Annotated in this window: 31 protein-coding genes (1 of these 31 only partly in view); 9 read left to right on the forward strand and 22 right to left on the reverse strand. The window is 72.4% G+C overall.

Features of this window, described 5'->3' with window-relative positions; translation table 11 throughout:
* The 4 genes from ACH4S8_RS17040 to ACH4S8_RS17055 form a co-directional block, all read right to left on the reverse strand.
* A protein-coding gene (locus tag ACH4S8_RS17040) for a hypothetical protein (RefSeq protein WP_398394562.1) crosses the window boundary here: on the reverse strand, positions 1-308 show its 5' portion. It extends 16 nt beyond the left edge of the window; the window shows 308 of its 324 coding nt (coding positions 1-308); the start codon lies at positions 306-308; its stop codon lies beyond the left edge, outside the window.
* Positions 305-673: a WhiB family transcriptional regulator gene (locus ACH4S8_RS17045; RefSeq protein WP_028802016.1), complete on the reverse strand. Its 369-nt coding sequence runs from the start codon at positions 671-673 to the stop codon at positions 305-307. Before ACH4S8_RS17045 ends, ACH4S8_RS17040 begins: the two co-directional genes overlap by 4 nt.
* A 176-nt stretch (positions 674-849) precedes the next feature.
* Complete coding sequence (locus tag ACH4S8_RS17050) at positions 850-1176, reverse strand: hypothetical protein (RefSeq protein ID WP_398394564.1); 327 nt, start codon at positions 1174-1176, stop codon at positions 850-852.
* A 163-nt stretch (positions 1177-1339) separates the two neighbouring features.
* A complete protein-coding gene (locus ACH4S8_RS17055; RefSeq protein ID WP_398394566.1) occupies positions 1340-3535 on the reverse strand; it encodes an ATP-dependent DNA helicase UvrD2 in 2196 nt (731 codons plus the stop codon).
* A 333-nt stretch (positions 3536-3868) separates the two neighbouring features.
* Here ACH4S8_RS17055 and ACH4S8_RS17060 point away from each other — a divergent pair, with 333 nt between their 5' ends.
* The gene (locus tag ACH4S8_RS17060; protein WP_326785638.1) at positions 3869-4123 is read left to right on the forward strand and encodes a mycoredoxin; all 255 of its coding nucleotides are present in this window, start codon (positions 3869-3871) and stop codon (positions 4121-4123) included.
* A gap of 70 nt (positions 4124-4193) precedes the next feature.
* On the opposite strand, the gene nudC is transcribed toward ACH4S8_RS17060, so the two are convergent.
* The 5 genes from nudC to ACH4S8_RS17085 all read right to left on the reverse strand — a co-directional run bounded on the left by nudC (position 4194) and on the right by ACH4S8_RS17085 (position 14587).
* On the reverse strand, positions 4194-5141 hold the full coding sequence (nudC, locus tag ACH4S8_RS17065) for an NAD(+) diphosphatase (protein ID WP_398394569.1): 948 nt from the start codon (positions 5139-5141) through the stop codon (positions 4194-4196).
* Between the two features lie 95 nt (positions 5142-5236).
* Positions 5237-6649 (reverse strand): dipeptidase, encoded by a 1413-nt coding sequence (locus ACH4S8_RS17070; RefSeq protein ID WP_398394571.1) that lies wholly within the window; start codon positions 6647-6649, stop codon positions 5237-5239.
* Positions 6650-6659: 10 nt separating this feature from the next.
* A complete protein-coding gene (locus ACH4S8_RS17075; protein WP_398394573.1) occupies positions 6660-10319 on the reverse strand; it encodes a UvrD-helicase domain-containing protein in 3660 nt (1219 codons plus the stop codon).
* A gap of 108 nt (positions 10320-10427) precedes the next feature.
* Complete coding sequence (locus tag ACH4S8_RS17080; protein WP_398394575.1) at positions 10428-13967, reverse strand: UvrD-helicase domain-containing protein; 3540 nt, start codon at positions 13965-13967, stop codon at positions 10428-10430.
* A gap of 254 nt (positions 13968-14221) precedes the next feature.
* Positions 14222-14587 (reverse strand): MGMT family protein, encoded by a 366-nt coding sequence (locus ACH4S8_RS17085; protein ID WP_398394577.1) that lies wholly within the window; start codon positions 14585-14587, stop codon positions 14222-14224.
* A gap of 185 nt (positions 14588-14772) precedes the next feature.
* On the opposite strand from ACH4S8_RS17085, the gene ACH4S8_RS17090 reads away from it, so the two are divergent.
* The 3 genes from ACH4S8_RS17090 to ACH4S8_RS17100 all read left to right on the forward strand — a co-directional run bounded on the left by ACH4S8_RS17090 (position 14773) and on the right by ACH4S8_RS17100 (position 21030).
* Positions 14773-17664, forward strand: coding sequence for a lysylphosphatidylglycerol synthase domain-containing protein (locus ACH4S8_RS17090; protein ID WP_398394579.1), 2892 nt, complete (start codon positions 14773-14775; stop codon positions 17662-17664).
* A 152-nt stretch (positions 17665-17816) separates the two neighbouring features.
* Positions 17817-19361: an alpha/beta hydrolase gene (locus tag ACH4S8_RS17095; RefSeq protein WP_398394582.1), complete on the forward strand. Its 1545-nt coding sequence runs from the start codon at positions 17817-17819 to the stop codon at positions 19359-19361.
* 115 nt (positions 19362-19476) lie between these two features.
* On the forward strand, positions 19477-21030 hold the full coding sequence (locus tag ACH4S8_RS17100; protein ID WP_398394584.1) for an alpha/beta hydrolase: 1554 nt from the start codon (positions 19477-19479) through the stop codon (positions 21028-21030).
* Between the two features lie 71 nt (positions 21031-21101).
* Here ACH4S8_RS17100 and moeZ read toward each other — a convergent pair whose 3' ends face one another.
* From moeZ to ACH4S8_RS17160, 12 genes are all read right to left on the reverse strand, one after another.
* Positions 21102-22280 carry an adenylyltransferase/sulfurtransferase MoeZ gene (gene moeZ, locus ACH4S8_RS17105; protein ID WP_398394586.1) on the reverse strand — a complete coding sequence of 393 codons (1179 nt, stop codon included), beginning with the start codon at positions 22278-22280 and terminating at the stop codon, positions 21102-21104.
* A gap of 63 nt (positions 22281-22343) precedes the next feature.
* Positions 22344-23093, reverse strand: a complete 750-nt coding sequence (locus ACH4S8_RS17110) for a spherulation-specific family 4 protein (protein WP_398394588.1) — start codon at positions 23091-23093, stop codon at positions 22344-22346.
* Positions 23081-24043, reverse strand: a complete 963-nt coding sequence (locus ACH4S8_RS17115) for an NAD-dependent epimerase/dehydratase family protein (RefSeq protein ID WP_398394590.1) — start codon at positions 24041-24043, stop codon at positions 23081-23083. The genes ACH4S8_RS17110 and ACH4S8_RS17115 overlap by 13 nt, the downstream gene beginning before the upstream one ends.
* A gap of 154 nt (positions 24044-24197) precedes the next feature.
* Positions 24198-25331, reverse strand: coding sequence for a hypothetical protein (locus tag ACH4S8_RS17120; protein WP_398394592.1), 1134 nt, complete (start codon positions 25329-25331; stop codon positions 24198-24200).
* Complete coding sequence (locus ACH4S8_RS17125; RefSeq protein ID WP_398394594.1) at positions 25328-27136, reverse strand: DUF3492 domain-containing protein; 1809 nt, start codon at positions 27134-27136, stop codon at positions 25328-25330. Before ACH4S8_RS17125 ends, ACH4S8_RS17120 begins: the two co-directional genes overlap by 4 nt.
* A gap of 210 nt (positions 27137-27346) precedes the next feature.
* Complete coding sequence (locus tag ACH4S8_RS17130; RefSeq protein ID WP_398394596.1) at positions 27347-29023, reverse strand: dipeptide ABC transporter ATP-binding protein; 1677 nt, start codon at positions 29021-29023, stop codon at positions 27347-27349.
* Positions 29020-30018, reverse strand: a complete 999-nt coding sequence (locus ACH4S8_RS17135; RefSeq protein WP_398394598.1) for an ABC transporter permease — start codon at positions 30016-30018, stop codon at positions 29020-29022. Before ACH4S8_RS17135 ends, ACH4S8_RS17130 begins: the two co-directional genes overlap by 4 nt.
* On the reverse strand, positions 30015-31121 hold the full coding sequence (locus ACH4S8_RS17140) for an ABC transporter permease (RefSeq protein WP_398394600.1): 1107 nt from the start codon (positions 31119-31121) through the stop codon (positions 30015-30017). Before ACH4S8_RS17140 ends, ACH4S8_RS17135 begins: the two co-directional genes overlap by 4 nt.
* A gap of 4 nt (positions 31122-31125) precedes the next feature.
* Entirely contained in the window at positions 31126-32844 is a 1719-nt protein-coding gene (locus ACH4S8_RS17145) for an ABC transporter substrate-binding protein (protein ID WP_398394602.1), read from the reverse strand.
* A 200-nt stretch (positions 32845-33044) separates the two neighbouring features.
* The gene (locus tag ACH4S8_RS17150) at positions 33045-33137 is read right to left on the reverse strand and encodes an Ms4533A family Cys-rich leader peptide (protein WP_318658278.1); all 93 of its coding nucleotides are present in this window, start codon (positions 33135-33137) and stop codon (positions 33045-33047) included.
* Between the two features lie 55 nt (positions 33138-33192).
* On the reverse strand, positions 33193-34818 hold the full coding sequence (locus ACH4S8_RS17155; protein ID WP_398394605.1) for a DUF3152 domain-containing protein: 1626 nt from the start codon (positions 34816-34818) through the stop codon (positions 33193-33195).
* A gap of 8 nt (positions 34819-34826) precedes the next feature.
* Positions 34827-35816, reverse strand: a complete 990-nt coding sequence (locus tag ACH4S8_RS17160; protein WP_398394607.1) for an alpha/beta fold hydrolase — start codon at positions 35814-35816, stop codon at positions 34827-34829.
* 159 nt (positions 35817-35975) lie between these two features.
* Here ACH4S8_RS17160 and ACH4S8_RS17165 point away from each other — a divergent pair, with 159 nt between their 5' ends.
* The 4 genes from ACH4S8_RS17165 (at position 35976) to ACH4S8_RS17180 (ending at position 37958) form a co-directional block, all read left to right on the forward strand.
* On the forward strand, positions 35976-36194 hold the full coding sequence (locus tag ACH4S8_RS17165; RefSeq protein WP_398394609.1) for a hypothetical protein: 219 nt from the start codon (positions 35976-35978) through the stop codon (positions 36192-36194).
* Positions 36195-36381: 187 nt separating this feature from the next.
* On the forward strand, positions 36382-37023 hold the full coding sequence (locus ACH4S8_RS17170; RefSeq protein WP_037620773.1) for a TetR/AcrR family transcriptional regulator: 642 nt from the start codon (positions 36382-36384) through the stop codon (positions 37021-37023).
* Positions 37024-37217: 194 nt separating this feature from the next.
* On the forward strand, positions 37218-37445 hold the full coding sequence (locus ACH4S8_RS17175) for a DUF3107 domain-containing protein (protein ID WP_028801993.1): 228 nt from the start codon (positions 37218-37220) through the stop codon (positions 37443-37445).
* Between the two features lie 243 nt (positions 37446-37688).
* Positions 37689-37958, forward strand: coding sequence for a hypothetical protein (locus ACH4S8_RS17180; protein ID WP_398394611.1), 270 nt, complete (start codon positions 37689-37691; stop codon positions 37956-37958).
* A 71-nt stretch (positions 37959-38029) separates the two neighbouring features.
* On the opposite strand, the gene ACH4S8_RS17185 is transcribed toward ACH4S8_RS17180, so the two are convergent.
* Entirely contained in the window at positions 38030-38800 is a 771-nt protein-coding gene (locus ACH4S8_RS17185; protein WP_398394613.1) for a ferritin-like fold-containing protein, read from the reverse strand.
* A 463-nt stretch (positions 38801-39263) separates the two neighbouring features.
* Between ACH4S8_RS17185 and ACH4S8_RS17190 the strand changes: the two genes are divergently transcribed.
* The coding region (locus ACH4S8_RS17190) for a DEAD/DEAH box helicase (protein ID WP_398394615.1) at positions 39264-41328 on the forward strand (2065 nt) is incomplete at its 3' end.

The raw sequence follows: 41328 nt of genomic DNA on the forward strand, positions 1-41328 counted from the left end.
ATGGCCAGCGCGCGCCGGGCTCGCATCGAAGCGCGCTCGGCCCGGCGCTGCATGCGGCGAGCGGCCGCCAGGCGCACGGCCTGACGTTCCCGCTCGGCCTGGTGCAGTCGCTCGTGCATATGCGCACGAGCCAGGGCTTCTGGGATGAGTTGCATCTCTCGGGTCCTGTTCTGACGCGAGCCGGTCGCGCCGGTGGTGGTGAAGTCTGGGGTCGCGGAGCCTGCGGGCTCGCTCGTGGACGGCTTCATCGGGGCCTGTTTCTTGGGGTCGTGCGTCAGGGGGCGGTCGATCGTTCCTCGGATGTTCATGCCGCGACCGGGTTCTTGCGCGGGCGGCCACGCGGCCGCTTGCGGGCCACGACCACACCCTGGACGAAGAGCTCGCCACCCCAGACGCCCCAGGGCTCACGCCGCTCCTTGGCGCCGGCGAGGCAGGCCTCCATCAGCGGGCAGGTGCGGCAGAGAGACTTGGCGTACTCGACATCGGCCGGCGACTCGGCGAAGAAGACCTCCGGGTCGTAGGAACGGCAGGGGACGGGTACGCCGAGGTTCTCGATGGCGTCGTCGAGCGCGGTGAGCGCGGTGAGGGGGATCAAGGTGGAGTCCTCCGTGAGGCCGGGCGGGGGGATCGTTTCGGAAGGCGGTACGGACGGGGCGTGCGCTTCGAGTTGCACGGTTCGTCTTCCTCGTCTGGTCGTGCCGGCCGGGGTCGGCCGGTTGGCGGCTGGTACCGGGTTCTTTTCTTGTCCCGAGGCCCCTTCGCTCTGCCGTCCCCGGTCGGGGACAAACAGAAGGGCCGCGGATCCCGGGTGGGGTTCCGCGGCCCTGAAGGCGCCGACCTGATGGTGAATCAGGCTGGATCACTCCAGGGTTCAGGCCCACGGAAGGCCCACATCGTGTGGTGCTGCTGCGTCTGCTTCAGGGATCCGGCACTGGCTGCCGCAAAGGCATAGGCATGTGCTTCAGCCACTACTGCCGCTTCCAGTGCCTGCGTCGGTCGCTCATTGCGCTCACGAACGGGAAGACCCGCGAGAGACACGGAGGACGCCGGCCGGACGGCGCGAATGCCGGACAGACCGGTGCCCAGGTTCGAAACGCCGAGCGGGCACGTGGAGACGACGACCGAGCGATCGGTCATTTTCACGGTGGTGCTGAAGCTGGTGTTGATGCTGATCACTGGAATCGCCTCCTCTCGGCGTCTTGAGGGCCGGTGCGAACCGGTCCGACGGCTATTAAGTACAGCACGGAACCAGGGCCTTCGAGAAGGCCGCTGCTGCCGTGGTTAAGAACCTATGGGGATTGCCGGGGCATGCGCAAACTATTTTCCCGACGAGTTTGAATCAGTTGCCCTCACCGTGTTCCCCGACCTCCCCACCTGCACAGATGGCCAGAACTTCGGCTCCGAAGCGGTTGAGTTTGCGGACGCCGACCCCGGGGATCCGGGCGAGCTCGCCCTCGTCGTCCGGCGCGGTCTCCGCGATCGCCATCAGTGTCCTGTCGGTGAAGACGCAGAACGCGGGCTGCCCGCTGCGCTCCGCCTGCACCGCCCGCCACTCGCGCAGCCGCTCGTACAGACCCTCGTCCATGTCGGAGGGGCAGCCGTCACAGCGCATCAGCTTCATCTCACCGGCGTCGGTGAGCGTGCGGCCGCAGACCCGGCAGCGCGCGGGGGTGCGGCTCGTACGCTGTACGGCGGTGACGCCGGCCCGCGCGGCACCGCGCTCGATACCTCCCGAGGCACCGCCGGCTCCGGCGCCCGCCGTGGCCACGGAGCCGGGACGCAGACCGTCGAGGAACCGGCTGGGGCGGCGGCCCGCGCGGCCTCCGGGCGAGCGGGCGAGCGCCCAGGAGACGAAGAGGCGCTCCCTGGCGCGGGTGACTCCGACGTAGAGGAGGCGGCGCTCCTCCTCGATCTGGTCGTCGGTCTTTGCATAGGTGATCGGCATCATGCCCTCGGCGACGCCCACCAGGAAGACGACGTCCCACTCCAGTCCCTTGGCGGAGTGCAGGGAGGCGAGGGTGACCCCCTGAACGGTCGGGGCGTGCTGGGCGCTCGCGCGTTCGTCGAGCTCGGCCACCAGGTCGGCGAGCGTGGCACCGGGCTTGGCGGTCGCGAAGTCCTGTGCGAGATACACCAGGGCGGCCAGCGACTCCCAGCGCTCTCTGACCGCGCCGGAGCCCGCCGGGGGATTGCTCGTCCAGCCTTCGCCCGAGAGCACCGCCCGGACCTGCGAGGGCAGGTCGACGACGTCGTCGAGGAGCGAGTCGTTGCCGCCGAAACGGGCCGCGGCGCGCAGGGCCGCGCCCGCCTTGCGCACCTCGGGGCGGTCGAAGAACCGCTCGGCCCCGCGCAGCTGGTAGGGCACACCGGCGTCGGCGAGGGCCTGCTCGTAGGTCTCGGACTGGGAGTTCGTGCGGAACAGGATCGCGATCTCGCCGGCCGGTACGCCCGAGGCGATGAGGTCGCGGATGCGGCGGGCGGCACCCTCGGCCTCGGCGGGCTCGTCCGTGTACTCGGCGTAGACGGGCTCGGCGCCCGGGGGCCGCTGGGAGATCAGTTCGAGACGGTGGTCGGCGGCCCGGCCGCGCGCCTGGGAGAGCAGACCGTTGGCCAGGTGGACGACCTGGGGCGAGGAGCGGTAGTCGCGGACGAGCTTGACGACGGTGGCTCCGGGATGACGGGTGCGGAAGTCGAGAAGGTGGTCCGGGGTTGCACCGGTGAACGAGTAGATCGTCTGGCTCGCGTCGCCCACCACACAGAGGCTGTCCCGCTCGCCGAGCCACAGCTCCAGCAGGCGCTGCTGGAGCGGACTGACGTCCTGGTACTCGTCGACCACGAAGTGCTGGTACTGGGAGCGGACCTGCTCGGCGATGTCGTGCCGGTCCTGCAGGATGGCGACCGTGAGCAGCAGGACGTCCTCGAAGTCGATGACCGAGCGGTCGCGCTTGAGGTCCTCGTACGCCGCGTAGATCTTGGCGGTCTCGGCCGGGTCCCGGGGGGCTTCGCGGCCGGCGCGGGCGGCGGCCGCGGCGTAGTCGGCGGGGATGGTCTGGGTGACCTTGCACCACTCGATCTCGCCGGTGACGTCCCGCAGCTCTCCTCGGTCGAGGCGGATGCGGCAGGCGGCCGCCGCGTCCGCGACGAGCTGGATCTTGCGGTCCACCAGCCGGGGCAGTGAGCCACCGACGGCTTTCGGCCAGAAGTACTGGAGCTGGCGCAGGGCGGCGGAGTGGAAGGTGCGGGCCTGGACGCCTCCGGCGCCGAGCTGGCGCAGCCGTCCGCGCATCTCTCCCGCGGCCCGGTTGGTGAAGGTGACCGCGAGCACGCTGGAGGGCTGGAGGATCCCCGCGCGCACCCCGTAGGCGATGCGGTGGGTGATCGCCCGCGTCTTGCCCGTGCCGGCTCCCGCCAGCACGCACACCGGACCGTGCAGGGCGGTGGCGACCGCGCGCTGCTCGGGGTCGAGCCCGTCGAGCACCGCGTCGGCCGTGTCCGGAACCTGCGGGAAGAGGGTGGAGTGCGTTGCTGCTGTCACACAGCCATGCTGCCAGGTCGGCGGAGACGGGTGAGCCGGTTGTCCACAGGGAGGCGGCTGCGGTCGTACGAATGCGGCGAGCGTCACCTCCGGCGCGTGCGAGGAGATCGCGTTTCAGCCACGCCCCGGGTGTCGCGCCTCTCCCCCGCCACGACCGTTCCACCTGCGGTGCGACGCCGGTACGGCGCCGGCGGGCCGCGGGTACGGCGCTGGTGCGGCGAGTGTCACGTCCCGGCGGACGCCCCGGATACCCCCCACGGGAATGGCGGCCGGGTGACCTGCGTTCCACTTGCAGCGACCACGCACCCGAAGCCGTGAAGGAGCGCATGAGACATGCAGGGCACTGTGACGATGTACAGCACCACGTGGTGCGGCTACTGCCGTCGGCTCAAGAGCCAGATGGACCGTGAGGGCATCGCGTACAACGAGATCAACATCGAGCAGGACCCGCAGTCCGCGGCGTTCGTCGAGAAGGCGAACGGCGGCAACCAGACGGTTCCCACGGTTCTGGTGGTCGCCGCCGGCGGCGCCGAGGTCGTCATGACGAACCCGAGTCTCGCCCAGGTGAAGCAGGCCCTCACCGCCTGACCTCCCGCGCGCACGGCAATGCCCCTCCGGCGAGCTCGCCGGAGGGGCATTCGTCATGTCCGGAGCACTCTCAGGCGCTGTTCCCCCGGGTCGGCAGCGGCTTGCCGTACCAGAGCTCGATCAGGCGGGCCGCGATCGAGATCCCGTAGGGAGGCATGACCTCCCCCGAATCGAAGGCGGCCCTCAGGTCGTCCCGGGAGAACCAGCGGGCTTCGTGGATCTCCTCGCCGTCGACGTCGATCTCCGACGAGGTGGCGCGGGCCCTGAAGCCCAGCATGAGGCTGGAGGGGAACGGCCAGGGCTGGCTGGCGACGTACTCGACCTCGCCGACCGTGACGCCGGCCTCCTCGAAGACCTCGCGGCGCACCGACTGCTCGATGGACTCACCGGGCTCGACGAAGCCCGCGAGGGTGGAGAAGCGGCCTTCGGGCCAGTGCACCTGGCGTCCGAGCAGGATGCGGTCGTCGTCGTCCGTGACGGCCATGATCACGGCCGGGTCGGTGCGCGGGTAGTGCTCGGCGCCGCAGGCGGGGCAGCGGCGGATGTGGCCGGCCGCGGCGATGACCGTGCGCTCGCCGCAGCGGGAGCAGAAGCGGTGGGTGCGCTGCCAGTTCTCCAGGCCGACCGCGTGCACCATCAGGCCCGCGTCGCGCGGCGACAGCAGCAGGCCGGCCTCGCGCAGGCCCGCCGGGCGCGCGGACTGGTCGATACGGCCGGGAAGGGCGTCCTTCTGGAGCGCGAAGTAGCTCACCCCGTCGTCGTCCGTGCCCAGGAAATAGCGGTGCGCCTCGGTGAGCGGGGCCTCGAAGGCGGGCGTCATCAGCAGTTCGGTGGTGCCGTCGGCCGTCTCGTCGATGAGCACCTGGCCGCCGGAGACCACGAAGACGCGGGTCGTGGGGTGGCTCCAGGCCGCCGCGAGCCAGGCCTCGTCGAGCCGGTGGTGGGCGGCGCGGTCGATACCGCTCGGGGCGGTGAGCGAGATGGGACGGTCGGCGCTGTGGTCGGTCCAGGTGGTCACGGATGCTTCCAACTCCCCCGGTGGAACGGTTGTTTCGGCGGGCGGTTCAGCAGGACGGGCGTGCGGTGCGCTCTCGGGACTGCGGTTCGGCTTGTTCAGTGTGTCTCGCGCCAGTTCTCGGCCAGGTCGCCCCACAGGTAGGCGGTCGTCTCGACGCCCTTCATGAGGAGGTCGAGTTCGACCTTCTCGTTGGGGGCGTGCCAGCCGTCGGAGGGAACGGAGATGCCCAGGAACAGCACCGGGGCGCCGAGGACTTCCTGGAGGTCGGCCGCCGGTCCCGAGCCGCCCTCGCGGGTGTAGCGGACCGGCTGCTCGAAGGCCCGGCCCATGGCGCGGACGACGGACTGCAGGGCGGGGTGGTCCAGCGGTGTCAGGCACGGGCGGGTGGACGGGCTGAACGTGATCTCGTGCCGGATGCCGTCGGGTACCTGCTCGGCCGCCCAGGCGCGGACGGCCTTCTCGATGTGGGCCGGGTCCTGCCCGGCGACGAGCCGGAAGGAGAGCTTCACCAGGGCGGAGGACGGGATGATCGTCTTGCTGCCGGCGCCCTGGTAGCCGCCGCCGATGCCGTTGACCTCGGCGGTCGGGCGGGCCCAGACGCGCTCCAGGGTGGTGTGCCCGGCCTCTCCGTGGGTGGCCGTCGACCTGGCCGTGCGCAGCCACCGCTCCTCGTCGAAGGGCAGTTCCGCGAAGAGTTCGCGTTCGCGGTCGGTGAGTTCGGTGACCCCGTCGTAGAAACCGGGTACGGCCACGCGCGCGTGCTCGTCGTGCAGGGCCGCGACCAGGCGGGCGACGGCGGTGGCGGGGTTCGGCACCGCGCCGCCGAACGATCCGGAGTGGATGTCCTGCTCGGGTCCGTGGAGGACGATCTCGCACTCGGCGAGGCCCCGCATGCCCGTGCAGACCGTGGGGGTGTCCTCGGACCACATGCCTGTGTCGGAGACGATCACGGCGTCGGCGGCGAGCCGCGGCGCGTGCTTCTCGACGAGCTCGCGGAAGTGCGGGGAGCCGGACTCCTCCTCGCCCTCGATCAGCAGCTTGAGGTGCACGGCCGGGGTGGTGCGCCCGGTGGCGGCGAGGTGGGCCCGGACGCCGAGTGTGTGGAAGAACACCTGGCCCTTGTCGTCGGCGGCCCCGCGCGCGTGGAGGCGGTTGCCCCGGATCACCGGTTCGAAGGGGTCGGTGTCCCAGCCGTCCTCGCGGGCGGCCGGCTGCACGTCGTGGTGTCCGTAGACGAGGACGGTGGGTGCGTCCGGGTCCTCGGAGGGCCATTCGGCGAAGACGGCCGGGGCGCCCGCGGTCGGCCAGACCTCGCAGGTCGGGAAGCCGGTCTTCCGCAGTTCGGCGGCGAGCCAGTCGGCGCTGCGTGCCACGTCCGCGGCGTGCTCGGGCTGGGCCGAGACCGAGGGGATGCGCAGCCACCGACCGAGGTCGTCGAGGAAGGCGGCGCGGTGCGTCTCGATGTACGTACGGACGGTGCTGACGGCGTTGTCAACGGGCTTGCTCATGTTCCTGAGCCTATCCGCCCACAGAGGCGTGTTCGTCCGGTGGTTCTCCGGGGACCCCGTCCGGTGCGCCCGCCGGGTCCTCGGTGAGCAGCCGCTCCAGCGCGGCACGGTCCGGCAGGCCCTCCGGTCGTACGACCTCGCCGTCGCGGACGTGGAGGAACGCGGCCGTGACGGATTCCAGGGGCACCCCCTGCCGTTCGGCCCAGCCCAGGCGGTACAGAGCGAGCTGGAGCGGGTCGGCCGTGCGGCCGTGGCCGGTCTTCCAGTCGACGATCTCGTACGTCGTCCCCTCGCCGTCCCCGTTCCTGTAGACGGCGTCGATCCGACCGCGGACCACCCGGCCCGCGATCGCGAGCTGGAAGGGCACCTCGACGCGGTAGGGGGTGCGGTGCGCGTAGGGAGTGCGTTCGAAGGCGTCCTTCAGGGCTTGCAGGTCGTGCTCGTCGGCGATCTCCGCCTCGCCGCCGGGCAGGTCCTCGGGCTCCAGCATCGGCAGCCGCAGCGCCTCGAAGCGGGACTCCACCCAGGCGTGGAAGCGCGTGCCCCGGCGCGCGGCGCGCTGCGGGGGGCGTGGCATGGGGCGGGCGAGTTCCTGTGCGAAGCCGTCCGGGTCGGCGGCCAGACGCACCAGCTGGGAGGCGGTGAGCGAGGCCGGCAGGGGGACGTGGGTGACGGTCTCGCGGGCGCGCAGGAGCTCTCCGGTCAGCGCGTCCAGGTCGCGGTCCCAGGACGCGAGGGTGCGGGCCTCCTCGGGCGTGAGGCGCTCGCTGCCGGCCTCCCGGGGGTGCGGGACGGTCGGGGCCTGGGCCTGGTGCGGCACGGTCGGACGGTCGCCGCCGCGGCCGGCCGGGCGGTCTCCCGGCCGTTGCGTCGTCCAGGAGTACCGGTCCGGGTCGTCGTCCCTGGGCAGGGCGCTGTCCGGGAGGCCGCCGCGCGGGAACGGATCCTCGAGGAAGGCGTCCTCGGAAAGGCCGCCTTCGGAGTACTCGTCTTCGGGGAGGCCGTCCTCGGCGTACTCCGCGTACTCCGCGTATTCCTCGTACTCGTCGTAGGGCGGGACGTCGTCCTCGGGCGGGGGTGGCCACTCCGGATCGTCGTACGAGTTGGGGTCGTGGGCGGCGCTGTGCGGGGACGCGTCGGCGCCCGGGCGGGCCTCGTCGTGGGACGCGAGCCGCTCCAGGTGGGCGAGCACGGTCTCCGCCGCCGCCCGGCGCCGGGCGAGGGCCGCGTCGTCGAGCGGGAGCGGCCAGGCGTGGTCGGCGGCCGCTTCGCGCAGGGCCGGGTTCTCCTCGTCCTCGGCCGGCTCGTCCGCCCAGTCCTCGATCTCTCCGTGCCCGGCCGCGCAGTGGTCGTAGAGGGCGTGCAGGAAGTCCGAGGGGCCGCGCGTCCGCTTCTGGGAGGGCCCCCACCAGTGGCCGGAGCCGAGCAGGAGGGAACGGGGACGGGTGAACGTGACGTAGCCGAGGCGCAGTTCCTCGGTGTGCTGGTGGGCCTTCATGGCCTCCTGGAAGGCCTTGATGCCCTTGGCGTCCCAGGTCTCGACGTCGGGCAGCGTGTCGGCGTCGCCGCGCAGCCGGTGGGGCAGGACCTTGCCCTGGGCGGTCCACTTCTCGCGGCCCTGGCCGCTGGGGAAGGTGCCGTCGACGAGGCCGGGGACGGCCACCACGTCCCACTCCAGGCCCTTGGACTTGTGCGCGGTGAGCACCTTGACGGTGTTCTCGCCGCCGGGCAGGGCGTTGTCCAGGCCCTTCTCGTACTGCGCGGCGGTGCGCAGGAAGCCGAGGAAGGCCAGCAGGCTCGCCTCGCCGTCGCCGGACGCGAAGGACGCGGCAACGTCCAGGAAGTTGGAGAGGGTCTCGCGGCGGCGGGCGGCCAGGGCGTGCGGGGAGGCGGAGAGCTCGACCTCGAGTCCGGTGACGGCGAGGACCCGGTGCAGGACGTCCATCAGCGGGTCGGCGAGCGAGCGGCGCAGGTCGCGCAGTTCGGCGGCGAGCCGGGCGAAGCGCACGCGCGCGTCCGGCGAGAAGGGCAGCCCGTCGTCGTCCCCGGCCGCCTCGATGGGCGTCTCCAGGAATGTGTCGAGGGCGTCGGCGAGCGATATCACCTCGGCCGGGTCGACCCCCTCGACCGCCGCGGCGAGCCTGCGGTCCGGATCGTCGTCGGCCCGCGCGTGCGCGTGGGACACGAGCAGACGGGCGCGGCGCCCGAGGAGGGCGAGGTCGCGCGGGCCGATCCGCCAGCGCGGGCCGGTGAGCAGCCGGACGAGGGAGGCGTTCGCCCCCGGGTCCTGGAGGACCTCGCAGACGGCCACGAGGTCGGCCACCTCGGGCAGGTGCAGCAGCCCGGAGAGGCCCACGACCTCGACGGGGACGTCCCGGGCGACGAGCGCGCCCTGGATCTCGGCGAAGTCGGTGGCGGTGCGGCACAGGACGGCGATCTCGGCGGGTGCCGTTCCGGTGCGTACGAGATGGGCGATCGAGTCGGCGAGCCAGCCGATCTCCTCGGCGTGGGTGCGCAGCAGCGCGCAGCGCACCAGGCCGTCCCGCTCGGCTCCCGGGGCGGGCCGCAGGGCCTCCACGCCCGCGTGCATGGCGCGCAGCGGTTCCGCGAGGCCGTTGGCGAGGTCGAGGAGGCGGCCGCCGCTGCGGCGGTTCTCGCTGAGCGACTGGCGGGTCGCGGGGCGGCCGTCGGGGCGTGCGAAGTGCTCGGGGAAGTCGTCGAGGTTGGCCACGGACGCGCCGCGCCAGCCGTAGATCGCCTGGCAGGGGTCGCCGACCGCGGTCACGGCGTGTCCGGTGCCGCCGCCGAACAGTCCGGCGAGCAGGACGCGCTGGGCGACCGACGTGTCCTGGTACTCGTCGAGCAGGACCACCCGGAACTCGTCCCGCAGGATCTCCCCGACCTCGGGGCGGGTGCGGGCCAGGGTGGCCGAGAGGGCGATCTGGTCGCCGAAGTCGAGGAGGTCGCGCTCGCGTTTCGCCGCGCGGTAGCGGCCCACCAGTTCGGCGAGTTCGCGGCGGGCGGCGGCGGCCTCGGGGACCTTGCGCAGGTCGGCGTTGGTGAGCCTGGCGCCTTCCAGGGTGCGCAGCAGTTCGGCGTCGTGGGCGCGCAGGTCCTCCGCCGTCACGAGGTGTTCGGCGAGCTCGGAGTCGAGGGTGAGGAGGTCGCCGACCAGGTCCGGGAAGGAGCGGGTCAGCGCCGGGTAGAGGCCCGGGGCCTCGCGCAGCACGCGCGCGGCGAGCTGGTAGCGGGTGGCGTCGGCGAGGAGCCGGGACGTCGGTTCGAGCCCGATGCGCAGTCCGTGGTCGGTCAGCAGCCGGCCCGCGAAGGCGTGGTACGTGGAGATGACCGGCTCGCCCGGCGGGTTGTCGGGGTCGATGACGTCCGGGTCGGTGACTCCCGCCTTGACGAGCGCCTTGCGGACCCGCTCGGCGAGTTCACCCGCCGCCTTGTTGGTGAACGTCAGACCGAGGACCTGCTCCGGGGCGACCTGCCCGGTGCCGACCAGCCACACCACGCGGGCCGCCATCACCGTGGTCTTGCCCGAACCGGCTCCGGCCACGATCACCTGCGGGGCCGGCTCAGCGGTGATGCACTCCGTCTGTTCCGGGGTGAACGGGATGCCGAGGAGCTCTTTGAGCTGTTCGGGGTCGGTGATGCGGGCGGGCATGTCGCAGAGGCTAGCGGCGTCCACTGACACCGGTGGCCACATCGGCGCCCGGGACGAAAGAACCCCAGGTCAACACATATGGTGCTCTGCGTCACTTGGTGCTCTGCGTCACTCGACCACGTGCCGGCCCTCCGGCCGGGCGCTGCAGGAGGCGCGGAAAGAACAGTGCGTGCAGTGCTGTCCGGTCGTCGGCGAGAACCGTTCGTCCAGGACCTTGCCGGCGGCGTTCGCCAGCAGGTCGCCGACCCACTCGCCCTCCAGCGGCTCCTGCGCCTGCACCTTGGGGAGGGTCTCGCCGCCGTTCTTCTTGGCGGCGCCCTGGCGGAGCTGGACGAGTTCGGCACCGCCCGCCTCGGGACGTACGCCGTCGAAGACCTCGTCGACCGCGCCCTCGCCGACGGCGAGTTGGTAGACGGCGAGCTGCGGGTGGCGGGTCACCTCGGCGGCGCTCGGCGCCTGCTTGCCGGTCTTGAAGTCGACGACGTAGGCACGGCCCTCGGTGTCGGCCTCGACGCGGTCCATGGAGCCGCGGATGCGCACTTCGTAGGAGCCCGCTTCGAGCGTCACGTCGAAGTCGTGCTCGCTGGCCACCGGTGTGCGGCCGGTGCGGTCCATGACGTGCCACTTCAGGAAGCGTTCGAGCGCCACGCGCGCGTGCTCCTTCTCCTGCGCGGACTTCCAGGGCGCGTCGAAGGCGAGCGCGTTCCACACGGAGTCGAGGCGCTCCATGAGGACGTCGAGATCCGCGGGGGTGCGTCCGGAGGCGACCTCGTCGGCCAGGACGTGCACCACGTTGCCGAAGCCCTGGGCGGCTGTCGCGGGCGCGTCGGCCTTCACCTCCCGCCCGAGGAACCACTGCAGGGCACAGGTGTTGGCGAGCTGGTCGAGGGCGCTGCCGGAGAGCACGACGGGCTGGTCGCGGTCGCGCAGCGGGACCTTGCTCTCGGTCGGCTCGTACATGCCCCACCAGCGGTAGGGGTGCGCGGAGGGGACGAGCGGGCGGCCGTCCTCGTCGGCGAGCGCGGCGAGCCGGGCGAGACGGCGGGCCGCGGCCTGCCGGAGGCTCTCCGAGACGCGCGGGTCGACCGTGGTGGCGCGCAGTTCGGCGACCAGCGGGGCGACGGCCAGCGGGCGGCGTGGGCGGCCGGTCACGTCCTTGGGTTCGACGCCGAGTTCGGTGAGGAAGCGGGAGGGCTGGTCGCCGTCGTCGGCCGGTGCCTTCACCGCCGTCACGACGAGCCGTTCACGCGCGCGTGTGGCGGCCACGTAGAAGAGCCGGCGTTCCTCGGACAGGAGTGCCCCGGGCGCGAGGGGTTCGGCGAGTCCGTCCCGCCCGATGCGGTCGGCCTCCAGCAGGGAGCCGCGGCGGCGCAGATCGGGCCACAGGCCCTCCTGGACGCCCGCGACGACGACGAGGCGCCATTCCAGGCCCTTGGAGCGGTGCGCGGTCATCAGGCGTACGGCCTCGGGGCGGACGGCCCTGCGGGTGAGCGTGTCGGCCGCGATGTCCTCGGCGTCGATCTGCTCCAGGAAGTTCAGGGCGCCACGGCCCCCGGTGCGCTCCTCCGCGCGTTCGGCGGTCGCGAACAGCGCGCACACGGCGTCGAGGTCCCGGTCGGCGTTGCGTCCGGCCGCGCCGCCGCGCCGGGCGGCGCGCTCCAGACGCTGGGGCCAGGGCGTGCCGTCCCACAGGTCCCAGAGGGCCTCCTCGGCCGTTCCGCCGCCCGCGAGACGCTCACGCGCCGTGCGCAGCAGCGCGCCCAGGCGCTGGGCCCCTCGGGCGTACGCGGGATCGTGCGCGACGAGCCGCTCCGGCTCGGCCAGCGCGCGGGCGAGCAGGACGTCGGACGGCGGCGGTACGAGGTTTCCGCCGGCCCGCTCCTCCTCGCGCAGGGCGCGCCCCAGGCGCCGCAGGTCGGCGGCGTCCATGCTCGCGAGGGGCGAGGCGAGCAGGGTGAGCGCGGTCTCGGTGTCGAGCCAGGACGCGACGCGGACACCGGCGGTGTCCTCCCCCGGTCCGACGACGGCAGCGGACGCGTCGTCCGCGCCGGACAGCTCGTCCGCGCCGGACAGCTCGTCCGCGCCGGACAGCTCGTCCGCGCCGGACAGCTCGTCCGCGCCGGACAGCTCGTCCGCGCCCGATGCCCCGTCCGCACCGGATGGCGCCTCCGCACCCGCCGGTTCGTCCGCACCGGATGACACGTCCACGCCCGGTGACCTGTCCGTGCCGGACGCCCCGTCCGTACTCGGCTCCGACTCGGCGCGGGCCACCGCCCGCAGTGCCGTCAGCAGCGGCGCGACCGCGGGTTCGTGCCGCAGCGGCAGATCGTCGCCGTCGATGTCGAGGGGCACGCCCGCCGAGGTGAGCGCCCGCCGGATCGTGGGGATCGTGCGGGAACCGGCGCGCACGAGGACGGCCATCTCGCCCCACGGAACCCCGTCCTCCAGGTGGGCGCGGCGCAGGATGTCCGCGATGTTGTCGAGCTCCGTGCCGGACGTCGGGTACGTGTAGACCTCGACCTGCCCTCCGTCCCGTACCGGTGACAGCTCGCGGTGGGCGCGCACCTTCTGCGCCGGCAGCCGGGTCAGCGGCATGCGCTGGGTGAGCCGACGGGTGGCGGCCAGCAGTTCGACGCCCGAGCGGCGGGACGTGCCGAGGACCTCGACCGGGGCCGGGCGGCCGTCCGCGCGCGGGAAGGCGTCGGGGAAGTCCAGGATGCCGTTGACGTCGGCGCCGCGGAAGGCGTAGATCGACTGGTCGGGGTCGCCGAAGGCGACGAGGGTGCGCCCTCCGCCGGCGAGGCCCCGCAGCAGCCGCACCTGCGCGGGGTCGGTGTCCTGGTACTCGTCCACGTAGACGGCGTCGTACTGCGCCGCGAGCCGTTCGGCGACCTCGGGCCGGCGGACGAGGAGCACCGCACGGTGGACCAGTTCGGCGTAGTCGAGGACTCCCTGCATGTCGAGGACGTCGAGGTACTCGGCGAGGAAGGCGGCCGCCGCGCCCCAGTCGGGGCGGCCGATGCGCCGCGCGAAGGCCTCCAGGGCGTCGGGGCCGAGTCCGAGTTCCCGGCTGCGGGCAAGCACCGCGCGGACCTCGTCGGCGAAGCCGCGCGTGGTCAGGCAGGCGCGCAGTTCGTCCGGCCAGCGCACATGGGCGAGGCCGAGCCGCTCCAGGTGGGGCTGGCCCGCGAGCAGCTCGCGCACGGCCACGTCCTGCTCGGGGCCGGACAGCAGCCGCAGGGGCTCCACGAACAGGTCGCTGTCCTGGTGGGCTCGGATCAGGGCGTAGCAGAAGGAGTGGAACGTGGTGGCCCGGGGCGCGCGGGCGGCTCCGATGCGCAGCGCCATACGGTCGCGGAGCTCGACGGCCGCCTTGCGGCTGAAGGTGAGCACCAGGATCCGTTCCGGGTCGCCGCCGCGTTCGATCCGGGCGGCCACGGATTCGACGAGCGTGGTCGTCTTGCCCGTACCGGGGCCGGCGAGCACGAGCAGCGGTCCGCGCGCGTGGTCGACCACCACGCGCTGGGCCGCGTCGGGACGAGGGGGATCCACCTGGGCCGGCACGGTGCGCATCAGCCGGTACGCACCACGGGCCCCCTGGCGCACGGAGGAGTGCGTCAGGCGCCTGGTGGAGGAAGTGGAGCTCACGTGGTTCGCCGGTCCTGGTGGTCGTGCTGGTGGGCGGACTGCCGCGTGGAGGGCGGTGGCCGCGGGGCGCGGGGACGCGTGCCGACGACGCTACGCCGGTGCGGTTCACGGAAGGAGGCCTTCCGATTCTTCCCTCACACCCCGTGCGTCACATGCGTCCCGCGACGTACGAACGTACGGCATGTCACGGATGTGCCTCGTTTCGCTCGTACGGACCTCAGTGTCCCTTTCGGTCCGGTGAATGCCGGAAGCTGTCAGGTGTGACCTTCCGCGCGTTCGCCGCCGTCCCATCGGGCCCGTCTCATGTCGACACGTGGCAGATGCCCCGCGGAGGCCCGGCTCGCCTCCTTCAGCGGCGTCCCCTCGGCGCGGTAGTGGACCAGCGCGTCCAGTTCATGGCCGGGCAGCAGCACCCCGTCGGCGCGCATGACGCGCCACCACGGAACCGCCCCGCCGTAGAGGGCCAGCACCCGGCCCACCTGGCGCGGACCGCCCTCTTCCAGCCATTCGGCGATGTCGCCGTACGTCATGACGCGGCCGGGCGGGATCAGCTCGGCGACGTCGAGGACCCGCTCCGCGTACTCCGGCAGGGCGTCCGCCGGAAGGCTCTCCTCGCTCATCCGCCCCATCCTGCCCCACCCCACCGACAACGTGACCCGGCGGCGACTGTGCATATTCCTTCCCGCGGAGTGACGCTTGTAGCAGATTGCACGCCCCGCATTTGCACCCTGATGCCCCCGTGTGTCGGTCGGGCATGCCACCATCGTGCGGGCGGTGACCGGTGATACGAGATCAAGAAGAGACCATGAGGCAGCAGGGCGTGCACCCCGAAGACGCGGAGGGCATCTCCGCCGCCTCGTCACGCCCTGACACCCACGGTTCCGACGAGAACGGCACGGACGACAAGCCGGGCGAGTCCCCCTCCATGACCGGCGGGGCGGACTCCGGCAAGGCGGATCCCCCTTCCGGGACCCGGGAAACACCGTCTTCCGAGGCCCGGGAAACACCGTCTCCCGAGGACGGGGAAACCCCCTTCCGGCCCCCCTCGGAGGAGACGCGGCAGGCCGAGCGCGGCACCGGCTGCGTGGAGGAGGTCCACGCCGACGAGGTCGAAGGCGACGAACCGCTGCTTCCCGCGCGCGTGCACCGCCCTTCCGACCTGATGCGGCTCCTTGTCGGCGTCCTCGCGATCGTGGTGCTGCTCGGCATCGCCGCGTTCGCGCACGGCACCACCTCGGGCCTCGAACAGGACATCAACAAGGGCACCGGCCAGGCACCCGATCTGCTGATCAAAATCGCGGGGCTGGCGTCCAGCATCGCGATCCTCCTGGTGCCGGTCGCCTTCGCCATCGAGCGGCTGATCAAGCGGGACGGGCTGCGCATCGCCGACGGCGTCCTCGCCGCCGTCCTCGCGCACGGGGTGACGCTGGCCACGGACCTCTGGGTCGCCAGGGGCGCCCCCGACTCCATCCAGGAGGCGCTGACCCAGCCCTCACCGAGTGACATCCACGCCCTCACCGACCCGGTGCACGGCTATCTCGCACCGGTCATCGCCTACATGACGGCCGTCGGCATGTCCCGCAGACCCCGCTGGCGCGGGGTGCTCTGGGTCGTCCTGCTCCTCGACGCCTTCTCCATGCTGGTGACCGGCTACACGACCCCGTTCTCGATCATCCTGACGGTACTGATCGGCTGGACCGTCGCCTACGGAACGCTGTACGCGGTCGGCTCACCGAACGTACGGCCGACCGGACGGACGCTGATGGCGGGCCTTCGCCACGTCGGCTTCCACCCGGTCAGCGCGGCCCGCGAGGAGACGCCGGAGACCTCCGAGAGCGGCGACCGCGGCCGGCGCTACTTCGTCACCCTGGAGGACGGCCCGCCACTGGACGTCACGGTCGTCGACCGCGAACAGCAGGCACAGGGCTTCTTCTACCGCGTCTGGCGCCGGCTGACGCTGCGCGGCATCACCACCCGCCGCAGCCTCCAGTCCCTGCGCCAGGCCCTGGAGCAGGAAGCCCTCCTGGCCTACGCGGCCATCGCGGCCGGCGCCAACGCGCCCAAGCTGATCGCGACCTCCGAGCTGGGCCCGGACGCTGTGATGCTCGTCTACGAGCACACCGGCGCCCACACCCTCGACTCCCTGCCCGACGAACTGATCACCGACGACCTGCTGCGCGACACCTGGCACCAGGTGCAGGCGCTGCAGTCCCGGCGCATCGCGCACCGCAGACTCGCGGGCGACGCGATTCTGGTGGATCGTTCCGGCACGGTGATCCTCACGGATCTACGCGGCGGCGAGATCGCGGCGGGCGAACTGCTGCTGCGCATGGACATCGCCCAGCTGGTGACCACCCTCGGGCTGCGGGTGGGCGCCGAGCGGGCGGTGGCGTCGGCGGTGGGCGTGCTCGGCCCCGACGCCGTCGCGGACTGCCTGCCCCTGCTCCAGCCGATCGCGCTGACGCGCTCCACGCGCGCGACGCTGCGCAGACTCGCCCGGGAGCGCGCGCAGCGCGAACGCGAGGCGGTCCTGGAGGCCTCACGGCTGGCCCGGCTCGCCCGCGCCGAGGAGACGTCCGGGGAAGCGGCCGCGCCCGTGCCGGAGAAGGCCGGGAAGAAGGCCGTACGGGCCGAGCAGCGCGCCGAGAAGCGGGCGATCGACGAGGCCCTGGACGAGGCGCGCGAGGAGGATCTGCTCACCCAGATCCGCCACCAGGTCCTGCTGATCCGGCCGCAGGCGCCCGTGGAGCCCGCCCGCCTGGAGCGGGTCAAGCCCCGCACGCTGATCAGTGTCATCGCCGGGGCGATCGGCGCGTACTTCCTGCTCACGCAGCTCACCCACATCGAGTTCGGGACCCTCTTCGACAACGCCCAATGGGGCTGGGTCGCGGCGGCCGTGCTGTTCTCCGCCCTGAGCTACTTCGCGGCGGCGATGAGCCTCCTCGGCTTCGTGCCCGAGCGGGTGCCGTTCCTGCGGACCGCGGCGGCCCAGGTCGCCGGCTCGTTCGTGAAGATCGTGGCGCCCGCCGCGGTCGGCGGTGTCGCCCTCAACACACGCTTCCTCCAGCGCGCCGGGGTGCGGCCGGGACTCGCGGTGGCGAGTGTCGGCGCGTCGCAGTTGTTCGGGCTCGGCTGCCACATCCTGATGCTGCTGTCCTTCGGCTATCTGACCGGTACGGAGAAGACCCCGTCCCTGTCGCCGTCCCGTACGGTCATCGCGGGTCTGCTGACGGTCGCGGTGTTCATCCTCGTGGTGACGTCGGTGCCGCTGCTGCGCAAGTTCGTCTCCACGCGTGTGAGGTCGCTGTTCGCGGGTGTCGTGCCGCGCATGCTGGACGTGCTGCAGCGACCGCAGAAGCTCGTCACCGGTATCGGCGGCATGCTGCTGCTGACGGCCTGCTTCGTGATGTGCCTGGACGCGTCGATCCGCGCGTTCGGCCACGAGGAGACGAGCACGCTCAGTCTCGCCAGCGTCGCCGTCGTCTTCCTCGCCGGCAACGCGCTGGGCTCGGCGGCGCCGACCCCGGGCGGCGTCGGCGCGGTCGAGGCGACCCTCACCGTCGGTCTGATCGCCGTCGGTCTGCCCAAGGAGGTCGCGGCACCCGCGGTGCTGCTGTACCGGCTGCTGACCCTGTGGATCCCGGTGCTGCCCGGATGGCTGTTCTTCAACCACCTGACACGCAAGGGCGCGCTCTAGGGTCCGCCGCGGACCGCCCGTACGCGCTCCGCCCGACCGGCGTACGGACGACCTCGGCCCTGCCCGCGCCCGCGGGTGGGGGTTCCCCGCGTCCTCACCCGCACGGCTCGTGCCCCGAGCGCCCCACCCCGCACGCCCGCAGGATGGGGAACATGCCGAACCCGTCCCGGCCCAGGACCGCTGCCCTGGCCGTCATCGCCGTCCTGCTGGCCCCGTGGGTGTCCGGCTGCGGCAGTGACTCCAAGGACGTGGACCTGACGGCGCAGAAGCTGGACTGGAAGGCGTGCCCGGCACCGTCCGAGGCCGAGGGCGGCGGCGACTCCCCCTCGCCTCTGCCGGGTGGCGCGGAGTGGCAGTGCGCCACCATGAAGGTGCCCCTCGACTGGTCGGACCCCAAGGGCGACACGATCGGACTCGCGCTGATCCGGGCGAAGGCGAGCGGCGCCCCCGGCAGGCGCATCGGCTCGCTCGTCTTCAACTTCGGCGGACCCGGCGGCTCGGGCGTCGCCACGCTGCCCGCCTTCGGACAGGACTACGCCGCCCTGCGCACCCGCTACGACCTGGTGAGCTTCGACCCGCGCGGCGTCGGCCGCAGCGCGGGGGTGAAGTGCGAGAACGACCAGCAGCTCGACAGGTTCTTCCAGCAGGACGCCACTCCGGACGACGCCGCCGAACAGCAGGCCCTCCTGCGGAACACCAGGACGTTCAACGCGGCGTGCGAGAAGAACTCCGGCAGGATCCTCCCCCACGTGCGCACCACGGACGCCGCTCGCGACATGGATCTGATGCGGCAGGTCCTGGGCGACGACAAGCTGCACTACTTCGGCATCTCGTACGGCACCGAACTGGGTGGCGTCTACGCCCACCTGTTCCCCAAGAACGTGGGCCGGGCCGTCTTCGACGGGGTCGTCGACCCGACCCAGAACCTGGAACAGAGCTCGCTCGGCCAGGCCAAGGGCTTCCAGCTCGCGCTGGACAACTTCGCGAAGGACTGCACCTCGAAGGCCGAAGGCTGCCCCATCGGCGACAGCCCGCAGGACGTCAAGGACCGCATCGCCAAGCTGCTGCAGGACCTCGACAGCAAGCCGATCCCCGGTGCCTTCCCGCGCCGGCTCACCCAGACCGCCGCCACCAGCGGCATCGCGCAGTCGCTGTACTCCAAGGACTTCTGGGAGTACCTGACGGAGGGACTCCAGCAGGCCTACGACGGCGACGGCAAGATTTTGATGCTGCTGTCCGACTCGATGAACGGGCGCAGCGAGAACGGCCAGTACAGCAACATCACTCCGGCCAACATCTCCATCAACTGCGCCGACGACAAGCCGCGTTACACCGCGGACTTCGTGAAGTCGAAGCTTCCCGAGTTCAAGGCCGCCTCCCCGCTGTTCGGCGACTATCTGGCCTGGGGCATGGTCGGTTGCACCGACTGGGCCGTGCCGGGAGCCGCCGAGCACCCGGACGTCAGCGCCCCCGGTGCGGCACCGATCCTCGTGGTCGGCAACACCGGCGACCCCGCGACACCGTACGAGGGCGCCCGGGCGATGGTGAACGCGCTCGGCAAGGGCGTCGGAGTCCAGCTGACGTACAAGGGCCAGGGGCACGGGGCGTACGACAGCAAGAACAAGTGCGTGCAGAACGCGGTGAACAGCTATCTGCTGCAGGGCACCGTGCCTAGGGCCGACACCGTCTGCTCTTAGAAAGCCGCAGGTCAGAGCGTTATCCACAGGCCTCGGCGGCGGTCGGTGGCCGCCGCCTACTATGGCCTGCATGTGATCCGCGACTTCGGGCGGACCACGGGCGAGGGGGACACTCATGACACGTTTCGCACGGTGGACGGCCGCGGCCGCCGCCACGTTGCTGCTGGCCGGCTGCGGCGGGGGCGCGGGGGGCGACGGCACGGACGAGGGGAAGAACGGCGACGGATCCCCCGCCACCACGCACCCCTCCGGCGGGTCGCCGGGGCTGCCCGCCTCGCTCATCTCGCAGAAGCTCGACTGGGGCCGCTGCAAAGGCACTTCGGACTCGCCCGCGCCCGGGAACGGCTGGCAGTGCGCCACGCTCAAGGCACCGCTGGACTACGCGAAGCCGGACGGCGCGACGATCGGACTGGCCCTCATCCGCTCCAGGGCGACCGGCGGTCAGGGCAAGCGCCTCGGCTCGCTCCTCTTCAACTTCGGCGGACCCGGCGGCTCGGGCGTCTCCACGATGCCGTGGTACGAGACCGTCGTCGGCCCACTGCACGAGCACTACGACCTGGTGAGCTGGGACCCGCGCGGGGTGGCCGCCAGCGAAGGGGTGCGCTGCCGCGGGGACAAGGCGATCCAGGCCTCCGAGTCGGTGGACGCGACACCGGACGACGCGGCCGAGGAGGCGGCGTACCTGAAGGACGCCACAGACTTCGGAAAAGGCTGCGCGAAGTCCGCCGGCAAGCTGCTGTCCCACGTCTCGACGACGGACACGGCCCGCGACATGGACCTGATGCGCCAGGTCCTGGGCGACCGCCGCATGCACTACTTCGGCATCTCGTACGGCACCGAACTGGGCGGCGTCTACGCCCACCTGTTCCCCAAGAACGTGGGACGCCTGGTGCTGGACGCGGTCGTCGACCCGACCGCCGACACCGTGGGCCACGCCAAGAACCAGACGCTGGGCTTCCAGCGCGCCCTGGACGACTACCTCAAGTCCACCGGGCAGGACCCGAAGCAGGGCTCCCGGAAGATCGCGGACCTGCTGAAGCGGATCGACGCGAACCCCCTGCCCACCTCCGGCGGGCGCAAGCTCGGCCAGACCTCGGCTCTCACCGGCATCGTGCTGCCCCTCTACAGCGAGGCGGGCTGGCCGCGTCTGACGAAGGCTCTGAAGGACGCCGAGGGCGGGGACGGTTCGGCCCTGCTGGCGCTCGCCGACGAGTACAACGACCGCAACTCCTCGGGGCACTACGGCACGACGACCCATTCCCAGCGGGTCATATCGTGCTTGGACGACAAGGAGCGGCCGACCCCCGAGGAGACGAAGAAGCGGCTGCCCGAGTTCGAGAAGATCTCGCCCGTCTTCGGGGACTTCATGGGCTGGGACACGGCCGGCTGGTGTCACGGCTGGCCGGTGGCAGGTCAGTTCGACCATCCCGAGGTCAGCGCGCCGGGAGCCGCGCCGGTGCTGGTCGTCGGCAACACCGGGGACCCGGCGACACCCTACGAGGGTGCGCGCAGGATGGCGGACGAGCTCGGCAAGGGCGTGGGGGTGGAGCTCACCTGGAAGGGCGAGGGCCATGGCGCCTACGGGAGCGGGAGCGACTGTGTCGACTCGACCGTGAACAGCTATCTGCTGGACGGGACACTGCCGAAGGACGGCAAGGTCTGTTCATGACGACGGCGGGGGTTCCGCGGACACCCGGTCCGCGGAACCCCCGCCGCCCGAAGAGCGGGACGGTCCGCCGGTCAGTACACCGGCTTCTCGGGCTCGATCTGGTTGACCCAGCCGATCACTCCGCCGCCGACGTGCACGGCGTCGGAGAAACCGGCGGACTTCAGGACGGCGAGGACCTCCGCGCTGCGGACACCCGTCTTGCAGTGCAGGACGATCTTCTTGTCCTGCGGCAGGCTCTCCAGGGCGGTGCCCATGAGGAACTCGTTCTTCGGGATCAGCTTGGCGCCGGGGATCGAGACGATCTCGTACTCGTTGACCTCGCGGACGTCGATGATCTCGATGTTCTCGCCGTCGTCGATCCACTCCTTGAGCTGCTTGGGAGTGATCGTCGAGCCGGCGGCCGCCTCCTGGGCCTCCTCGGACACGACGCCGCAGAAGGCCTCGTAGTCGATGAGCTCGGTGACGGTGGGGTTCTCGGAGCAGACGGCGCAGTTCGGGTCCTTGCGGACCTTGACCTGGCGGTACTGCATCTCCAGGGCGTCGTAGATCATCAGGCGGCCGACGAGCGGCTCACCGATGCCCGCGAGAAGCTTGATCGCCTCGTTGACCTGGATGGAGCCGATGGACGCGCACAGCACACCGAGGACGCCGCCCTCGGCGCAGGAGGGGACCATGCCCGGCGGCGGGGGCTCCGGGTAGAGGCAGCGGTAGCAGGGGCCGTGCTCGGACCAGAAGACGGAGGCCTGCCCGTCGAAGCGGTAGATCGAGCCCCACACGTAGGGCTTGTTGAGCAGCACGCAGGCATCGTTGACCAGGTAGCGGGTCGCGAAGTTGTCGGTGCCGTCGACGATCAGGTCGTACTGGCTGAAGATGTCCATCACGTTCTCGGCCTCGAGCCGCTCTTCGTGAAGGACCACGTTCACGTACGGGTTGATGCCCAGCACGGAATCGCGCGCGGACGCGGCCTTGGAACGGCCGATGTCCGCCTGGCTGTGGATGATCTGGCGCTGCAGGTTCGACTCGTCGACCTCGTCGAACTCCACGATGCCGAGCGTGCCGACGCCCGCCGCGGCCAGGTACATCAGGGCCGGCGATCCGAGGCCGCCGGCGCCCACACAGAGCACCTTGGCGTTCTTCAGCCGCTTCTGCCCGTCCATGCCCACATCGGGGATGATCAGGTGGCGGGAGTACCTGCGGACCTCGTCTACGGTGAGCTCAGAGGCTGGCTCTACCAGGGGTGGCAGCGACACGGGGACTCCGTTGGTCGGTCTATCACTACGGTTGTTCTCCCCGTAACACTGCCACGCCCTTCTTCATTCCGAGACACCCGTTCCGATCCGCGAGACGATTTCGTCCCAGTAGCCGGGCATCGTCTCCCAGGGGTCGGTCGTCCCGCCGTGATCGGAGCGGTCGGTGAAGTAGATCGTCGACGCTCCCTGCCAGCGGGCGATGCGCAGTGCCTCGTCCAGGTGGCCGCGCGGCACACCGTGCACGAAATGGCAGAAGCGCTCGGGGGGATAGTCGGCGGTCCACTCGGCGACCTGCGACCAGCGGTATTCGGTCCAGGGGCCCGAGAAGGTCACGAGCTGGTCGGCGATCTCGGCATATCCCGGGTGCGGGTGGGTGCCATGGCCGAGCACGACGTGGGCGCCGTCCTTCAGTGCGCGCAGCGCGTCGACCGTCCGGCGGACGTCGAAGAGCGCCGCGCGTTCGGTGGGACAGCGGTCGACGATGAATCCGTCGGCCTGGTACCAGTCGAGATGGCGGCGGGCGTCGGCGACGGTCTCGGCGAAGGCGCGTACGCCGTGGGCGGCGTCGAGAAGTCCCAGCACCTTGACCCCGGCGTTGCGCAGCCGTCCCGTGGCCTCCAGACAGCGCGGGTCGGGTCGCTCACCGGGACCGTCGTCCACGTTCAGGACGACCCAGTGCAAGGGGGTGCCGGGGCGGGTGAGTTCGTCCCATTCCAGCGGAGCGACGAGAGGATGTGCATAGCCGGGGACACCGAAGCCGAGCCCCAGGTCGGTGCTCGCGCTGCCGGTCGCGGTCCGGGTCAGATACGACACGCTGCCTCCATCCAGATGTCGGCGAGGGATTCCTCGAGATTGATCCGGGGCCGCCAGCCGAGCCGGTCGCGTGCGGTGCGCACATCGGCCTGCTGCCAGCTGCCGCAGCCGTCCGGGTAGGGGGAGGAGACCGGGGCCACATGGTCGGGCTCGGGGCGGGGGTGGCCGATGGCCGGCCTCATGGGCGGACCGGGCGGGCCGTCCAGTTCGTGCAGGCTGCCGCTGTAGCCGGCCACGCGTGCGAGGACGGCGGCGGCGTCGCGGAGGCGCACGGCACGACCCGAGCCGATGTTGATCACGCCCTGTGCGGCGGACAGGGAGGCGGCGTGGACGGCGCGGGCGACGTCACGGACGTCGATGAAGTCGCGCTGGACTCCGAGGCCGCCGAGCTTGAGTTCGCCGTCGCTGGCCTGCATGGCGCGGCGCAGGGCTTCGGCGAGCCGGCCGAGCGGGGATCCGGCGGGGGTGCCGGGTCCGGCCGGGGAGAAGACACGGAGCACGACGGCGTCCAGGCCGGAGCCGAGGACGAGTTCGGTCGCCGCGAGCTTGCTCACCCCGTACGGGCCGCCCGGGCGTGGCACGGCGTCCTCCGCGGTGGAGGAGCCGGGCTGGCTGGGCCCGTACTCGGCGCCGCAGCCGATCTGGACGAGCCGGGCGCCGCAGCCGCTGCGGCGCAGGGCCTCGCAGACGGTGGCGACGGCGACGGTGTTGTGCCGGGTCAGTTCGCGGGCACCGCCGCGGGTGGTGCCCGCGCAGTTGATGACGACTCCGGGGTGCACCGCGTCCAGGAAGCGGGTGAGCGCTCCGGGGCTGCCCGAGGCGAGGTCGAACCGTACGTCGGCGTCGTCGCCCCGGCCGAGCGCGGTGAGCTGCACGGCCGGGTCGGCGAGCAGTCTGTCGGCCACGAAGCGGCCGAGGTAGCCGTTGGCTCCGATCAGCAGGACCCTCATCGGGCGGCTCCCGGGGCGGATTCTCCGGTTCGGGAGGTGATCATCTGGCTGTCTCCTTCGAGGTGATGCCGTAGGTCGTGAAGAGGGCCCGCGGTGTCGGCCCCGCGGGAGATGGGGGCCCGGGTCCGGGAGCTGCCCGGGCGCCGGGGAGGGCTCACGGGGCCTCGCCGGGCGGGGCATGGGCCGAGGCGCGGGTGAGCGTGCGGGTCGCCTGGACGAGGAGGACGAGGGCGCCCGCCCCGCAGGCCAGGGCCGGCACGGCCCCGGGGCCCGCCGCGTCGGCCAGGCTGTCGACGGGGTCGGCCAGCAACGAGCAGCCGGGCAGCCGCGCGGCGAGGACCGTGGCGAGGGCGGCGGCCTCCGCCATGCCCGCGCCCGCGAGCACGCGGCCCGGGACGTGGGTGAAGCCGCGTGCCGTGAGCAGGCGCACCAGCAGGAGCAGTGCGCCGAGCGCACCGGCTCCGGCGTAGGCGGGTGGCTCGTCCAGTGCCGTCCCGCACAACGCGAGCAGCCCGCACAGCGCGGCCAGGAACAGGCCGAACGCGCCGATGAGCAGGGGGCGTACGGAGGCGGCGAACTCCTCCAGGCCGCGGCTCGCGATCAGCCTGCGGCGGGCGCGCGCGGCGAAGAGGTGGGCGCACCAGGCCGCCGGGGCGCAGGCCAGGAGGAGAGCCAGCACGGGTGCGGTGGCCAGGGGCCAGGGGCCGTGCGGGCCGCCGTCCCGGGCGGCGCTGAGCAGTCCGTCGCCGGCGAGGGCGTAGACGATGAGCCAGCAGGTCCACGCGCGGGCGGCGCCCGTCGTGCGGTGCCGGCTGCTCAGGGGGCCGCACCGGAGGGCGATGTGCAGGCCGGAGGCGACGGCCAGGGCGCCGAACGCGGCGACGGCCGGGCGTACTTGCCCTTCGGTGAGCCGCAGCCCGGCGACGACGGCCGCGCCGAGGGCGCCCGGCAGCAGGGCGAGCACTGCCCAGCGGGCGCGCGGGCCGGGCTCTCCCGGGGGCGCCGTGCGGGGCGCCGCCTCCCCGTCGCGTGCCGCGCGGGCGTACATCTCCTCGGCGAGCGAGAAGACGTCCCGGTGCCGCAGACGTGCGGCGGTCCGGTCGGTGAGCCCGTGCGCCTCCAGGCCCGCGGCGATCTCCAGCGGGTCCACGGCCCGCTCGCACAGTTCGCGGTGCCGGTGCATGAGCGCTTTGACCGGGTCCACGGCCCGGCGCCCGGCGGGCCGGTCCGGTTCACCCGGGTCGTCCAGTCCGTGCGGGACGCCCGGCCCCGCGCTGTCGATCGTCACACGCCCTCCCCAACGGAAACGGGCACGGAAACGGGAGCCGGCGCGGGCATGGGCGCGGGCTCCGGCTCGGGCATGAGCTCGGACACGGGAGCCGGCGCGGGCTCGGTGGCTCGCACCGGTGCCCCCTCCGCCCAGCTCGGCCGGCGCTCGGTCACGAAGCGGGTCCCGGTCCAGCGACCGGGCACATGGGCCTCGGCGGGGGCGCCGAAGGGCAGCGGCTCCCCCGCGTCGTCCACGACGAGCCGGCGCACCGGTGAGTGCGAGACGATCTCCAGGTAAATGCCGTGAAATGCCGCGATGTTCTGCTCGACGGTGAACAGTTCGAGGGCGCGTGCGCGGGCGGCCGCGCCGAGCCGCTCACGGCGCTCCGGGTCGCGCAGCAGGGCCACGCACGCCTCCGCGAGCGCCCGCGGATTGCGCGGCGGTACGACCAGCCCCGTGCCGCCGATGACCTCGACGACCGCGCCCACGTCCGTGGAGACGGTGGCCCGGCCGCAGAGCATGGCTTCGACGAGGCCGACCGGGAAACCCTCGACGACGCTGGACAGGACGACGAGGGCGCCGCAGGCGTAGGCCTCCGCGAGGCTCGGGATCTCCGGGCCGCCGATCTCCTCGAAGGAGACCGGGTTGTCGCCGACGGCGTGCGCCCCCTCCGCCTCGTCGGGGAAGAGCTGTGCGGCCAGCGCCCTGCAGTGGGTCAGATATGCGGCGGCGTCCGGGACTTCGGCGGGAGTGCCGACGATCCGCAGCCGGGTCCTCGGCTCGGCCCTGCGGATCTCGGCGAAGGCGTGCAGCAGGGAGATCAGGTCCTTGGCCGGCTCGATGCGGCCGACCCACACCAGCGCCTCGGGGTCCGCGGACCGGCTGCCCCGCACTCCCTCCCCCACGGCCGCGAAGCGCGCGTCCTCCATACCGGGGTGGACGGTGCGCAGTTTGGCGCGCTCGGCGCCGCAGCGCTCCTGCCAGCGGCGGGCGTGGGTGTTGCCGGGCGTGATGAGGGTGGCCGCGCGGTAGACCTCGGTGGCGAGCCGGCCGTGGAACGCGGCGAGCAGCGCCCGGACGGCGGGGGCCTCTTCGAGGGTCGCGGCGGCGAGGTAGTGCGCCCGCAGGTGCACGCCGTACTCGGTGACCAGCAGCGGGACGCCGAGGAAGTGCCGGGCGAGGAGGCCGGGCAGTGCCGCCGCTCCGCCGGCCGCGGCGTGGCAGAGGTCCGCCGACCCGAGCGCGTCGTCCTCGTACCAGTCGAGCGAGAGGGGGCGCAGGGTGCGCTCGATGTGCGCGGCGACGGTGAGCAGGTCGGGAACGCGCGCGGTACGGGCCGTACGGAGTGCGCCGGGTGTGCGGCAGGCGCGTTCGAGGACGCGCACCGCGCTCTCGGAGCGCAGGGCGCCGGCGAGTCCGCCCTCGTCCCGGGCGAGTTCGGCGAGCTCGTACAGGGCTCCGGCGAAACGGTCCGCCTCGACGCCGGCGGAATCCGCCGTGTCCCCGGGGACGTCCGGGCTCCCGGCCGCGGGCCCCCCGCACACCGCCGTCAGCAGTTCTCCGTACGCCTCGGCGAACCGGCGCCGGGCCCGGCGGCCGTACACGACCCCGTCGTCGTGCGCCGTCCACAGCGGTGCCGTGCGGACCCGGCCGACCTGGGGCGGCAGCTGGACCCAGCCCTGGTCCTCCTGGCGCTCGGTGCGGCTGAGCGCGTAGATGTCGAACTCGTGCTGCCCGAGCCCACGCACGAGCCGGTCGCACCAGAGTCCGGCGTCACCGCCCACATACGGATAGCCACCCTCCGTAAGCAGTCCGACGCGCACGAGCACACCCCCGATCTCCCGTATGAGGAGCCGCCGTTGACCGGCGGCTCGCAGCGGGACGAAGGTATGCGGACAAGGCGGTGGTACGACGGACGGTTGTCCGTCGCACCACCAGAAGGGGTGAACGGTCGTAACTTTCCCGCGCAGGCCGCGTTTCGCCGCGCTACGAGATTCAGGCGGGCACGTTTCCGCGGGCCCGGGACCCTCGGATCACGCCGGGGACAGCTCCGCGCGCTCGGCACGGCGCCGGGCCGCGATCTTCGGGTCGAGCGCCGGTACGGCGGCCAGCAGCTGCCGGGTGTACGGGTCGCGGGGACGCTCGTAGACCTCGTCGGCGGGACCGTACTCGACGAGCCGGCCGCGCCGCATCACCGCCACATGGTCGCTGACCTGGCGTACGACGGCGAGATCGTGCGCCACGAACACCAGCGCGAGCCCGAGCTCCCGCTGCAGCTCGCCGAGCAGGGCGACCACCTGGGCCTGTGTGGTGACGTCGAGCGCGGAGACCGGCTCGTCGCACACGATGACGCCCGGCTCGGCGGCCAGCGCCCGCGCGATGCCGACGCGCTGGCGCTGTCCGCCGCTGAACTCGTGCGGGTAGCGGTCGTAGTGCGCCCCGTCGAGCCCCACGCGCTCCAGCAGTTCCCGGACGCGCCCCCGAATGCGCTCCTCGTCCTTCTCCCCGCGTGCCCGCAACGGGTCGGCGATGGACTCGCCGACGCTGCGCCGGGGGTTGAGGGACGACACCGGGTCCTGGAAGACCATCTGCACCGAGGGGCGGACACCGGACCGTTCGCGGCCCTCGTGGCGGACCGCTCCGGCCGTGGGCTCCAGGAGCCCGACCAGCATCCTTCCCAGGGTCGTCTTCCCGCTGCCGCTCTCGCCGACGATGCCGAGGGTCTCGCCCCTGCGGACGCTCAGCGACACGTCGTCGACGGCCGCGAACCGGCGCTTGCCGCGCCCGAACTCCCGCCGGAGTCCGACCGCTTCGAGGACGACGTCGTCCGGGCGGCCGTCCTCGGCCGGGCCGGTGCCCGCCTCCTGCCCGGCTCCTCGGGCCGCCCGGGGGGTGTCCACGCGGGGGACGGCGCCGAGGAGTTCGCGGGTGTACGGCTCCCGGGGCGCGCCGAGGACCACGCCGACCGGGCCGTGCTCGACGGCGTGTCCGTGCCGCATCACCAGGATCTCGTCGACGCTCTCGGCCGCGACGCCGACGTCGTGGGTGACCAGCAGCAGCCCGGTCCCGGTCTCCTGGCGCAGGGTGTGCAGGAGGTCGAGGATCTGCGCCTGGACCGTCACGTCGAGGGCCGTGGTGGGCTCGTCGGCGATCAGGAGCTCGGGTTCGCAGACCAGGGCCATGGCGATGAGGGCGCGCTGGCGCATGCCGCCGCTGAACTCGTGCGGGCGCGAGCGGGACCGGCGGGCCGCGTCGGGGATGCCGACGCGGTCGAGGACCCGCACCGCACGCGCGCGTGCCGCCCGCCGGGACGCCCTGGTGTGCACGCGGTACACCTCGGCGATCTGGTCGCCGACCGCGTAGTACGGGTCGAGGGAGGACAGCGGGTCCTGGAAGACCATGGCCGCCTTCCGGCCGCGCAGAGCGCGCAGCTCGTCGTCGGACGCCCGCTGGACGTCGACGCCGGCCACGCGGACCGTGCCGTCGACGCGCGCTCCGGTGCCCCGGTGCAGCGCCAGCAGGGCCGACGCCACGGTCGACTTGCCCGAGCCGGACTCGCCGACCAGGCCCAGCGCGGCGCCCCTCTCCAGCCGGAAGGAGAGTCCGTCGACGGCGCGCAGCCCCCCGAAGTCGACGACGAGGTCGCTCACTTCGACCAGAGGGGCGGCTGCGGACGCCGCGGAGGAAGGGTGCGCGGAAGAGTCGCTCATGCCAGTACCACCCGTCGGTCGGCCACCGCGTAGAGCACGTCCGCGACGGCGTTGGCGATGACCACGAAGAAGCCGATGACCAGGACCATGCCGACGACCACGGGAAGGTCGACGACGTTCACCGCGTGCACCAGTTCCTGGCCGATGCCGGGCAGCCCGAAGAGGGTCTCGGTGAGCACCGCGCCGCCGACCGCCGATCCGAAGGTGTTGGCGTTCAGCGCGATGATCGAGGCGAGCGCTCCCCGGACGGCGTGCCGCCCGATGACCGCCCGCTCGCCGACGCCGTACGCGCGGAAGGTCCGGATGTGGTCCTCGGCCAGCGTCTCCAGCATCGAGGCCCTGGTCAGCCGGGCGAACGCGGCGGCCTCGACGAGGGCGAGCGAGAGCCAGGGCAGCACCAGGTTCCACGCCCACTGTTCGGGGTCGTCGGTGAAGTTCACGTACTGCGGGAAGGGCAGCAGTTCCAGCTGGCCGCAGACGACGATCATCAGGATCAGGCCGATGACGAAGACGGGTGTCGCCGTGCCCGCGAGGGTGAGCCCGGTCAGCACCCGCTCGCTGAGCCGGCCGCGCCGCCAGGCGGAGAGCACACCGGTGCCGACACCGAGCACGAGCCAGACGACCATCGCGCCGAACACCAGCGACAGGCTGACCGGCAGTTTCGCCAGGATCAGCCGGGTGACCTGCTGGTCGGTCTGGTACGACAGGCCGAGGCAGGGCGCCGGGCAGTGCTGGACGGAGGTGCCCGTCGAGTAGTCCTGGCCGGCGAGGAGGCCCTGGAGGAAGTGCCCGTAGCGCACGTACAGCGGGTCTCCGAGGTGCAGCTGCTGGGCGACCTGGTGCACCTGGGCGGGCGAGCAGCGCGGGCCGCAGGTGATCTGGGCGACGTTGCCCGGGGTGGCGTAGAAGACGACGTAGACGATCACCGAGACGGCGAGGAGGGTGATCACGGTGCCGAGGGTCCGGCGCAGGACGAATCCGCTGAAGCCGCTCATGCCGTGGCCTCCTTCGTCCCGTCGGCGGACGCGCCCTGGAGGGGCAGGTCCGTTCCCGATGCGCCCCGGCGGGGCAGGCCGGTCCCGTCGGCGGGTCCGCCGGTGGTCGCGTCGGCCCTGGCCTCTCCCCTGCGGCCCGTGCCGACGCGCAGGCGGGAGGCCGCGCGCGGGTCGAGGGCGGTGCGCACGCCGTCGCCGAGGACGGTCAGGGCGAGGACGGTGACGAACAGGGCTCCCGCGGGCAGCAGCAGGTACTGGGGCGCCGCCTGGTACCAGACGTCGGCGGCGGTCAGCATCTGTCCCCAGGACGGGGTCGGCGGCTTCACGCCGACGCCGAGGAAGGACAGGGCGGCCTCGACGCCGATGTTCATCGGCACGAGGAGCGCGGAGTAGGTGATGAGCGGGGCGGCGAGGCCCGGCAGCAGATCGCGGCGGGCGATCCGCCAGGTGCTCCAGCCGCTGAGCCGCGCGGCGGCGACGTAGTCGAGCTGCTTGAGCGTGAGCGTCTGGGCGCGCACGATCTTCGCGAGGGTGCCCCAGGCGATCAGGCCGATGACGAGGGCGACCAGGACGGGCCGCGGGAAGCTGCCGGGCACGATCGCCAGCAGCGCCAGCGACATGATCATCAGTGGCAGCGCGACGATGATCTCGGTGATCCGGCTCAGCACCTGGTCGACCCACCGGTTCCCGAGCGCCGCCGAGACGCCCACGACGACGGCGATGAGGACCTGCACCACGGTCGCGGCGAGCGCGACGCCGAGGGAGACCCTGGCGCCGTACACGAGGCGCGCGAACAGGTCGCGGCCGGTCTGGGGTTCGACGCCGAGCCAGTGGTCGGCGCCGATGCCGCCGAGCGTGCCGACGGGGACGCCGCCGCGCGCGGAGTCCACCAGCGCGGGGTGGTAGGTGGTGGGGTCCTGCCCCTCGACCGCCGTGAGCAGCGGCGCGGCGAGCGCGACCAGGACGAGCAGCGCGACGACGGCCGCCGCGACGAGGGCGGCGCGCTGCGCACGCAGCCGCCGCCAGAACTGACGGGCCCCCGAGGCCCCCGCGGCGGACGAGTCCGCCGCGGGGGCCGGGGAAGCGACAAGTGCCTCGCTCACGGTGCTACTTCACCGCGACCTGGGAGATGTCCAGAACGCCGGTCCAGTCGCTGATCACGATGTTCTTGACGCCCTTGCCGTACAGGCGCTTGTAGACGGGGTGGAACAGCGGCACGGTCAGCGCCTGTGCGCCGATCTTCTCGTCCAGCGCGCCCCAGCGCTTGGCGGCCGCGTCGAGGTCGGTCAGCTTGTTGATCGCGTCGATCTCGTCGTTGACCGACTTGTCGTTCAGGAAGCCGGAGTTGAAGTTGGCTCCGTCCTTCACGATCTGCCGGCCGTCGAAGATCGGGGCCAGGAAGGGGCCGCCGGAGGGCCAGTCGGCACCCCAGTGGGCGAGGAAGAGGCCCGGCTCGTTCTTCGTGCTGTGGATCTTGTCGCTGTAGTCGTTCTCCTCCAGGCCCTGGAGCTTGACGGTGATGCCGGCCTTCTTGAGCGCGTCCTGGATCGCGGTCGCGATCTCCGGGCTGGTCTCGAAGTCCTTGCTGTTGGAATGCGTGAGCGTGATGCTCAGGCCGTTCTTGTGGCCCGCCTGGGCCAGCAGTTCCTTGGCCTTGGCCGCGTTGCCGGAGGCGCCCGCCGGGAACAGGTCGTAGGGCGTGTAGCCGAAGGACTTCTGGTTCGGCAGGTACGTCGTCGCCGGCTCGGCGAGGGACGAGCCGCCCGCCGCGTTGATCACCGAGGTGCGGTCGATGGCGTACGAGATCGCCTGGCGCACCTTCGGGTCGTCGAACGGCTTCACCTTCGGGTTGAAGGCGAGGTAGTTCGTGTAGCCGAAGTGCCCGGTGCCGACGCGTGAGGCCAGTTCCTTGTCCCCGGTCACCTTGGCGAGCTCGGCCGGGCCGAGGTTGGTGTCCGTGGTGACGGCGGCGGCGTCCGTGCCCCGGGAGGAGGACAGCCGCTGGTTGATCACGGAGGAGTCCAGGCCGGACCGTACGTCGATCGTGTCCGGGTAGGCCTTGCGCTCGGCGTCGGTCGACGCGGACCAGTGGGTGTTGCGCTCCAGGGTGAGGCGCTCGCCGTCGTTCTCGTTCTTGACGACCTTGTACGGACCCGAGGAGACCGGGTGCTCCTCGTACTTCGTGCCGGTGTCCTTGGCCTTGGGGACGGGCGTGAACTGCGTCTGCGTGGCCAGGTAGGGGAACTCGCCCTCGGGCTTGTTCAGGTGGAAGACGATGGTCAGCGCGTCCGGCGTCTCGATCGAGTCGAGGCCCTTCTTGTCCTTGTAGGGACCCTGGTAACCGGCGCCGCCGATCAGCCAGTCCCGCAGGTAGGGCGCGCCGCCGGAGAGTTCGGCGGCGAAGGAGCGCTCGATGCCGTACTTGATGTCGGCGGAGGTGATCGGCGTGCCGTCCTCGAACGTGAGGCCCTTCTTCAGGGTGTACGTCCACACGGTCGCGTTCTTGCTCGGGCGGCCGGTGTCCGTGGCGAGGTCGGGGACGACCTGGGCGCCGGCGGCCCCGTTCTCGCGGTTGCGGGTGGTGAGGGTGCGGAAGACGAGCGAGGGCACGTTGCCGCCGCCGGAGGTGTAGAGCCGCGCGGGGTCGAAGTCCGACTGCGGGTTGGAGTTCAGGACGGTGAGGGTGCCGCCCTTGTGGGGCTGGGAGTCGCCGCCGGAGCTCTTGGCATCGCTGTCCTTCGGCCCGCAGGCGGCGGCGCCCGCTGCCACGACCAGGCTGACGGATGCCGCGGCCACGCGGCGCGCTGTGACGGACGATTGACGCATCGGAAGACGACCTCTCGGATGACTCGAATACTGAGACGGAATGACACGGAGTGAGACGGAAGAGCGCAGAGCTCGCCCAGGGCGTCAGGCGTCGGAGTCCGACCGGACCGAAAGGGGCACGGGCGCGCAGAACCGCGGAGGTTCAGGGGCGCACGGGAACAAGACGGGAAGGAAAGCGACGCACTCGCCTGGGGCGGGCGTCAGCAACAGTGGATGTCGGCCACGCAGAGCGCGGTCACGCCGATGAGCGCCAGCTCGATGGCGGCGCGAACGGAGGCGTGACGGGAGGACATGCGGAAAATATGAACGATCTTTTTCCGCATGTCAAAGCGGTGCGAGCGCTTTCCGTCAACCCTTGGGATAGGGCCAGGAGTTGGGCAGGCAGTGGATTCCGTCGTGGTCGAGGAACTTGGTCTGCTGCTGCATGACCGGGGCGAGCTCGCCGTCCTTCTCACAGCTGACGTGCCCGTACCCGAGCCGGTGGCCGACCTCGTGGTTGATCAGCATCTGACGGTAGGCGTGGATCTTGTCACCGAAGCCGTAGGTCTTGGAGCCCTGGGCCCAGCGGTAGGCGTTGATCATGACGCGCTCGGTGGACGCCGAGTCGCACGACACGTTGTCCTCCGTGGTGTCGAGCCCCGACTTGGCGCACCACTCGGCGGTGGTGCCGGGGCTCGCCAGCGTGATGACGAAGTCCGGTGTGCCGGAATCGACCCGCTCGAAGGTGCGGGCGCCACCGTGGGCCCAGCTCCTCTTGTCGTTCAGGGTCTTCTGGACGGCGTCGGCGAAGAGCGCGCCGTCGAGACCGAGGCCCTTCTCGATGTCGACGCGGTAGGTGTACTTGTGTCCCTTGCCGGGCGCCTTGGCGACTCCGGGCACCACTTCGAACTTCCCGGACCCCTTGAGCTCTGCCCCGAGCGGATACGTCCTGGCCATCGCCTGGTCGTACGACAGGGGTGCCGCGGCCACCTGCGGCTGCCCCGACTGGGTCGGCCGGCCGTCTCCGCGCGAGGCGGAGTCCTGGGTCGCCCGTCCGACGCCGTCCGCGGACTGCGTCCGCGCGTCGGCGTCGTGTCCTCCGGTGGCCATCTGCCCGGCGACGACGACGGCCAGCACGGTGGTGACGGCGGCCGCTGCGATCCCGGTGAAGGCCCATCCCTTGCGGGCCTTGTCCTCGTCCTGATCACCGGTCTTCGGCAGGGGCCGCCCGTCGGCGTCGGTGGAACGGGCGCTCCAGTCGGCCGAGTCGTCGAAACCGGCGGCCCGGGGGCCGCCCTTCCGCCCCGCGGCACCGCCGCGGGGTTCCGGAAAGCCGCCGCTCCCCGGCGCGTCGAGGTCGAACGCGTCGACGTACGCCTGCCGGGGGCCGGTCACGGCCTGCTGTCGCTGCCGGGGCACCCGCGGCCCGGCGGGCGCGCCCTGCGGAGCCCCGCCGGCGCTGGACTCCCCCCAGCCGCCGCCCTGTTCACGCTGCTCGGGATGTCCGCCCCGCACCTGCGGCATGCCGTGGGCGGGGGTCCCGCCGGGAAACCGCGGCGTTCCGTGCGCCGGGGTGCCGTCGGGGAAACGCGGCACCCCGCGCGCCGGAGTCCCGTCGGCCGCCCTCGGAAACCCGTGCGCCGGAGTCCCGTCGGGAAGGCGCGGGCCGCCCTGGGCCGGGGAACCGCCCTGGAAGCGCGGCAGCCCCTGGGCCGGGGCTCCTTCGTGGAACCGGGGCACGCCGTGGGCGGGGGTGCCCTCCTGGAACCGCGGGACGCCGTGCGCCGGAGTCCCGTCGGGGAAACGTGCCGCGCCTTGCTGCGGCCTGCCGCCCGTGGGCGGGTAGGGGCCCGGGGAACCGGGCCGCTGCGCCGCGGCGCGGTGTGCGCCGTCCGGGCCCGGCGCCGGAGCGGGTGCCGCCTCCTGTGCCGGAACCTCTCGCGTCTGCGCGGTGTCCGTCTTGCCGGCCCGCCCCCGACGACTGTGTCGTCCCACTTCCCGCCTCAGCTCTCCGCGCCGACTGCCACCGAAGAGGTCGACTCCTCGAGGTCCGCCAGGAGTTCACGGAAGGCGGTGGCGACCGTCTCCGGATACTCCATCATCGCGACATGCCCCGCGTCCGGCAGGCACAGCAGCCGGGAGTCGCGGAAGGCACGGGCCGCGCGCTGGGCCATACGGTAGCCGACAAGTTGGTCGCGGCCGCCGTAGACCAGGAGCGTGGGGGCGAGCACCCGTTCGGCCTGACGCCACAGTCCGTGCTGCCCGCCGAGCGTGTAGGCGTTCACGACCCCGCGCGCGGAACGCGCCATCGCGTCCCAGAAGTAGGGCAGGGCGAGCCGCCGCTCCATCTCCTCGACCGCGTGCCGGAAACCCTCGGGCGTCACGATGCCGGGATCGCCGTAACAGAGCGCCAGCACCCCCCGTACGCGCTGCTCAGCGCTCCAGTCCTTCGTCAGCCGGGTGAACAGCCCCGCCACCCCGGGAAGGGCGAGCAGCGCGGTCGGCCAGGCGGTGCGCTGCGCGCGGATCTCGGGCAGCGCGGGGGACACCAGCGTGAGCGTCCGGACGAGATCCGGCCGGACGGCCGCGACCCGCGTCGCGACGGCTCCGCCGAGTGAGTTGCCGAAAAGATGTACTGGACCGCGTCCGGACGCGTCGAGGTGACGGATGACCGCGCGCGCGTGCCCGGTGACCGAGTAGTCGCCGTCGTCCGGCGGCGGCGAGTCGCCGAAGCCGGGCAGATCGAGGGCCTCGCTGTCCACCAGCCCGTCGAGCCGGGACATCAGCGCCGTCCAGTTCTGCGAGGAGCCGCCCAGACCGTGCACGTACAGCGCGGGCGGAAGGTTCTCCCGGACGGGCGGTCTCGACCGGATCGTCAGGGTGATGCCGGGCAGCCCGACCGATCTCAGCCGTTCCCCCTCCGCGACCCTGACGGCGCCGACCCTCGGCGTGACGCTGGCGGCCGGGGCGGACGGGAGTTCGGTCGAAGACATGCCGCAATGTTACGAGACGATCACACCGGGGCTCATGTGTTCGCCGTCACAGATCGCGGGCCGATCGCATAGCGTCCGGATCGCACGTCTCCTAGGCTTCGAACGAGGGCACTCGTCCGCTTATCAGGAGCGCACGCGTACCGTTCGGGAAGAGGAACCATGACAGTCGACCCGACAGACCCCGCAACCTTCGACGACCAGTTCCGGGAGGTCTCCGACGCGGAGACCCCGGAGGCCGACGCCGCCGAGCAGTCCGCGGAGCTGGACCCCGCGGACGACGTCGACCCGGAACCCCCGGGCGACCGCCTCAACGCCGACGACGCGGATCTGGCCGAACAGGCCCGGGTCGTCCGGCTGAACGAGGACGACTACAGGTGACCCGACTCCGCTGATCGGCGCCGCCGCGGCGGCCGGGTGCCCAGCTCGTCCCGTTCGGCACCCTGTGCGCCGGCCCGGTGCGGGTCCGGTCCGTGAAATTCTCCGCTCGCACCGCACACAGCGGGGTTACCGAAAAGTACGATGGCGACGCGGCGCACACCGCACGTGGACAACTTTGGGAGGCGGCGTGACAGCCATCGAGCAGACAGAGGCAGCACGCCCGCGGGGCACTCGCCTGCCGCGCCGTGCCCGACGCAACCAGCTCCTCGGCGCCGCCCAGGAAGTTTTCGTTGCGCAGGGATACCACTCGGCCGCCATGGACGACATCGCCGAGCGCGCGGGCGTCAGCAAGCCGGTTCTCTACCAGCACTTCCCGGGCAAGCTCGATCTGTACCTCGCCCTGCTCGACCAGCACTGCGAATCCCTGCTCCTGGCGGTGCGCACGGCGCTCGCGTCGACCACGGACAACAAGCTGCGCGTCCGCGCCACCATGGACGCGTACTTCGCGTACGTGGAGGACGACGGCGGCGCGTTCCGGCTGGTCTTCGAGTCGGACCTGACGAACGAGCCGGCGGTGCGCGAGCGCGTCGACAAGGTGACGCACGAGTGCGCCGAGGCGATCTGCGACGTCATCGCGGAGGACACGGGGCTCTCGCGCGCGGAGTCGATGCTCCTCGCCTCGGGCCTCGGCGGTCTGGCCCAGGTGGTGGCCCGTTCCTGGCTGCACAGCGACCGCAGCGTCCCGCGCGACCAGGCGGTCCAGCTGCTCACCTCGCTCGCCTGGCGGGGCATCGCGGGTTTCCCGCTGCACGGCACCGACCACCACTGATCCGCCGGATCACGCGGGTACGGATCACCGACGCAGGAAGCGGCCGGGGCACGCCCCGGCCGCTTTTTTGTTCCCGTCGGCTGTTCGCTCCTGGCGTTCCCCGGCGGAGCGTGCGCGTCCCCTCACCGGGCTAGTGTGTGCTGCGTACGGCGCGTACGAACGCGCACATGACTGACCGTCGGAGGGACAAAGCCGTGGAGGTCAAGATCGGCGTGCAGCACGCGCCCCGCGAGATCGTTCTGGAGAGCGGTCAGACCCCGGAAGAGGTCGAGCGCGCGGTGTCCGAGGCGCTGGCCGGCAAGTCGCAGCTGCTGAGCCTCGTGGACGACCACGGCCGCAAGGTCCTGGTTCCGGCCGACCGGCTGGCGTACGTGGAGCTCGGCGAGCCCACGCAGCGCAAGGTCGGGTTCAGCGCTCTGTAGGGCGGCTGAGCGACGAAGCAGTACGGGAGGGGCCCGGTGACACCGTCACCGGGCCCCTCCCGTCGTACGTGCCCGTACGCGCCGTGCCGGCCGTGGCGCTCCGGGCGGCCGGCCCGTGCGCCCGGCGCCCGCACGAACACGGATGGAGCACATGCCGGTCGCGGAGGAGGATTGCGTTCCGAACGTCAGGGGTAGGACCGGCTACGACCGATTTGCACCGGCCGTGCGGGAGGGACCATCACCATGTTCTTGGAAGCGCTCGGCTCCGCACTGCTCGGTCTCGCACTCGCGTGGGCGGCCTCGTACCGCCTGCCCCACCGGTTGCCGTCCCGCAGCCTGGTCTTGTCGACCGGCGTGGCGGGAGCCCTGTTCGGCGCGTTCCTGACGCACACGGCCCTGGGCTCCGGCCACTTTCTGGCCATCCTCCTCGGCGCGGTGGCCGTCTCCGCGGCGCTGCTGTCGCTGCTGCTGCGCCCCGAGGAGCGTTTTCGGCGCCGCTCGGCGACGGCGTGAGCCGCCGCGCGGGCCCCGGCTCCCACGACCGTGAACCGCGCCCGTAGACGGCGATCCCCTCGACCGGGTCCTCAGGCCGCGAGGCCCAGTGCGGCCATCCGCTTGGTGTGCGCCTCGGTGATCCGGGAGAACATCCGGCCGACCTCCGCGAGGTCGAAGCCGTCCGCCACACCGCCCACGAGCATCGTCGACAGGGCGTCGCGGTCGGCGACCACACGCTGCGACTGGGACAGGGCCTCGCCCATCAGCCGGCGCGCCCACAGCGCGAGCCGGCCCCCCACCCGCGGGTCGGCGTCGATCGCGGCGCGCACCTTCTCGATGGCGAAACCGGCGTGACCGGTGTCGTCGAGGACACCGAGGACGAGCTCGCGGGTGTCCGAGTCGAGACGGGCCGCGACCTCACGGTAGAAGTCACTGGCGATCGAGTCGCCCACGTACGCCTTGACGAGCCCCTCCAGCCAGTCCGAGGGAGCCGTCTGCCGGTGGAAGCCGTCGAGCGCGGCGACGAAGGGATCCATCGCCTCCGTCGGCTCCGCACCGATCGCGGAGAGCCGGTCCCGCAGCCGCTCGAAGTGGTGGAACTCGGCGGACGCCATCTTCGCCAGCTCGGCCTTGTCGCTGAGCGTGGGTGCCAGCTTGGCGTCCTCCGCGAGCCGCTCGAACGCCGCGAGCTCGCCGTAGGCGAGCGCTCCGAGCAGGTCCACTACCGCGGCGCGGTACTGGGGCTCGGCCGAGGCCGTCTCCCAGTTCTGCGCGGCGACTCCGGTGGCCACGGGGGTGGTGTCGGCGGTGGCCTCGGCGGGCTTCTCAGCGGCGTTGTCAGGCGTCGTCATGAAGCGCACAATAGCCCGCTCACAGCACGAGGTAAGTCCCTGCTCAACCGGTGTGACGACGACTACGTGACCAAATCGGCCATCACATGTGCGCGATTCCGGGGTATGGTGGTAATGCGCCCGGCGAGTGATTCGACGGGCCGCACGAATGAGGATGCCCGGTCGGTGGCCCGATCGGCTCCGACCCGACAGCCCTCCTCGCAGGTACGGCACATCGCGTACGGCATCCGGAGGGAACCCTCAGCGGCACGAGAGCTCGAGCGTCGGCAGTGGTCCCATGCCACCCGGCCCGCCCGTCAAGAGCGGCCGACGTCCCCGGCACGGTCCCGACACGACCCCCGCGCTCGCCTCGCACCGCGTACACAGAAGAGGCAGCACCCTGACTACGACTTTCCGAGACCTCGGAATCCTTCCTGAGACCGCCGAAGCCCTTGAGGCCGTCGGCATCGTCAACCCCTTCCCCATCCAGGAGATGACGCTCCCGGTCGCCCTCTCCGGCACCGACGTCATCGGCCAGGCCAAGACCGGCACCGGCAAGACGCTGGGCTTCGGCCTCCCGCTGCTGGAGCGCGTCACCGTCCCCGCGGACGTCGAGGCGGGCCGGGCCAAGCCCGAGCAGCTGACCGACGCCCCGCAGGCCCTCGTCGTCGTCCCGACGCGCGAGCTGTGCACCCAGGTGACCAACGACCTGCTGACCGCGGGCAAGGTCCGCAACGTACGCGTTCTGGCCATCTACGGCGGCCGGGCGTACGAGCCCCAGGTGGAGGCCCTGAAGAAGGGCGTCGACGTCATCGTCGGCACCCCGGGTCGACTGCTGGACCTCGCGGGCCAGAAGAAGCTCAACCTCAAGCACATCAAGGCGCTCGTCCTGGACGAGGCCGACGAGATGCTCGACCTGGGCTTCCTGCCCGACGTCGAGAAGATCATGAACATGCTGCCGGCCCGCCGTCAGACCATGCTGTTCTCGGCGACCATGCCGGGCGCGGTCATCGGTCTCGCGCGCCGCTACATGTCGCAGCCCACCCACATCCGCGCCGCCGCGCCGGACGACTCGGGCGCGACGGTCGCGAACACGAAGCAGTTCGTGTACCGCGCCCACAACATGGACAAGCCCGAGATGGTCGCGCGCATACTGCAGGCCGACGGCCGCGGTCTCGCGATGGTCTTCTGCCGCACCAAGCGGACGGCGGCGGACCTCGCCGACCAGCTGCAGCAGCGCGGCTTCGCCTCCGGCGCGGTCCACGGCGACCTCGGCCAGGGCGCCCGCGAGCAGGCGCTGCGCGCGTTCCGCAACGGCAAGGTCGACGTGCTCGTCTGCACCGACGTCGCGGCCCGCGGCATCGACGTCGAGGGTGTCACCCACGTCATCAACTACCAGTCCCCCGAGGACGAGAAGACGTACCTGCACCGCATCGGCCGCACCGGCCGCGCGGGCGCCAAGGGCATCGCGATCACGCTCGTCGACTGGGACGACATCCCGCGCTGGCAGCTGATCAACAAGGCGCTGGACCTCGGTTTCCCGGCCCCGCCGGAGACGTACTCGACCTCTCCCCACTTCTTCGAGGAGCTCAGCATCCCGGCCGGCACCAAGGGTGTCCTGCCGCGTTCCGAGCGCACCCGCGCCGGGCTCGCGGCCGAAGAGGTCGAGGACCTGGGCGAGACCGGTGGCCGTGGCGGTCCGCGGGGCCGCGGTGGCCGTTCGGCCGCGCCCGCGACCACCGAGCGCGAGCGCGCACCGCGCACTCCGCGCCAGCGCCGCCGCACGCGCAACGGCACGCCCGCCGACGGGGCCCCCGCCTCCACGGACGCTGTTGCGGCCACGGAGTCGCCCGCGTCCGTCGAGGCCACCGAGCCCCGCACGCCGCGCCGCCGTCGGCGCACGCGCGGTGGAGCGGGCGAGCCCGTGGCGGCCGTCGCCGCCCCCGTGACCGAGGCCGCGGAAACCGCCGTGGCGACGGCCGAGGGTGTCACCGACGAGCCGGCCGCGCCGCGCCGCCGCCGCACCCGCAAGTCCGCCGAGACGGCTGTCGAGACGGCGGAGGCGGTGGTGACCGCGGCCGAGGCCGTGGTCGAGAGCGCCGCCGCCGAGGTCGTCACCGAGGCCCCGGCCAAGCCGGCCCGCCGCCGCACCCGCAAGACCGTCGAGACGGCGCCCGCCACCGAGACGGTCGCCGAGACCGTCGAGGTCGTCGAGGCCACGGAGGCCAAGCCCGCCGCGCGCCGACGCACCCGCAAGGCCGCGGAGGCGGTCGTCGACACCGTCGAGGCCACCGTCACCGAGGCCGCCGAGACGGTCGTCGAGACCAAGCCCCGACGCACCCGGGCCAAGGCCGCCACCACGGCCACCGAAACGGCCCCGGCCGTCGAGGAGACCGAGGCCAAGCCCGTACGCCGACGCACCCGCAAGGCCGTCGCCGACGCCGAGATCCCGGCCCAGGCCGCCGAGGCCACGGAGGCCAAGCCCGCCGCGCGCCGACGCACCCGCAAGGCCGCGGAGGCGGTCGTCGACACCGTCGAGGCCACCGTCACCGAGGCCG

Origin of the sequence: Streptomyces sp. NPDC021080 (assembly GCF_044333225.1) — a bacterium.
Taxonomy (GTDB): domain Bacteria; phylum Actinomycetota; class Actinomycetes; order Streptomycetales; family Streptomycetaceae; genus Streptomyces.

Bases quoted from the DNA above. Each gene is read 5' to 3' on its own strand.
- ACH4S8_RS17060 (WP_326785638.1), top strand. From the start codon at position 3,869: ATGCAGGGCACTGTGACGATGTACAGCACCACGTGGTGCGGCTACTGC.
- ACH4S8_RS17070 (WP_398394571.1), bottom strand. From the start codon at position 6,649: ATGAGCAAGCCCGTTGACAACGCCGTCAGCACCGTCCGTACGTACATC.
- ACH4S8_RS17075 (WP_398394573.1), bottom strand. From the start codon at position 10,319: ATGCCCGCCCGCATCACCGACCCCGAACAGCTCAAAGAGCTCCTCGGC.
- ACH4S8_RS17085 (WP_398394577.1), bottom strand. From the start codon at position 14,587: ATGAGCGAGGAGAGCCTTCCGGCGGACGCCCTGCCGGAGTACGCGGAG.
- ACH4S8_RS17090 (WP_398394579.1), top strand. From the start codon at position 14,773: ATGAGGCAGCAGGGCGTGCACCCCGAAGACGCGGAGGGCATCTCCGCC.
- ACH4S8_RS17095 (WP_398394582.1), top strand. From the start codon at position 17,817: ATGCCGAACCCGTCCCGGCCCAGGACCGCTGCCCTGGCCGTCATCGCC.
- ACH4S8_RS17100 (WP_398394584.1), top strand. From the start codon at position 19,477: ATGACACGTTTCGCACGGTGGACGGCCGCGGCCGCCGCCACGTTGCTG.
- ACH4S8_RS17115 (WP_398394590.1), bottom strand. From the start codon at position 24,043: ATGAGGGTCCTGCTGATCGGAGCCAACGGCTACCTCGGCCGCTTCGTG.
- ACH4S8_RS17130 (WP_398394596.1), bottom strand. From the start codon at position 29,023: ATGAGCGACTCTTCCGCGCACCCTTCCTCCGCGGCGTCCGCAGCCGCC.
- ACH4S8_RS17135 (WP_398394598.1), bottom strand. From the start codon at position 30,018: ATGAGCGGCTTCAGCGGATTCGTCCTGCGCCGGACCCTCGGCACCGTG.
- ACH4S8_RS17145 (WP_398394602.1), bottom strand. From the start codon at position 32,844: ATGCGTCAATCGTCCGTCACAGCGCGCCGCGTGGCCGCGGCATCCGTC.
- ACH4S8_RS17150 (WP_318658278.1), bottom strand. From the start codon at position 33,137: ATGTCCTCCCGTCACGCCTCCGTTCGCGCCGCCATCGAGCTGGCGCTC.
- ACH4S8_RS17160 (WP_398394607.1), bottom strand. From the start codon at position 35,816: ATGTCTTCGACCGAACTCCCGTCCGCCCCGGCCGCCAGCGTCACGCCG.
- ACH4S8_RS17165 (WP_398394609.1), top strand. From the start codon at position 35,976: ATGACAGTCGACCCGACAGACCCCGCAACCTTCGACGACCAGTTCCGG.
- ACH4S8_RS17180 (WP_398394611.1), top strand. From the start codon at position 37,689: ATGTTCTTGGAAGCGCTCGGCTCCGCACTGCTCGGTCTCGCACTCGCG.